The organism is Brevibacterium sanguinis (assembly GCF_039528855.1).
Lineage (GTDB): Bacteria > Actinomycetota > Actinomycetes > Actinomycetales > Brevibacteriaceae > Brevibacterium > Brevibacterium sanguinis.
Map to the genome: position 1 here is coordinate 1 of NZ_BAAAMB010000016.1, position 53,919 is coordinate 53,919.

The 53,919-nt window shown below is 67.0% G+C and carries 63 protein-coding genes and 2 tRNA genes; 10 read left to right on the forward strand and 55 right to left on the reverse strand.

The window, feature by feature from the left end; genetic code table 11:
• Window positions 1-13: 13 nt before the first annotated feature.
• From ABD154_RS15935 to ABD154_RS16155, 45 genes are all read right to left on the reverse strand, one after another.
• Window positions 14-337 carry a hypothetical protein gene (locus ABD154_RS15935; RefSeq protein WP_344251626.1) on the reverse strand — a complete coding sequence of 108 codons (324 nt, stop codon included), beginning with the start codon at window positions 335-337 and terminating at the stop codon, window positions 14-16.
• Complete coding sequence (locus ABD154_RS15940; protein WP_344251627.1) at window positions 334-807, reverse strand: hypothetical protein; 474 nt, start codon at window positions 805-807, stop codon at window positions 334-336. The genes ABD154_RS15935 and ABD154_RS15940 overlap by 4 nt, the downstream gene beginning before the upstream one ends.
• Window positions 804-929, reverse strand: coding sequence for a hypothetical protein (locus tag ABD154_RS15945; RefSeq protein WP_259820388.1), 126 nt, complete (start codon window positions 927-929; stop codon window positions 804-806). Before ABD154_RS15945 ends, ABD154_RS15940 begins: the two co-directional genes overlap by 4 nt.
• A gap of 40 nt (window positions 930-969) precedes the next feature.
• Window positions 970-4,380 carry a hypothetical protein gene (locus tag ABD154_RS15950; RefSeq protein WP_344251628.1) on the reverse strand — a complete coding sequence of 1,137 codons (3,411 nt, stop codon included), beginning with the start codon at window positions 4,378-4,380 and terminating at the stop codon, window positions 970-972.
• Entirely contained in the window at window positions 4,377-5,492 is a 1,116-nt protein-coding gene (locus tag ABD154_RS15955) for a hypothetical protein (protein WP_344251629.1), read from the reverse strand. The genes ABD154_RS15950 and ABD154_RS15955 overlap by 4 nt, the downstream gene beginning before the upstream one ends.
• A 10-nt stretch (window positions 5,493-5,502) precedes the next feature.
• Complete coding sequence (locus tag ABD154_RS15960) at window positions 5,503-6,513, reverse strand: hypothetical protein (RefSeq protein WP_344251630.1); 1,011 nt, start codon at window positions 6,511-6,513, stop codon at window positions 5,503-5,505.
• A 12-nt stretch (window positions 6,514-6,525) separates the two neighbouring features.
• Complete coding sequence (locus tag ABD154_RS15965; RefSeq protein ID WP_344251631.1) at window positions 6,526-7,398, reverse strand: hypothetical protein; 873 nt, start codon at window positions 7,396-7,398, stop codon at window positions 6,526-6,528.
• A gap of 2 nt (window positions 7,399-7,400) precedes the next feature.
• Complete coding sequence (locus ABD154_RS15970; protein WP_344251632.1) at window positions 7,401-13,571, reverse strand: phage tail tape measure protein; 6,171 nt, start codon at window positions 13,569-13,571, stop codon at window positions 7,401-7,403.
• Window positions 13,564-13,734 carry a hypothetical protein gene (locus ABD154_RS15975; RefSeq protein ID WP_344251633.1) on the reverse strand — a complete coding sequence of 57 codons (171 nt, stop codon included), beginning with the start codon at window positions 13,732-13,734 and terminating at the stop codon, window positions 13,564-13,566. The genes ABD154_RS15970 and ABD154_RS15975 overlap by 8 nt, the downstream gene beginning before the upstream one ends.
• A 209-nt stretch (window positions 13,735-13,943) precedes the next feature.
• Complete coding sequence (locus ABD154_RS15980; protein ID WP_344251634.1) at window positions 13,944-14,483, reverse strand: hypothetical protein; 540 nt, start codon at window positions 14,481-14,483, stop codon at window positions 13,944-13,946.
• 91 nt (window positions 14,484-14,574) lie between these two features.
• A complete protein-coding gene (locus ABD154_RS15985) occupies window positions 14,575-15,084 on the reverse strand; it encodes a phage tail tube protein (protein ID WP_344251635.1) in 510 nt (169 codons plus the stop codon).
• An 8-nt stretch (window positions 15,085-15,092) separates the two neighbouring features.
• Window positions 15,093-15,377: a hypothetical protein gene (locus ABD154_RS15990; RefSeq protein ID WP_197931901.1), complete on the reverse strand. Its 285-nt coding sequence runs from the start codon at window positions 15,375-15,377 to the stop codon at window positions 15,093-15,095.
• 71 nt (window positions 15,378-15,448) lie between these two features.
• A complete protein-coding gene (locus ABD154_RS15995; protein WP_344251636.1) occupies window positions 15,449-15,868 on the reverse strand; it encodes a hypothetical protein in 420 nt (139 codons plus the stop codon).
• The gene (locus ABD154_RS16000) at window positions 15,865-16,242 is read right to left on the reverse strand and encodes a hypothetical protein (protein WP_344251637.1); all 378 of its coding nucleotides are present in this window, start codon (window positions 16,240-16,242) and stop codon (window positions 15,865-15,867) included. Before ABD154_RS16000 ends, ABD154_RS15995 begins: the two co-directional genes overlap by 4 nt.
• A gap of 9 nt (window positions 16,243-16,251) precedes the next feature.
• Window positions 16,252-16,641, reverse strand: a complete 390-nt coding sequence (locus ABD154_RS16005) for a DUF6093 family protein (RefSeq protein ID WP_344251638.1) — start codon at window positions 16,639-16,641, stop codon at window positions 16,252-16,254.
• A complete protein-coding gene (locus ABD154_RS16010) occupies window positions 16,638-17,048 on the reverse strand; it encodes a Gp19/Gp15/Gp42 family protein (protein WP_344251639.1) in 411 nt (136 codons plus the stop codon). Before ABD154_RS16010 ends, ABD154_RS16005 begins: the two co-directional genes overlap by 4 nt.
• Before the next feature lie 18 nt (window positions 17,049-17,066).
• Complete coding sequence (locus tag ABD154_RS16015; protein ID WP_344251640.1) at window positions 17,067-17,471, reverse strand: hypothetical protein; 405 nt, start codon at window positions 17,469-17,471, stop codon at window positions 17,067-17,069.
• A gap of 14 nt (window positions 17,472-17,485) precedes the next feature.
• A complete protein-coding gene (locus ABD154_RS16020) occupies window positions 17,486-18,466 on the reverse strand; it encodes a major capsid protein (protein ID WP_344251641.1) in 981 nt (326 codons plus the stop codon).
• A gap of 20 nt (window positions 18,467-18,486) precedes the next feature.
• Window positions 18,487-19,095, reverse strand: coding sequence for a hypothetical protein (locus ABD154_RS16025; protein WP_344251642.1), 609 nt, complete (start codon window positions 19,093-19,095; stop codon window positions 18,487-18,489).
• A gap of 146 nt (window positions 19,096-19,241) precedes the next feature.
• On the reverse strand, window positions 19,242-20,831 hold the full coding sequence (locus ABD154_RS16030; protein WP_344251643.1) for a hypothetical protein: 1,590 nt from the start codon (window positions 20,829-20,831) through the stop codon (window positions 19,242-19,244).
• Entirely contained in the window at window positions 20,782-22,164 is a 1,383-nt protein-coding gene (locus ABD154_RS16035; protein ID WP_344251644.1) for a phage portal protein, read from the reverse strand. Before ABD154_RS16035 ends, ABD154_RS16030 begins: the two co-directional genes overlap by 50 nt.
• A gap of 15 nt (window positions 22,165-22,179) precedes the next feature.
• Window positions 22,180-24,807: an LAGLIDADG family homing endonuclease gene (locus tag ABD154_RS16040; RefSeq protein ID WP_344251645.1), complete on the reverse strand. Its 2,628-nt coding sequence runs from the start codon at window positions 24,805-24,807 to the stop codon at window positions 22,180-22,182.
• Entirely contained in the window at window positions 24,794-25,348 is a 555-nt protein-coding gene (locus tag ABD154_RS16045; RefSeq protein ID WP_344251646.1) for a hypothetical protein, read from the reverse strand. The genes ABD154_RS16040 and ABD154_RS16045 overlap by 14 nt, the downstream gene beginning before the upstream one ends.
• A gap of 677 nt (window positions 25,349-26,025) precedes the next feature.
• Window positions 26,026-26,799, reverse strand: coding sequence for a hypothetical protein (locus tag ABD154_RS16050; protein WP_344251647.1), 774 nt, complete (start codon window positions 26,797-26,799; stop codon window positions 26,026-26,028).
• Window positions 26,796-27,128, reverse strand: coding sequence for a VRR-NUC domain-containing protein (locus ABD154_RS16055; RefSeq protein ID WP_344251648.1), 333 nt, complete (start codon window positions 27,126-27,128; stop codon window positions 26,796-26,798). Before ABD154_RS16055 ends, ABD154_RS16050 begins: the two co-directional genes overlap by 4 nt.
• Window positions 27,125-28,309 carry a hypothetical protein gene (locus ABD154_RS16060; RefSeq protein ID WP_344251649.1) on the reverse strand — a complete coding sequence of 395 codons (1,185 nt, stop codon included), beginning with the start codon at window positions 28,307-28,309 and terminating at the stop codon, window positions 27,125-27,127. The genes ABD154_RS16055 and ABD154_RS16060 overlap by 4 nt, the downstream gene beginning before the upstream one ends.
• Window positions 28,310-28,441: 132 nt before the next feature.
• Complete coding sequence (locus tag ABD154_RS16065) at window positions 28,442-28,822, reverse strand: hypothetical protein (RefSeq protein ID WP_344251650.1); 381 nt, start codon at window positions 28,820-28,822, stop codon at window positions 28,442-28,444.
• On the reverse strand, window positions 28,819-29,217 hold the full coding sequence (locus tag ABD154_RS16070) for a DUF7574 domain-containing protein (protein ID WP_344251651.1): 399 nt from the start codon (window positions 29,215-29,217) through the stop codon (window positions 28,819-28,821). The genes ABD154_RS16065 and ABD154_RS16070 overlap by 4 nt, the downstream gene beginning before the upstream one ends.
• On the reverse strand, window positions 29,214-29,432 hold the full coding sequence (locus ABD154_RS16075) for a hypothetical protein (protein WP_344251652.1): 219 nt from the start codon (window positions 29,430-29,432) through the stop codon (window positions 29,214-29,216). Before ABD154_RS16075 ends, ABD154_RS16070 begins: the two co-directional genes overlap by 4 nt.
• Window positions 29,429-29,557 (reverse strand): hypothetical protein, encoded by a 129-nt coding sequence (locus tag ABD154_RS16080; RefSeq protein ID WP_344251653.1) that lies wholly within the window; start codon window positions 29,555-29,557, stop codon window positions 29,429-29,431. Before ABD154_RS16080 ends, ABD154_RS16075 begins: the two co-directional genes overlap by 4 nt.
• Window positions 29,544-29,963 (reverse strand): hypothetical protein, encoded by a 420-nt coding sequence (locus ABD154_RS16085; RefSeq protein WP_344251654.1) that lies wholly within the window; start codon window positions 29,961-29,963, stop codon window positions 29,544-29,546. Before ABD154_RS16085 ends, ABD154_RS16080 begins: the two co-directional genes overlap by 14 nt.
• Window positions 29,960-30,433, reverse strand: coding sequence for a hypothetical protein (locus ABD154_RS16090; RefSeq protein WP_344251655.1), 474 nt, complete (start codon window positions 30,431-30,433; stop codon window positions 29,960-29,962). Before ABD154_RS16090 ends, ABD154_RS16085 begins: the two co-directional genes overlap by 4 nt.
• Entirely contained in the window at window positions 30,430-30,786 is a 357-nt protein-coding gene (locus ABD154_RS16095; protein ID WP_344251656.1) for a hypothetical protein, read from the reverse strand. The genes ABD154_RS16090 and ABD154_RS16095 overlap by 4 nt, the downstream gene beginning before the upstream one ends.
• A gap of 2 nt (window positions 30,787-30,788) precedes the next feature.
• The gene (locus ABD154_RS16100) at window positions 30,789-31,994 is read right to left on the reverse strand and encodes an RtcB family protein (RefSeq protein ID WP_344251792.1); all 1,206 of its coding nucleotides are present in this window, start codon (window positions 31,992-31,994) and stop codon (window positions 30,789-30,791) included.
• A gap of 2 nt (window positions 31,995-31,996) precedes the next feature.
• A complete protein-coding gene (locus ABD154_RS16105; protein ID WP_344251657.1) occupies window positions 31,997-32,278 on the reverse strand; it encodes a hypothetical protein in 282 nt (93 codons plus the stop codon).
• 2 nt (window positions 32,279-32,280) lie between these two features.
• A complete protein-coding gene (locus ABD154_RS16110) occupies window positions 32,281-32,658 on the reverse strand; it encodes a TadE family protein (RefSeq protein ID WP_344251658.1) in 378 nt (125 codons plus the stop codon).
• Window positions 32,659-32,734: 76 nt separating this feature from the next.
• A complete protein-coding gene (locus ABD154_RS16115; RefSeq protein WP_344251659.1) occupies window positions 32,735-33,565 on the reverse strand; it encodes a hypothetical protein in 831 nt (276 codons plus the stop codon).
• Window positions 33,566-33,570: 5 nt separating this feature from the next.
• Window positions 33,571-33,735, reverse strand: a complete 165-nt coding sequence (locus ABD154_RS16120) for a hypothetical protein (RefSeq protein WP_181365598.1) — start codon at window positions 33,733-33,735, stop codon at window positions 33,571-33,573.
• Between the two features lie 145 nt (window positions 33,736-33,880).
• Complete coding sequence (locus ABD154_RS16125) at window positions 33,881-34,120, reverse strand: hypothetical protein (protein ID WP_344251660.1); 240 nt, start codon at window positions 34,118-34,120, stop codon at window positions 33,881-33,883.
• The gene (locus ABD154_RS16130; protein WP_344251661.1) at window positions 34,117-35,928 is read right to left on the reverse strand and encodes a DNA cytosine methyltransferase; all 1,812 of its coding nucleotides are present in this window, start codon (window positions 35,926-35,928) and stop codon (window positions 34,117-34,119) included. Before ABD154_RS16130 ends, ABD154_RS16125 begins: the two co-directional genes overlap by 4 nt.
• Complete coding sequence (locus tag ABD154_RS16135) at window positions 35,922-36,275, reverse strand: hypothetical protein (RefSeq protein ID WP_344251662.1); 354 nt, start codon at window positions 36,273-36,275, stop codon at window positions 35,922-35,924. Before ABD154_RS16135 ends, ABD154_RS16130 begins: the two co-directional genes overlap by 7 nt.
• A complete protein-coding gene (locus ABD154_RS16140) occupies window positions 36,272-36,499 on the reverse strand; it encodes a hypothetical protein (RefSeq protein WP_344251663.1) in 228 nt (75 codons plus the stop codon). The genes ABD154_RS16135 and ABD154_RS16140 overlap by 4 nt, the downstream gene beginning before the upstream one ends.
• Before the next feature lie 125 nt (window positions 36,500-36,624).
• Window positions 36,625-36,795: a hypothetical protein gene (locus ABD154_RS16145; RefSeq protein WP_344251665.1), complete on the reverse strand. Its 171-nt coding sequence runs from the start codon at window positions 36,793-36,795 to the stop codon at window positions 36,625-36,627.
• A 175-nt stretch (window positions 36,796-36,970) separates the two neighbouring features.
• Window positions 36,971-37,291: a hypothetical protein gene (locus ABD154_RS16150; protein ID WP_344251666.1), complete on the reverse strand. Its 321-nt coding sequence runs from the start codon at window positions 37,289-37,291 to the stop codon at window positions 36,971-36,973.
• Entirely contained in the window at window positions 37,291-37,653 is a 363-nt protein-coding gene (locus ABD154_RS16155) for a hypothetical protein (RefSeq protein ID WP_344251667.1), read from the reverse strand. Before ABD154_RS16155 ends, ABD154_RS16150 begins: the two co-directional genes overlap by 1 nt.
• A gap of 226 nt (window positions 37,654-37,879) precedes the next feature.
• Between ABD154_RS16155 and ABD154_RS16160 the strand changes: the two genes are divergently transcribed.
• Window positions 37,880-38,119, forward strand: a complete 240-nt coding sequence (locus tag ABD154_RS16160; protein ID WP_344251668.1) for a hypothetical protein — start codon at window positions 37,880-37,882, stop codon at window positions 38,117-38,119.
• Window positions 38,120-38,286: 167 nt separating this feature from the next.
• Here ABD154_RS16160 and ABD154_RS16165 read toward each other — a convergent pair whose 3' ends face one another.
• Window positions 38,287-38,529: a hypothetical protein gene (locus ABD154_RS16165; RefSeq protein WP_344251669.1), complete on the reverse strand. Its 243-nt coding sequence runs from the start codon at window positions 38,527-38,529 to the stop codon at window positions 38,287-38,289.
• 161 nt (window positions 38,530-38,690) lie between these two features.
• Between ABD154_RS16165 and ABD154_RS18005 the strand changes: the two genes are divergently transcribed.
• Complete coding sequence (locus tag ABD154_RS18005; protein WP_425546742.1) at window positions 38,691-38,942, forward strand: helix-turn-helix domain-containing protein; 252 nt, start codon at window positions 38,691-38,693, stop codon at window positions 38,940-38,942.
• On the opposite strand, the gene ABD154_RS16170 is transcribed toward ABD154_RS18005, so the two are convergent.
• The 6 genes from ABD154_RS16170 to ABD154_RS16195 all read right to left on the reverse strand — a co-directional run bounded on the left by ABD154_RS16170 (window position 38,905) and on the right by ABD154_RS16195 (window position 44,030).
• A tRNA-Lys gene (locus tag ABD154_RS16170) sits at window positions 38,905-38,980 on the reverse strand. The genes ABD154_RS18005 and ABD154_RS16170 overlap by 38 nt on opposite strands.
• A gap of 102 nt (window positions 38,981-39,082) precedes the next feature.
• On the reverse strand, window positions 39,083-39,403 hold the full coding sequence (locus ABD154_RS16175) for a GroES family chaperonin (RefSeq protein WP_140954658.1): 321 nt from the start codon (window positions 39,401-39,403) through the stop codon (window positions 39,083-39,085).
• Window positions 39,396-39,683, reverse strand: a complete 288-nt coding sequence (locus ABD154_RS16180) for a DUF3618 domain-containing protein (protein WP_137826388.1) — start codon at window positions 39,681-39,683, stop codon at window positions 39,396-39,398. The genes ABD154_RS16175 and ABD154_RS16180 overlap by 8 nt, the downstream gene beginning before the upstream one ends.
• A gap of 95 nt (window positions 39,684-39,778) precedes the next feature.
• Window positions 39,779-40,516, reverse strand: a complete 738-nt coding sequence (locus ABD154_RS16185; protein WP_249121038.1) for an ASCH domain-containing protein — start codon at window positions 40,514-40,516, stop codon at window positions 39,779-39,781.
• A 3-nt stretch (window positions 40,517-40,519) separates the two neighbouring features.
• Entirely contained in the window at window positions 40,520-42,130 is a 1,611-nt protein-coding gene (locus ABD154_RS16190; RefSeq protein WP_211978957.1) for a hypothetical protein, read from the reverse strand.
• A 109-nt stretch (window positions 42,131-42,239) separates the two neighbouring features.
• Entirely contained in the window at window positions 42,240-44,030 is a 1,791-nt protein-coding gene (locus ABD154_RS16195; RefSeq protein WP_211978958.1) for a hypothetical protein, read from the reverse strand.
• 225 nt (window positions 44,031-44,255) lie between these two features.
• Between ABD154_RS16195 and ABD154_RS16200 the strand changes: the two genes are divergently transcribed.
• The 3 genes from ABD154_RS16200 to ABD154_RS16210 all read left to right on the forward strand — a co-directional run bounded on the left by ABD154_RS16200 (window position 44,256) and on the right by ABD154_RS16210 (window position 45,687).
• Window positions 44,256-44,328, forward strand: a tRNA-His gene (locus ABD154_RS16200).
• 265 nt (window positions 44,329-44,593) lie between these two features.
• Window positions 44,594-45,232 (forward strand): hypothetical protein, encoded by a 639-nt coding sequence (locus ABD154_RS16205; RefSeq protein WP_211978959.1) that lies wholly within the window; start codon window positions 44,594-44,596, stop codon window positions 45,230-45,232.
• 41 nt (window positions 45,233-45,273) lie between these two features.
• Complete coding sequence (locus ABD154_RS16210; protein WP_211978960.1) at window positions 45,274-45,687, forward strand: VOC family protein; 414 nt, start codon at window positions 45,274-45,276, stop codon at window positions 45,685-45,687.
• A 12-nt stretch (window positions 45,688-45,699) separates the two neighbouring features.
• Here the strand turns inward: ABD154_RS16210 and ABD154_RS16215 are convergent, their stop codons facing one another.
• Entirely contained in the window at window positions 45,700-46,371 is a 672-nt protein-coding gene (locus tag ABD154_RS16215) for a DUF1345 domain-containing protein (RefSeq protein ID WP_198499256.1), read from the reverse strand.
• A gap of 99 nt (window positions 46,372-46,470) precedes the next feature.
• Between ABD154_RS16215 and ABD154_RS16220 the strand changes: the two genes are divergently transcribed.
• From ABD154_RS16220 to ABD154_RS16240, 5 genes are all read left to right on the forward strand, one after another.
• Entirely contained in the window at window positions 46,471-47,355 is an 885-nt protein-coding gene (locus ABD154_RS16220; protein WP_211978961.1) for a ribokinase, read from the forward strand.
• A complete protein-coding gene (locus ABD154_RS16225; protein WP_211978962.1) occupies window positions 47,352-48,251 on the forward strand; it encodes a dihydrodipicolinate synthase family protein in 900 nt (299 codons plus the stop codon). Before ABD154_RS16220 ends, ABD154_RS16225 begins: the two co-directional genes overlap by 4 nt.
• A gap of 199 nt (window positions 48,252-48,450) precedes the next feature.
• Complete coding sequence (locus ABD154_RS16230; protein WP_211978963.1) at window positions 48,451-50,655, forward strand: choice-of-anchor I family protein; 2,205 nt, start codon at window positions 48,451-48,453, stop codon at window positions 50,653-50,655.
• A gap of 42 nt (window positions 50,656-50,697) precedes the next feature.
• Window positions 50,698-51,099, forward strand: a complete 402-nt coding sequence (locus ABD154_RS16235; RefSeq protein WP_211978964.1) for a transporter suffix domain-containing protein — start codon at window positions 50,698-50,700, stop codon at window positions 51,097-51,099.
• The gene (locus ABD154_RS16240; protein WP_211978965.1) at window positions 51,089-51,532 is read left to right on the forward strand and encodes a MarR family winged helix-turn-helix transcriptional regulator; all 444 of its coding nucleotides are present in this window, start codon (window positions 51,089-51,091) and stop codon (window positions 51,530-51,532) included. Before ABD154_RS16235 ends, ABD154_RS16240 begins: the two co-directional genes overlap by 11 nt.
• A 38-nt stretch (window positions 51,533-51,570) precedes the next feature.
• Here ABD154_RS16240 and ABD154_RS16245 read toward each other — a convergent pair whose 3' ends face one another.
• Together ABD154_RS16245 and ABD154_RS16250 are read right to left on the reverse strand one after the other, a co-directional pair.
• Window positions 51,571-52,383, reverse strand: coding sequence for a siderophore-interacting protein (locus ABD154_RS16245; protein ID WP_211978966.1), 813 nt, complete (start codon window positions 52,381-52,383; stop codon window positions 51,571-51,573).
• 95 nt (window positions 52,384-52,478) lie between these two features.
• Complete coding sequence (locus tag ABD154_RS16250) at window positions 52,479-53,813, reverse strand: glutaminase (RefSeq protein ID WP_211978967.1); 1,335 nt, start codon at window positions 53,811-53,813, stop codon at window positions 52,479-52,481.
• Window positions 53,814-53,919 lie beyond the last annotated feature (106 nt).

A 53,919-nucleotide genomic window follows, 5' to 3' on the forward strand; every position in this document is an offset into this window, starting at 1 on the left:
ATGAACCCAGCCGCTACACTGGCGGCATAAACCCGGAGGTCAACCAAACCTTCAGCGGACCCTTCTCAGCCTGGAGTCTCTCCACCTGTTCCGTGAACTGGGTTTTAAGATCCGCGAGTTTCGTGTTGAAATTCGCCTCCATCTCGTTCAGCTGCCGCCTCAGGTCAGCGATTTCCGTGGTCGCGTCCTTCCGCCCCTGCTCGGCCTCCTCGGCCCGCTCCTTGAGTCCCTTGCGGCGGCCCTGGACGATGAGGGCGATCGCGAACGCAATGAACCCGGCACCACCACCAGCCTGGACGAGGGCATCCATCATCGACGGCGGCAGCGTGGGAATCATGCGGGCCTCCCATCCCGGGCGATCCTCCGCCGCATCTGGTCGACTGTGGCGAGGAATCCGATGAACATCACCGCGGCAGTCGCCCAGGGGTTGAACGCGTTCCGGAGCCCACCGGCTTCGGTGATGATCGGGAGGGTGCCCTGGAAGATCGCGATGCCGTAGACGAACCAGATCGCGGTGATCACGACTTGGGTGGCGAGAATCGCAGAAAGCCACCGGGAGGCCATGGCCAACAGAAGCAGGACGGACGCCAGTGCTTGCAACCACCCCCAGGTGTTGGCACCGACGATATCGGCGTAGGCGTAGATGTCACTGCTCGTGTCCGGGTCGAGGGCGAGGTCGAGTCCGCTGCCCAGTCCCCGTCCGGCGAGGATGATGAGCAGCGCGGTGAGGAGCCATTCTGGGGCTGGTTCGAGCCGGAATTTGACCCGCAGGATGGACAGCAGCATGTACGAGTGCCGACCCCTCACGAGTCCACCTCCTCGACCGGTTCGGGTGGGGTGGTGGACTTCTCCGTGATCGGTGCCCCGCACGGCCCGCAGATGACGAGCATCTCAGGGTCGGTCAGCTGCACGGGTTCACCCTCGTTCACACAATCCGGTGTGAGACACGTTGCCCACAGGTCTGACATCTCATTCCCCTATCGCAGTCCATGCCACGTCGAGCGGGCCGGCAGTGTCCCTGCGCGCCCAGACGACGAAGCTCGTGGTCGTCTCGTCAATGAAAGTCGCCGCGTGCACCACAGGCCATATGGTGCGGGCGGTGACCTGAATAGCGGGTTTCGTGGTGAACCGTCCCGCCGGGAGGGTGACTGTCGCTGAGACGCGACCATTGTTCGAGGGCACGTTGAGCTTCACCACCCCGGAGGCGACCTTCGGGACACCCGTGACGGTGCCGTTCGGGTTGAACGCCAGAGTCCCCCACTTGCCGGACCCATCGCCCCTGACTTCGAACATCGGCGTCGTCGACGCGATCGACGATGGGGTGGCCCGCGGATACGTGTTCGCATCCGTTGCTGCCATTCCCGCCGGATCGAAGTAGTGCCAGGTTGCGACCGACTCGTCGGAGCGGAAGTGGGTGAACGTGCGACGGTACTCTGACAGCGCCGGGCGGGTCGCTTTCTTCGCCGTGTACCCGCCGATATTGCCGACGCCCACCGGCAGCGGTGAACCCATCACCTTCAACCGCGAGCGGCGCGGCCACGTGAACCGAGTTCCTGGGCTGATCCGCGAATCGTAGTCAAGCGAACCGTCGTCACCGAGATCGGTCTCCCACGCATACGCCGCCCACCAATCCGGAGAGTCATCACCTGTCGTGGGTGGGGCGTATTCGTTGATACTTCCGGCACCGCCATTGAGAGTGCGGAACTTCCCGTCAGCGAACACCAGCCCGGTGTCGCGCCCGTTCTCCGCGGTCTTCCACGACTTCACCTGGTCCCACACTCCGGTGGTGGAGAACGTCACGATCGCGTCGCCGATAGTGCCGGTGGTCTTGCGCACCGTCACCCATGTGCCGCCGCCCCAGTCGCCGGGGCCGATGTAGATGCCACCGATGTCAGACTTCGTGCCGTCCTTACAGTCCACGGTCGCGAGTGTCGCGCCCGTGGTCTTGTTGAACGTGCGCCAGACCAGAGACCCGGCGTCCGTGCACTGGGCGATGACGACGTTCGTGCCGTCCGTACCGATGCCCGGCTTGTACGTCAGCGGGTTCGACTTCGACCAGCCGACATCGGTGTACTCCCACTCGCGGAGGAACGCGCCGGCGGTGGAGTACACGCGCACGAAGTACTTGTACGGGGTGCCGGACTTCTGGCCCAGGAGGAACAGTTCGGAGCCGATCGCGGTGACACCCCCGGAAGCCCAGAACTGGTCCGTTATCGGAATGTTGTCGCCGACGACTCCGGTGGCCGGGTCGATCGAGATGAGGCGGTCGCCCTCGGAAGCGTTGGGGACGTCGACAAACGTCCAGTACTTCCCATCCGCGTAGGCCAGGCCGTAGAGGACTCCACCCTCGGGAGGCGTGAACCCCACCGAGGCCCAGTACGGTTGCACCACCGGGGGCGCGGTCGGGTCCGAGACCCCAGCCTCGAGGATGAGGCGAGCGCCCTGGCCGAGGCGGTTCTCGACGTTGCGGAACTCCGCGGGACCAGTCGCCACCAGGGACTCTGCCTCAAGGTCGCCCTTGAACGTCGACCCATACGGGGTGAGGCGGACTCGCCAGTCGTCGGCATCGTCGTAGACGGCGATACCGGACGCGTCCTGGGTGACGCGGGCCCCGGTGCGGGCGGTTTGGATGGTGGCACCGGTGATGACCATGCCGTCGATCGCGTCGGCCTCCATCATCTCGGCACGGACCTTCACGAACTCGCCGATCTTTGCCCACAGTTCCTCGGAGGCGACGATCTTCGGGGCGGTGACTGAGTCGTCGAGGATCGCGTTCTCACCGATGAACTCCTCGGCGAGAGCCATGCGTGCGACGACGACCTCGGCGAAGAGCTTCTTGATGACGGCTTCGGCGAGCGCAGCGCTACCGGCCTTGAGGTTGCCGACCTCGAGGACGTCGGCGGCGAGGTTCGGGGTCTTGATGCCACCGGGCTCGATGAGAGTCGAGTTGACCTGACGGCGGACGACCGGGCTGGTCAGCCTCACCCGCGTTCCCGCCGGCATGGACGATTGGGTGTAGTAGCCGAATCGGATCTTCGTCGTGACCGACCCGGCAGTGAACGACCCTGTGTTGCGTCCGTCTGCGGGCATGTTCACTGCCTGGATGGGAGTGCCCCACACACTGGTGCTGCTGTTGTACTGCTGGGCGTACAGAGTCACCACACCAGGCACGGTCCCGGTCACAGTCGTTCTGGTCATCTCCGCATAGAACTTCTCACCGGGAGTGACAGGAAACTCGGTGCTCGCGGCGTAGCCGCCTGATTGCGTTCCCGAGCCGTTCTTCTCGAGTCCGCCGTTGACGACAGTCCATGCTCCTGCGCCCGAGCCTGGTGCGGCGGCTGGGTTGAGGAAGAGCGGGTCGGTGTGGAGGTTGGTGAAGTCGCCGATCGCGATTTTCTCAGCGAGGATCGCGTTCGTCTGGATGCGGTTGAGGACGTCGAGGAACCCGGTCGTGATGGTGGAGGCGTCGATGTTCGACAGGACCGCGCCGTCGACGAGGTGGGTGACCCACACGTTGCCGGTCCACCGCCACCGACCGATCTCACGGCCACCCGATCCGAGGGAGGTGAGCTTGATCCACGTGTCTTCCGCGGCACCCGAATACGTGGTGGGCGGGTTGCTCGTGGACCAGGTCGTCTTGTTCTTCAGCCCCAACGCCGTCGTGAGACTGCCCTCGACCGCCTGAATCTCCGCGAGCGCATCGTCGATCGCTTCCTGCCTGGCCTGCGCAATGTCGGTGGGGAGACGGTCGAGTGTGCCGTCGACCGCTCCCAGCCTCGCCCTGAGGTCCGCCTGAGCCTCCTCCAAGGTCACCTTCGCCTGATCAATGCGTGCCTGCGCCTCATCGATCGCCGCCTGCACCAGGTCCCCATACCCGGGAACGTCGACCGTGACGAACTCCGATGCGGCCGAGAGCTTCCCCGACTGCGACCAGGACACCAGGCAAACCGTGTACTGGCCACGCTCCACTCCGATCGTGACCTCACCGCCGGCCGCAGAAACGACACTGTCGCGCGCCGACGACGGAGACGGGAGGAACGGCAACGACCCCTGGACCACGTGAATCTCGGTGCGCGCCCAATCCGTGGGAGCCACGAGCTCATCGACGAAGGTTCCATCCCACCGGGCGACGATCGTCCCGTTGTCCACAGTCACCTGCGGGGCCGACGGCCTCGGCGGCGTCGGGCCACCCACCACGGTGACCGTCTGCCGGCCGTCCTCCTGCAGCCCGACCATCATCCGCAGATTCCCGTCCGCGTCGTTGACGTCGAGCGTGCCGTTCTCCAACGACGAGTTCGCCAACTGCGGACCGGTGGCGAGCGCGCGTTGTGCCTTCTTGAGGTTCTCGATGTCGCGGACCATGCGGTCGAGGGGTTTCACTTGCTCACCTTCTCTGCGCGTCGGACCTGCAGGGTGGTCGTGTTCGTGTTGGGGCGGATCTGGATGCCGAGGATCTTCACCCAGATGCTGCGTCGTCCCTGCCAGCCGTCGGCGGTGTTGATGAGGATGTCGTCACCGACTTGGTAGGAGCCGAGGAGTGCGTTTGGGTGTTGGGCGACGGCGAGGTCGCTGATGTCGTCCTGGCCGGTGCGGGCTCGGCGTTCGGCTGCGGCGCGTTGCCGGGCCGCTGTGGGGGTGGTGATGGATTTGTCGGCGACGACCTCGTAGCGGCCGAGGCGGCCGGGTGCGGGGTCGGCGTCTTCGGCTCGCATCATCTTCTGTCCCTCGCCTGCGCCGAGGACGATGACGTTCGAGGCGTAGGAGTCCGCGTCGGTCTTGAACTGGGGGAGCACGGTGACGTTCTCTCCGACGGTGAACCGGAGGTCGGTGCGGCGAGCGCCGAGGCGTGGGTAGCCGTAGGTGAGGGTGTGGTGGATTCGCGTTTTGTCGGTGTTCCAGGTGTGGGTGAGCGTGTATTCGAAGGGGGCGAGGTCGGCGAGTTCGTCGAACTCTTTCGCGAGGTCGTGGGTTTGCCAGTACGCGAGGACGTAGGGGGTGACCTTCACCGGCGTGGTGGATGTGGGGATGGTGTCGTCGCCGATGAACATGGTGCGGGACTTCGTGGCGCCGTCGAATTCGATGCCGAGGTTGAAGTTCTTGCGGGCTTGGGTGTGGTCCCACAGGTGGCGGGAGACCTTGAGGGGGTCGTCGCGTTCGATGACCTTGTGTCCGGTGTAGGGCATGCCGGTGAGGTACCCGGTGTGGCCGATGCAGTCGAGTCCGAGCTTCGGGCCGTCGGTGTCGATGTTTTCGAGGATGCCGCCGCCGCGGATGAGGCCGTCGACCTCGGCGTAGATGCCGGTGGTGCCGGCCTCGAGGATGAACTGCCCGTTCTGTTTGAGGGAGGGGTGTTCGGGTTCGATGGTGGCCTTCAGTCCGCCGTGACCGTTGACGACCTGGTGGATCTCCACGTCGGTCAGTGGCACGCTGGTGCCGAGGAACGTCTCGGTGCCGTCACCGTGGATTCGGGTCGCGAGGTAGCGCCATGTCATGGGCGTGTGCTCACTCAGTGGAGGGGTCGGGTTCTTCGAGGAACGTGACCTTCAGCGACAGGCCCGAGACGCCGTCCATGCGCACGACCCCGGTGGCGGTGGAGCTGTCGGCGCGGCGTGCCCGGAATGCGAACGTCATCATCTGTCCGCGCATCGCCGCGTGGATGGTGCGGTAGTCCGACATCAACCACGGCTGCCGTTGGATGTTGCCCTCGGCGGCGTCGAACGCGAACTCCTGCGTGTTGTACGGGAACGGCTGGCCCGAGTAGTTGCCCTCGGCGGAGGAAGGCCCGTAGTTGATCCAGTACCTGCCCCACACGTTCGCCGCCGAATAGCGGACCTGGTACCAGGCGGGTTCGACGACCATCGCCGTCGCCCAGGCCGGGCAGAAAATCTGCTGACGGGCACCGGTCGGGGTGCCGTCGCCGGGGAACCACTCGCCGGCCGACGTCTTCGAGTTCAACGCCATGCCCTGATCGGAGGCCACCGAGGCGCGGGACCGGTTGACGACGAGGATGCGAGGGTTCGCCATTTCCCGAATGTCGGTGAGCATCGCATTCGTGATGGTCGCCGTGTTCGCCGGCTGGTTGAGCTTCTTCAACGGCACATACGGCACCGTCGTCGGCAGCCCGGACACCCACTGATAGAAGTTGCGGGGGCCGGTGGCCGGGTTCGTCGGCTTTGGTCCCTCGTACTGCTCATCTTTGATCCGGATGATGAGGTACCGCACTGCACCACCCGACGACCCGGTGGCCGGCACAGGGTAGTCCGTTGACGAAGTCTCACGCACTGCGTAGGACTGGCCTGCACCGCCGGGGCCGAGGTAGTCGTTCGGGGTGACACCAGCGCCAGAGTGGATACGCACCGCACCGCCCGGAGTCGGCAGCGCGGTGACCCGGAGGTCACGAGGGGCCATGATGCCGCGGCCGCCGTTCGTCGCCGCGTACAGGGCGAGGCGAGCGCCTTCGACTTCGTTCTCGGCGCCGCCGCCGATCGCCCAGGGGATGTTCTGCAAGGCCATGAGTGATCTCCCTCAGAGTGTGGTGATGGTGGGCCGCCACGTGAGAGTGACGGTGGAGGTGCCGGACTGGTCCTCGCCGGTGAACTTGATCTCCGACGGGCCGGGCGGGATCGTGATGTCATCGAGGCGGGTGCCCGGGCTGATGAGGCCGGCGGCGGAGGTGCCGGTGTCCCAGAGGACTGTTCGCCGGCGGGTGTCGAGGATGATGGAGCGGTCATACGGCAGGTTCTGGGTGACCCCGAACCGCCACCCGGGGCCGGTGACGACGGCCTTGCTGACGGGGCCGTGGACCTCGATGAGCACGTCGTGGGTGGGAGTGGTGCCGCCGCCGTCGGAGATGATGCCCTGCCGGGTGCCGCCCTGCGTGGTGCCCCAGGGGAAGACGATCGGGAACACGAAACCCCCGGCCCGGCCGGGGGTCATCGTCATCTTGAGCTGCCTGGACACACCGTCGACAAGGTCCGGTGACGACGGTTGGAACGTACCCTCGGCCTTGAGGGTCTCGAGGACGAAGAGGTCCGAGGGGTCGGTGAGCTTGAGGTCGCGGGGGCGGCCGTAGATGCGGCGGACCGTGTCGTGCAGCGCGAAGTCGAGCGGCACCTCGTCACCCGGGTCGCGCACGTCCGGGGCCTCCCACGCCTTGACGAGGGCGAAGTAGTTCTCCGCGGCCTCGGCGGGGTCCGCTCCGGTGATCGTGAACTTCAACCCCCACGGTTTGACGTCCTTGTAGTCGCGTCCGAAGAACACGCCCGCGGCGACGGGGTTGAGGACATCCTGGTCACGCCACACCAGGCCCGGCGTTTCGATGCCGCTCAGGTAGACGGGGTGGCCGGGTCCGAACCGGTACCCGCGCAGATCGAACTCAGAATGGGACAGGGTCGGCATGGTCAACTCCCGAGGAGGGTCGAGGAACGGGCGAGGGTGCGCTTCGCGTCGGTGTAGCCGCTGCCGACCGTGGAATGGACGAACCCAGTCATCTGCTGCCCGTCGACGGACAGGGTGATCTGGACGCCGTCGAGGAGACCCGCGATGTCGGCCTTCGTCATCTGGCCGGCCGCCGCCGCGGCGATCGCGGCCACGGAGGCGTCGTCGAGGCCGATCGTCGAGGGCACACCGCGCATCACCTGGTTCTCGATCGCCACGGACTCCTTGTGCGGCATGACCTGCTCGCCGCCGGCGAAGTTCACGACCTTCGACCCGTCGCCGCCGAGGCGCGCCCACTTGCCGAACCGGTCACGGACGAGCTCGAAGCCGTCCTCCCCGACCTCGGCGAGACCCGGGATCGCGGCGAGGGTGCCGTCGGCGTAGCCGTGGCCCTTGCCGATGAAGTCGAGCATGTTCCAGCCGCGGCGCTTCGCCTTGTACTTCGCCCAGTTCATGCCGGCGACGAGATTCGCGAGGGGGTGCGTGCGATCGTTGGGCAGCGACTTGTCGCGGAAGGCGGCGAACGTGCCCGGGATGACCTGCACGAGACCCATCGCCTCGTTGCCACCCGAGTTCACGTCGCGCACCTGCTGGCGGATGCTCGGGTTGCCCCCGGACTCGGACTTGATCTGCCGCAACCACGCGTTGACGTAGTCGTCGGTGGTGGGCAGGCCGACCCGCTTGAGGGCCTGGATGACGGTGTCTCGCCACCGCTCCACACCGGACCCGCCGGGCATCACGAATTCCTGGCTCTTGCCGTAGTCCGCGGCCTTCTTCACCAGGCCCTCGGCGGCGCGGGACATGATGCCGCGCCCCAGCTGCCCGGCGAGCCCGTCCGGGAGCTGCTTCGAGAACTTGCCGTACATGTCCCCGGTGAGCTTCTGCGCAGCCCTCCGGTACGCCTTCTCGAGGTTCGCGCCGGCGGCGACGCCCGCACGATCGAGGAACGGGTGCGAGGGCGGCATGAAGTCGTCCCCGGAGAACGAGCCCGGTGTCATGTCCGCGCCGGCACCGCCGGGCACCGAACGGTTCGCCCAGTGCACGTGGTTCCAGTGGATCTTCCGGACCGCACCCGAGTAGGTGTAGGGGCGGCCGTTCTTGATCTGGCGGCCGCCGGCTGGGGAGTAGATGATCTCGGCGGAGTTGCGGTAGTTGTTGTAGAGGAAGTCGAAGATCTGGCGCATCGGCCCGCCGAGGTCGACGGCCATGCCACGCGAGTGGTAGGACTTGTTGCCCGACACGGTGGTCGCGCCGCCACGGTAGGCAGAGTTCAGGGTCGCCGACGGGAACTTCGACTTGACGATGCCCCATAGGCCGCGCCACACACCACCGTCAGCGAAGGCGTTTTCGCCCGGAATCGCGGGCATGACCCCGCCGTTCGCGAACGCCACGCTGCCGAGCACATCGGCCAGGGCGCCGCGGTCACCTCTACGAGCTGCAGCGTTGAGGGCGTTCACGCCCTTCTCGCCGCCGACCATCCGCACGGTTTCCGGACGGATGATTCCTTCACCACCCGACATGAAGAGATCTCCGGCGGTCGACGACCGGAAGTGGTGTACGTCCTGCCCTGGCGTGTACCCAGGCAGGACACCGCCGTCGCGGTACTTCAGCTTCGCGGGTGCCTTGAGCTTGACCCCGACGTCACCGAACGCCCCGTTGACCGCGGCCGCGAACGACGAGAGCACACTGATCGTGCGGTTCAGCGACTCGCCGACGTCGCCGGGAGTGCGCTCCATCGTCCGATCGATCCCGGACCGCAGACCCTCGAACGAGTCCTTGCCGCCACGCTCGATCGAATCGAACCCGGACGACGCCGTGCGCCCCAGGGTGCCGAGCGTGCCGGAGAGGTCCGCGTTCATCCCGCGCATCGTCGCGTCGACACCCGAGCGCATCGCGGACACCGACGACGCCGTCTGCGCGTTCATCGAATCCCAGCCGGCCTTCTGAGCCTTCGCCATGGTGGAGAGGTTCGCGGCCTGGTTCGCCGTCATCGACGCGAGATTCGTCGACTGAGTCGTCGACATCGTCGTCATCCCCAACGACAAGGTGTCCGACATGCCCGTCATCGCCGTCGAGGTGGCCTCCTGACGGGCCAGCAGGGACGCGTCGGTGTCCGAGGTCATCTTGAGATAGGCGGCCTCTGTGAGGGCCTGCATCGACGTCAGAGCATCCGACGTCGTCGTGACCGTGTCCTCCCACGACACCTCGGCACCCGCCTGAGAACCGGCGAGATCCGTCGGCGCCGGCACACCCACCGCTGCCGTCGGATCTGCGGCGAGCGCCGCGGTGTCCGTGGGTGCGGTGGCGTAGTCGGTGGGGATGGGGCCGAGCGAGGTGAGGGGTGGGACGGCGGCGAGGCCGAGGAGGCCCGCGGTGTCCTCGATGGTGGTGAGGGAGTCGAGGAGGGCGTTGTTGAGGCCGGCGGCGGTGTCGAGGCCGCGGGCGTACATGACTGTGGAGGGGGACTTGATACCGAGAGCTCGCTTGAGGGAGTTCTCCATGCCGCGGGCGATCTTCTCGATCGTCTTCTCCACAGCCTTCTGCTGGGACTCGAGTCCCTTGACGAGTCCAGCGGCCGCGTTGACACCGCCCTTGTAGAACCCCTCGGTGACGTAGGCGCCGGCCTGGTTCGAGTACTTCTCGATGTCCTTGTAGGAGGCGTTGATCGAGCGGACGTCGCCGCTGGTGCCCTTGAGGAGTTCGTCGGCCATGGTGATCGACTCGTCGATCGAACCGGCCTGGGCGACTTCCTGCAGGATCGCACCCGAGTAGCCCATGCGCTGCAGGCGCTTGAGCTTGCCGGAGAGGTCACGGACGCGTTTGGCCGCGGCGGCGGCGTTCGTGCGCACCCCGGACACACCCTGCGTCTGCTGCCAGATGCCGGACTTGTTCTGTGCCCACTGGGAGTCGACGTCGAGCTTGTACGCCTTGTTCTGGATCGACGAGGACACGGAGTTCTGGATTTGCTTGAGCTCGTCGAGTTTGTCCTTGGCTTTGGCGGTGCGCTCCTCGAGCTTCTCCAACGAGCCGTACAGGGACTTCAGGGAACGTTCGTACTGCTTCGCGTCGATGCCGGCACGACGGCGAGCACGGCCGTTGAGGTTGTCGTTGCCGGCGAGCGCTTTGAGCCGGTCGACGGTGGAGTAGGCGCCGGAGAGTCCACCGGTGACCTGGGAGCGGATGTCGCCGCGGCGGATGTCGGTGTTGAGCTCGTCGCGGAGCTGGTTGAGGGCTTCCCGGCGCTGTTGGGCTTCGCGGCGGCGTTCCTCGGCCTTCTCCTTCGCCTCGGCGAGGCGCTTCTTCGCGTCGTCCCCGCCCGTGGAGGCGATACCGCCCTTGGCCATGGGGAGGGTGCCTGGCATGCGCTGCAGGGCCTCGGAGAGGATCTTCCACGACCGGCGCGACCCGTCGAGGGGGACGTAGGCTTCGTCGACGTCCATGCGGTCGCCGACGACACGCCACGTGTTCGGGGGCACCATTTCGGCGATCGGGGCCATGGGGCGCAGGCCTCCGGCGGCCATGTACTCGAGGATTCCGCCGGCGGCTTCGAACTTCTGGGTGTTCTTGCTGCGCGGGTCGGAGGAGTAGACCTTCTTGTTGCCCTCCTGCCGGACGTAGACCTCGTTGACCTTCACCCAGACGGTCTTGTCCTTGACCTTGTCCAGGGCCTCCTGCACCGAGGTGATGCCGTCGAGAGCCGAGTCGATGCCCAAGGCCTTGACGCGGGTGCGCACCTCCTCAGGTGTCATGAGGACCTGGTCGGCGTAGGCCTCGGCCTCGGACTTCGTCATGCCGAAGCTGCGCGCGGTGCGCACCAGTTCCTCGCGGGAGGTCTGCAGCGACGACCGCAACTGCTCAGCCGAGGCCCCGTTCTCCGCCATGGACGCGGCGGCCTCGTTGCCGGCCTGCGCGATCCCGTCGAGCGCGTCCTGGTTGTCGCGGCCCTTCTGCGAGGTGATGTCGAGAGTCTTCCCGTTCTTCTCCAACGCCTCGGTGGCCGTGTCGAGGGACTCCTGGAACGCCCGCTGCGCTTCACGCTCGCTCAGCGTCGCCGAACCGAACCCGCGGATCTCCTCGGCAAGCTGAGAGATCTTGTCGCCTGTCGATTCCGCTTCGATGCCGAGTTCGTTGAGCTTCGCGATCTGCTCATCCGTGGCACCCGAGGCCGCGAGCATTTCGGGGGTGACCTCGCCGGTCGCGATCTTGAGAAGCGTCTGATTGTCGGTGCTCATGCCGGCGGCCGAGGCGAGGCTGATGAGGTAGTCCCGGTACTCGGGGAACTTCGAGAACGTGTCCTCCATCGAGACCCCGGCGCTGACGCCCTCCTCGGCGATCGCACGGAACCCCATCTGCGCGTTCTCAAGACCCCCGCCGGAGGCAAGCTGAGACAATGAGACGTCGGTCTGTTTGATCTGCTCCTGGACGACGGACAGCTGACCGGTGTTGGTGAAATCGAGCCAATTGATGAGGTCGAACCCGGCCTTGTTCGCCGAGGCGAGCGCGTCACCCCAGCCCTTGATGTCGCTGATGCCCTCGGAGCCGAACATCTTCGCCCACACCGTGTTCGCGCCGTCCCACAGCTTGGGGTCGAGAATCGTCTCCTTCGTGCTGACGTTCGTACTGTCAGAGAGCTTCACGATCGACGCGGTGAGCTCGTCGGATGAGGCCGCGACGTCCTTCGCGTCCTTGCCGAAGAGCTTCGACACGAGCTGGATGCCGGTGATCGCGACCGAGGCAACCGCCGCGGCCTTGCCGATGTCGACGAGACCGCCGGCGACCTGCGGGTGCTCGGCCTTGAGTGTCTTGAACCCGTCGATGACCTCGAACACCTTCGGAGCCAGCAGCAGGAACCCGCCGCCGGCGAGGCCCGCGGCGCCCGCGAGGCCGCCGAGGTTGAGACCGAGCTCCTTCACAGGGCCGGGCAGGTCGGAGACCCAGTTCGCGAAGCCAGCGACACCGTCGGCCGCCTCGGCGACGGCGGGGAGGAACACGTCGCCGAAGCTGATCGCGGAGTCCTTGATCGCGTTCCCAGCGATGCGCACCCTCGACTCGGCGGTGTCGTAGCGCTTGTTCGCCTCCTCCATCAGCGCGATCCCGCGCGCATACTCCTCATTGCCGGTGGCGAGCGCTTGCTTGAGGACGTCGGATGCGCCGGAGAGGCGGAGCAGGGCGTCGGATTCGCGGATGCCGGTGATGCCGAGCTGGGTGAGGGTGCCGTTGACGTTCTCACCGTTGGCTTGGGCCTCGCCGAGGCCTGCGATGAACGTCTGCAGGGCACCGGAGGCGTTGTCGCGCCACGCGGCGGAGAACTGGTCAGACGACATGCCGGCGGTCTTCGCGAACGTGTCGAGCTTGTCGCCGCCACCGGAGACCTCGTCGTTGATCTTCTTCATGACCATGGAGATCGCGGTGCCGCCGGCCTCGGCGTCGATGCCGACGGAGGAGAGTGCTGCGGAGAGTCCGAGGACGTCGCCCTCGGTCATGCCGATTGGGCGGGCGGCACCGGCGATGCGCATCGCCATTTCCACGATCTCGCGTTCCGTGGTGGCGAAGTTGTTGCCCAGGCCGACGACGGCGGCGCCGAGGCGGCCCACGTCCTTCTGGTTGGTGCCCATGATGTTGGAGAACCGGGCCAGGGAGCTCGCGGCCTCTTCGGCGGAGAGGTTCGTCGACTCTCCCATATCGATCATGGTCTTGGTGAACATGAGGACGTTGCCGGTCTTGACGCCCAGCTGTCCGGCGGCCTCAGCGACTGCGGCGATCTCCGTGGTCGAGGCGGGCAGTTCTTTGCGTGCGAGGTTGCGCAGGCCCTGTTCGAGGCCCGACAGCTGCCGTTCGGTGCCGTTGACGGTCTTTGTGACACCCGCCCAGTCGGACTGCCACTGCATGGCGGCGCGCCCGGCCATGCCGAACCCGACCGCGACAGCACTACCGAAGCCGACGGCGGCGGTGCCGGCGGCCTGCCACGCCTGTGGGTGTTCCTTGGCTGACTTCTCCAACCCGGCCAGACCTACGCGGGCCTTGGCGATGCCGTTTCGCTCGAGATCGAGCACGGCGGACTTCGCCAGGCGCGACCCGGTCACGATTCCCGTCGAGTCGAGGGTCATCCGCCAGGCAACGGAACGATCAGCCACTGGTCACCTCCTCAGGGGTGGGTTGGAGTCCGACAGACCACACGAGGGCGTCAGGGACGTTGTACTCGCGGTCCTTCTGGTACTGGCGCAGCGCCGTCGTCGCGTGACACCGGGCCGGGGGATTGGGGACGAACTTGCCGACGTTCTCCAACGCCTGGCACACGGCCTTCTCGTACCCGCAGATCGGGCACAGACCCGCCCGGTACTCGGCGAGGGAGAGGAACCAGTCACGTTGCGTGTCGTCCCATTCCGGTTCCGCCTGGGACGAGAGGAGCCGACCATCGTCGTCGTAGACGTAGGTGATGGTCGGCTCCCAGCCGTTGAACCGTTTGACGCTGATGCCGAGGCGTTCAGCGGCCTCGACCTCGCGTCTTAGCTGCGGTTCACGGCGGAGGCGGTCTGTGAGAAAGGGACCGCGGTGGCCTGCCGGTTGATGCCGATGAGTGCCGAGGTGAAGTCGGAGTACTGGGCGTCGGTGAACTCCTCAGACACCTCCACCCAGTCGTCACCGGTGAAGTCGACCTTCTTGTTCGTGCCCTTCTTCCACGCCGCGACGATCGAACGCGGCATGGCAGCGTCAGCGAACGTGTCCGTGTTGAACCCGAAGTGGCCGTCGACGTCGTTGTCCTCCCGTGCCGGGTGGGCCGTGACGAGCTCGGCGTACTCGGAGCGTTTGAGGGCCTTGAGCTTCACGCACACCGTCGACTCGTCCATCTGCGTTTCGAGGTCAGCGATCTTCTTCGCGACCTTGCGCATGTCCGCGGAGTACGGGTTGTTCAGCCGCTCGGCGGCGGGGGTGAGCCGGTTGAGGCGGTCGAGTTCCTCCCGCGCGGCCTGGTGGTCGGCGAGCAGGTCGAGGTTCGTGACGAGGTCGACGACGGCGGTGGGGCGAGTGATTCCAAGCTTCGACATGATGTGTTCTCCCGTTCCTCCCGTGAGTGATGAATGGAGACCTGTCCCCGCGCGGACGGGAGTGCCGCGCGGGGACAGGTGGTAGGGGCGGTCAGGCCGCGATCGCGACGTCCGTCTGCACGTCACCGAAGATGAACTGCGGGATCGTCGCGCGAGTCACCGAGTTCGCCTCGGGGGCGAGGACCTGCTTCTCACCGGCGGTGGCCGGGTAGATGGTGACCTTCTGGCCCACCTCGAACGGCTCCTCGTAGGGGACGCCGATGCGCTCCACGTAGTAGCCGCTGACGCCCTCACGGATCGTCTCGACGGCCTCGTTGGAGTCGGTGGCGTTGTCGGAGTTGGTGTTGTCGATGACGGTGATCGACAGGCCCGGGGTCTTGCGGCCCGGGCGACCGAACTCCTGACGCGAGCACAGGCGCGGATCAGCGATCGTTGCCTGCTCCTTCGTCGGGGACCACCCGTCACCGGTCAGGTAACAGCTGATGTCGAGTGCACCCGCCGCGTTGACCTCGGTGAGCTTCGGAGCCTTGGTGTCGGCGATCGCCGGGACGAACACGACCTTGAAGTTGCCGTCCGCCGGCGTCGATGGAATTTCAGCCATGACTGGCCTCACTTTCTTGAGTTGGCCCGAGCCGGCTTCGACTCAGGTGTTTCGGTGGCGTCGGCGGATGCCTTGGCCTCGCCGTCCGACTCCTGGCTGTCGTCGGACGAGTCCCGGTCAGCGGCACTGGACCGCTTCGCGGGGACGTAATGCTTCGGCGGCCGCGGGGCGCGGGCGCGCGGGTACCGGTCGTCGTTGAGCAGCTCGAACGCCTTGCCGATGCGCGGGTCGTCTTCCGGCACATCGAACTGGTGCTTCGTCGAGGTGTCCTTGACGCGGACGAAGTAGGGCATGAGGTGCACCTTTCGGGTATGACGAAGGCCCCGAACCGGGACGGTGCGGGGCCTCAGGAGGGCGATGGTGGTCAGTGTTGGGTGGCGGTGAGCTCGTACTCGAGGACCGTGAACACGGGATGCCGGTTCGCGGTCGTCAACGTCAGCGACTCGTCTTCAGCAATCTCTCGCGCGTTGACGAGATCCAACGGCGATGTCGACCACCCCTCCGCGATAGGGCGAGCGCCCTGGATGAGTGGGTCGAGGTTGGCGTAGACGGCGCGCACGGATTCGTGGGTGACGCCGGCGATGGTGACGTTGACACGGACGCGGCGGGCGAGGCGGGTGTGGGCGAGGGACCGTGAGCGGGTTGTCGGGATCTGGACGCGAGCGACGGTCCACGGGAAGAGGGTGTCGAGGTACTGGCCGCGCTCGTTGGGCTTGACGGCCTCGAAGTGCGTGTCCTCGGGAAAGAGCGCTTCGATCGCGTCGGTGAGGGCGAGGATGCTCACAGCAGGTTCCCGAGGCGCTGCAGGTGTTCGTCGATGACGTCGAGCTCGCGTTCGACGGGTTCGTCGATGTCGAGGGTGCCTCCGCCGCCGTTGGCGCCGCCGAAGTAGGCGATGCCGGCGAGGCTGGCGGCGGGGTCGCGGTCCTTGTCGGGGCCGAGCTCGATTTCGACGCCGAGAGCGGTGCGGCGCTTGTCGAAGTTGATCGTCCGGGCGATCTGCCGGAAGTAGGTGGACTTCTGTGCGTCGGCCTGCAGGTTGCGGCGGGCCTCGACGGCGCCCTTGGTGAGGATCGCTTCACCCTCATTGCGGACGGCGACTTGGAAGTCGTCGATCGCGTTGAGGAGCTTCTGGGTCTCTGAGGTGTCGAGCGGCACTGGTCCTCCTCAGTCGGCGATGTAGTCGACGAACACGCGGTAGGCGGTGCCGAACGTCTTGAACGGGGCCTCAGAGACGAGGCGAAGTTGCCGGCCGACGAGCAGCGGGTCGACGGTGGAGGTGATGATCTCGGCGACGTCCCCGACGTTGATGCGGTATGCGCCGACGGGCAGTTGGATCGAGAGGCGTTGCACGGTGTACTGGACGCCAGCGGTGTCGCGGGACTGCTCGTAGCCTTCGTAGGACTGCAGCTTGGCCTTGCCGTCGTAGACGACTTGGGTGACGGGGGTGACCTTGGCGGTGACCCGGTCAGTTTCCTGGCCGGCGATGCGGCGGATGATGACGTGGTCGACCATCATCCGCTCGGCGAGGGCCCGGCCGGCACGGAGCGCGCTCACGGCCACCGGTCTGGCCAAACTTCCGCGAACCCGGGGCGGGGCTGCATCGTGATCGAGAACGCCTCGGAGCCTTCGGTGCCCGGTCCGAGTTCCTCCCACTCGTCGGCTGTCGGTTTGAGGTCGGCGCGAGCCGCCTCCGATCCCAGGCCGTAGGAGTAGTCGTCGATGCGTTCGTTCTGCTTGCCGTCGGGGTTCTTGACCTTCCGGCCCACCACCTGGGCGACGATCTTCGTGACCAGCGCGGCGTACACCGGGTCAGTGGCAACCCTGACAGCGAGGTCGGGGATCCGGGACTGGATGGTGGCCTCGACGTCGCTGATCCACGCGTTGACCTGCTCGACCTCGACCGCATCGTCGATGCGGCGGCCGAGACGGGTCTGCACGTCTTGGAGGTTCGCGAAAGCCATACCATCCAGTCCCTTCACTCAGTTCTCGACGAGCTCGCGGATCTCGTTGCGGCTGAGACCCTCAAGCTCTTCCTCGGAGCGACCGGTGGCGAGCGCGTAGTCGCGCCATGCCTGTGTCGAGCTGTTGCCGCCGGGCTTGACCGCAGGCCCGGTGTGCTCCTCTTCGTCAGAGTCGCCGTCATCGTCGGTGCCGGCGGCATCCATTGGAGCGTCGGCATCGCCGGTGGCAGTCGTCTCGTCGGTACCGGTCTCGTCGCCGTCCGTGGAATCGTCGTCGCCGGTCGGGTCGGGCTCTTCGTCGGTCACGCGGTAGCCGTGACGTTCGAAGTAGGCGAGCGCCGCGGGGTCGTCGGTGCGCCCCTGGCCGTCGGAGAAGACGACACCGGCGACGGTTCCGGTGTATCCCTGGACTGGGGTGGTCACGCGTTTCATGTTGCTCACACCGCCTTGACCTTGATGCCGCGGAGGACGGCGGCGGCCTTGGTGGCCTTGAGCGCGACCGAGGCCGGTCCGAGTTCGACCTCGCCCTTCTTCACCGCGCCCGAAGTGGTGAAGTCGGGAAGCCACGTGCGCACCATCTGGGAGCCGACGGTGGTGACACCGTGGAATCCGTCGAGACCCACGCGGTAGGCGTAGATGTCGGTGGTGCCGTCGGCCGCGATCGGGATGATCGGGTCGTTGGTGCCCGGCTTCGCTCCCGGATCGGCGAAGAGGATCCCGCCGTAGGTCTCGCGGACGATCGGACGTCCGTCCTGCCCCACCAGGTCCTCGACCGGGTTCTTGACGTACTCACCAGCACGGCGTGCAGCGGCGCGCAGGCGCGCCATGGCGCGCTTGTTGCCGAGGATGACCGTCGGAGTGCCGTCGAGCGACATGAGGAACTCGTCGATGAGGTCGAGTGCCTTGTGCTCGGCGCGCGGGTTCGTATCGAAGTCCGTCCAGTCCGCGTTCCCGTTGATCTCGGTCGAGGAACCGACGAGGGCCTTGTCGAGGCCGTCGAAGCCGGCGGCGTCGGTGGCGGTGTCGCCGTTGATGACGAGATCCTGGAACTTCGTCACGGCGGCCTTGATCTTCTGCCCCATGTTCAGGGCGACGGCAGCCGAGGCGGCGGGGCCGAGCGAGGCGATCACACGGTCGACCTCGAACGAACCACCAAGGACCGCGAGTTCCGTGGAGTGGTGCGAGGTCTCGACGCTGCCGGGCGTGTACTCGGTGTTGAGTGGACGAGTCGCAGCGGTCGCCTGAGTCTTGAGTCGGCGGTAACCGTAGGTGAGGGTCGCCCCACCGCCGGCCGGGTTGACCGCGTCGTCGAAGATCAGGGAGTCGAGGATCGACGATTCCTTGCGGAACTCGTCGATGACTGCCGGATCGTAGTCTTCCTGAGTGTTGTTCTTCGCTTCAACGAGCGTGACAGGCATTGCGCTGTCCTTTCACTAGGTCAGGCGTAATGCTGGGTGACAGCATCCGCCAGGTTCTTGGGTTTCGGCTTATCCGAACCGTTCCCCTGGGAACGGTCCGGCTGCGGTGTCGGGGGCGGAGGCGGGGTTGCCTGGCCGAGGATCTTCTTCAGCTCGTCGGCATCAGCCTCGAGCTCTTCCTTCGTCGACCCGCTCAGACGTCTGGCCGCCGAAAGGGAGAGGCCCTTGGATTCAGCGACCTGGTACTTGAGCACGAGCGACGCGTTCTCAGAGTTGGCCTTCTGCAGCTCCTCCCGCTCCTCGGCGTCCTTCTCGGCCTGCGACTTGTTCGCATCCTCGAAGGCCTTGATCTGAGCTTTGAGATCCGCGTTCTCCTTCTCGGCCTGCTTGCGTGCATCACGCTCGGACTGCAGCGCCTTGAGACCTCCCTCGCGGAGGCCGTCGTCATCGTTCGGGTCATCTCCCGAACCCGTGCCGTCCTGCGCGGCGGTACCGTCGGTGCCGGTGGTGCCCTGATCGCCAGAGTCACCGCCGGCCGTCGCGGCATCGGCCGGGGCGGCGAAGAACCGCATGCGCGGATCGGCAGAGGAGAACGGGTTGAGGGTGATAGCGGGAGTGGTGCGAAGCATGAGAGCCTCCTTGGTTGACTGCATCGCGCAGTATTGACCTCGACCGCATCGCACGGCCGAGGGTGGTAAAATCGGGGTGACCGAGGCCCCCCGCGTCAGCTCTGAAATAACGAGCCGTCAGAACACGCGGGCACTGGCCTCGGTCTTCACGTTCCGGACAGATCGACTTCGACGAGTTCCCCTCGCGACATCACCCAGAGCCTGCTTATCCGTGCGGACGGGGTGCGCAGGTTGTAGAGGGCAAGCTGCTTCAGGAGCTTCTCGGACAGCCGTCGGTCGCCGAGGTCGATGATGAAGTTCTCCTTCACCACTCCGGCCGCCTGAGCCTTCGACACCGACCGCAGAATGTGGTTCTTCACCGACTGGTACTTCGGTTGCGTCGACTTCAGCTCGACCTTCATGCCGCCGGCGTTGAGCCATTCGAAATCCGAGGTCGGTTTGCGAGTGTCCTGGTCCTTGGGAATCCAACGCACACGGTTTTCAACAGTGAACCGTTCGAGGAACCGCACCTCGTGCGGCTCAAGTCGTTCACCACGCGTGTCGACGTCGAGCTGGGCTTGGCGGCGCGACCAGTACGCTCGGACCTTCGGGTCACGCATGTCATCGCCTGGGTCCGGATCCGGCACCGACGCGGCGGCGCGCGGCGGCCGCGGCGGTTTCGCTCCACCGCCAGCACCCGATGTCGCAGGCCCGGGTGCGGTCGGCGGTGTCGGTCGGCGCGTGCCACCAGCACCCGTGGACACTCGGCGGATCCCGCCCGATGACGAGCCGGCGCCCATCCGGATGACTCCGTGCGGGTTCTGGCCCTGCTCGGTGATGTAGCCGTACCGGCGAAGCAGCTCCCTGGCGGCCGCGCGGTCGCCGCCGGAGCGGCGGACGATTTCCTGCACCGAGAGCCGGCGGCGACCGGCACGACCTGCCTCTGTGCCCGACCGGAAGTATCCTCGGCGGGTTGTGCCCTCGCGCGTGAACCTGCCGGCGGCCGTCATGCCACGGCGGGCGTTGACGACCTGGAAGATGTCGGCGCCCTCTTCGATCGCGAGAGCGTCACTGGCCCCGAAGTCACGGATGCGCTGCGCCGGCGACAGAGACTCGAAGTAGGCGTAGGGGTCCGTGGTCATGTCCCCGGCGACGTCCTCGGACGCCGGGACTCCACGGCAGTCACACCCCGGGTGCCGGTCGAAGCCGGCGTTCCACCGGTACCAGCGCCCCGCGAGCACCACGCACCGTGGGCACGACGGCGGGTTGAGCATCCGCACGAACCCCGTTGCCGACGACGCCGCCAGACCGGCCGCCTCGGCGGACCGTCCAGCATCAGCCATCGCGGTGCCGGCGGCGAGCGTGAGCCACTGACCGCCGCGCTGCAACGCGAGACCAGCCTGCGCACCCTCGGCGACGCTCATCTTCGCCCGGACTACGGAGAAGCTCAGTGCCTCAGCCAGCGGGAGACCGTTCTGTCCGTTGACTCCTGCGAACGCGCCCGGCACGACCTGCCCGGCCAGTTGCGAGCTCAGCCCCACCTCGGCGAGCGCCGACGGTAGGTAGTCGGCGGCGGCCTGCGCCATGCGCAGTTGCGCGGTCGTGACGATCCGGGTGATCTGGGGGCCGACACGGATCCAGCCGGCGTCGAAGTCGGTGCCCATGCGCGACCACTGGCGGTTGACCGCGTCGAGAGCCTCGAGCTTCTCAGCCCCGATCTGCCGCTGGTACGTCAGCGCCGACGAGGGCAGAGACATCCTGCTCCTGCTCCTTCTCCCGCTCGCGGTTCAGATACGGGTCGGCATCCTGGCGGGCGAAGTACTCGCGCTCCTTGGCCTTGCGTGCCTCGGACCAGCCCATCTCGTCCCATGCGCCCTCGCGGGAGAGGATCGGGGTGCCGCCGGCGAGCTTCTGGATCGCGTCGGAACGCTGCGAGATCGTCGGGGTGCCGGCGTCGTGCCATTCGACCCGGATGCGGCCGTTGATAGGCCACTGGCCGGTGCGGAACCGTTCACGCAGCGCCATGGTCCAACCCCAGCCGGCGCCGAAGGACACCTGTTTGCGTTCGCAGTTCTTCACCAGCCGGGCCTCGTCGGCACGGATCGCGCCCTCGGCGGCCGGGTTGACTGACTGCTGACCCATGTACCGGGTGGGCAGGCCGGTGATCGCGGCGGCGAGCGCCATGTAGTGGTTGACGGTGTCGTGGAAGTTCTTCAGCGAGGACGGGGTGAAGCTGCCGACCTTCGCGTCCTTGTTCGCGTGTGCCCAGATGCCTGAGAAGTAGGATTCCCAGACAGGGATGGGGTCGCCGTTCTTGTCGACGAAGTCGCCCTTCGTCATGCCGAGGACGTACTTCTGGGGCACCGAGTGCGTTTCGGCGGCGATCTGCAGGTTCGTGAGCGTGCGGGCGACGGCGTCGGTCATCGGGATGATGTCATGGATCTCGCTCGTGCCGTCCCAGGAGCCGAGGCGCTGCCGGTTGAGGAGCATGATGACCGGGACGCGGCCGAGTGCGTGCTTGTCGCGGGAGACTTCCTTCCACGCGCCGACGTTCTGACGTTCGAGCCAGATCGTGGCGTCGGGGAGGTAGAGGGTCGCGGAGTCCTGCCGGCTGGCGGGGTCGATGTACTGGCGCAGGGCCGCTTTCATCCGGCGGGTGCGGTTGTCGATGAGGGCGTTCATGTACCGCGGTGATTCGACGGTGATGAACGGCTGGTCTGAGTCGTCTTCGTTGGAGCCGACGGTGATGAACGAGCGGCCGAAGATCATCGCCTCACGGTGCGCCTGCGGGGCCTGGGCGTCCATGTCGTTGTACTCCCAGCCCTCGCGCAGGCCCGCGTCGGCGAGTTCGTGGCCGGGGAGGATGAGGGACTTCACGTCGAGGCGGCGTTCGGGTTCGTCGACGGCGATGCGGGGCAGGTTGACGATCGTCTCGAACCTGCGCAGGTCAGGGGGTACGGCGAGACCGATGTGCTCGAGTCTCTGCATGCCCTCGTAGTAGCGGTCCAGTCGGGCGAGAGTGGGGCGAGCCTTCTCGTGCCGGTTCCGGAGTTCCGAGAACAGAGTCTGCTCGTCGCTTGAGAGAGCCACGCTCACCCCTTTCTGTCATCGGTAGACCCACATGCGGTTGTCGACCTCGTCCCATCCTTCAGCGCGCGAGTCTGCCGCGGCCTCGTGGGTGAGGACGTCGGCCATGAGGAGGTCGATTTTCTGGTGTTCGGACGGTTTGCCGAGGATGTACTTGTCCCCGGGTTTGGCGACCTTCCTGGCGGCGAGCGCGTGGGTTTTGGTCTGTTCGCAGTCGTCGTGGGTGGTCAGTTCCTCGGTTGTGTCCTCGAGGTACCGGACGAGAGCGTCGTACATGCGGTTGATCTGGTTCGTCGGCCACATCACGACGACGTCCTCGCCGTGGTTGGCCGCCCAGGTGTCGGCTTGGGTCTCCCAGTGGCGGGGGTCGACGTAGAGGCGGTTGACCCGGTACCGGGCCATGAGCTCGTCGACGGCGGCGGTGACCTCCGAGCGGGGGATGCGGCCTTCCCACTCGTCGGGGTTCCAGTAGGTGGGTCGGTTGTCGGGTCCGTATGTGGGGGTGAAGCGGTGGCCGTCGATGGTCTCGGCGCGCAGCGCGGTCCAGTCGGCGGACCGGGAGCCGTCGAAGCCGAGGGTGACCATGGTGCCGTCGGGGACCGTGACTTGGGCTTCGGTGCGGTCCCAGAGTGCTTCGAGCATGTAGGAGCCGAGGCCTTGGACGAGGCGGTTGCCGTAGAAGCGTTCCGCCTGCGTGGGGTCGGTCTCCACGAGCTCCTCGGCGAGTGGATCGATCGCCGAGGTGGTGTCGACCCAGGGGGAGTCGGAGTAGACGTACTGGTGGATCTTCGCGCGGTCGCGCTTCTTCTTGTAGTCGAGGTCGACCGGTGGTTTGCGGTGGTAGCGGAAGATGTCCTTCTGCCGGGACTGGAACCCGCGCTGCGCGGCGGAGTTCTCCATGGGGTCCCACGGGTTCGTCAGCTCGATCGTGCGCCCCTGCATGCCGGCGACGCCGCGCGAGATCGTGTTCCACGTGTCGAGCATCTTGTTCGTCTCGGTGTAGAGGCCCGATTCGTCGCCGAGCGCGCCGGTGAGTGGCTGACCGAGCTTCGATTTCGCTGCCGAGGACAGGGGCACGATCTTCCCTCGGTTGGGGAGCCGGATGAAGCCCTCACGCACGTGCACGAACTCCTGCAGAGGCCCAGAGAGGATCATCGTCTGCAGCGGCTCGTAGACGTTGTTCGTCTGGGACTCGGCGAACGCGACGAGCCCGATGAGGGACTTGCTGCGCGGCTGGCCCTTCGCCTCACCAGGCTCATAGACGTACTCCCAGCCGCAGCCACAGCCGTGGTCCTCACAGCGGTAGACGTCGCCGGCGAGCGCCCACCCGTCGAAGAGTGAGGGGCCGACAGCTTCGAGCAGGAGGAGACCTGCACCCCACGGGGACTTCCCGCAGTTGCCGGTCGGGATCATCTCCTTACCGGCCAAGAACACGTGAGAGTCGGCGGAGACCGTGATGCACTGTGTCGGTTCGTCTGCGATGCGATCGATCTCGACGATCCGACGATGCTCGAATTGGGCGTGCGAACGTCCTGGTTCCTTTAGACGATTCTGCTTGCGCGGGAGGGAGAACACCGGCATGTCCGATCGCGCGGAGAACGACACGCGGAACTTCGGGCCCGTCACCCTGCCGTAGAGTGTCGCTTCCCCCTCAAAGCACAGCGGCTTCACACCCAGAGTGGCCAAGAGTTCCATGACGTTCTCGGCGAGCTCCGGCAGCACCGTCGTGAACTCGCACTTGCCGCGCAAGTCCGCATGCCCATCGGTGTCCATGAGGCCCTGCAAGAGCGCCCAGCGTTGTGCCTCAGACGCGCGCAGGTAGTCTCTCGGAATGTGCTTGTGACCAAGAACCCCCGCGTCGCGGAGGCGTGCAGTCAACCCGACAATTCGCCTGGTCAACGGCTTAGACTGAGATGGTTTGTTCGCATACCCGGCGGAGGCCGCCCGGTCGAAGACCTCGTCATCAGGACAGCAGATCCGCCCCGTGTCCGTCTCCCCGTCTCCCAACCACATTCCGAGCAGGTATGGGTCGAGCGGCAAGCCTGCTTCAGGCAACTGAAGCGGTCGAGCGTTCGGCACTCGGAAACGGCGAGCGCCATGCTTATCCTCGAGGCGACCGATCATGTCCTTCGTGCGAAGCCGGGCGGCCTCGTACTTCGCCGACGGGGTGCGGACTTCGACCCACCACTCGTGGTCACCGCAGGCCACCAGCGACGACCCGTCTGAGAACGTCACTCGGTAGGTGTCCGATTGGAACACCTCTGACTTGGCGACCACTCGCGTTGGCCTGCCGTCTTCGGCGAACACCTCAGCGCCGACGTCGATCGCTCCGATGGTGGTCCATCCGTTGGGTGTCGGCACCGGGGTGTCCACGGCGAGCGCCTTCTGGGGGCCGACGACGATCGAGCGGCGGTAGTGGAACGGGGCGAGGAGCCGACGGCGATCGACCACGGCGTTCTGACGGATGCGGTAGTGATTGACCGTGCAGTAGAGCTGCCAGCCGTTGAACGTCAGCGACTCGCCCTCGTAGACGCCACCGGGGACACGGCAGTGCGCCTCGATCCAGTCGGTGGCGAGGAATCCGAGGGTGTGCCGGGGGTCGAAGTCGAGGGTCAGGGGTGCCGGCTGCTCGCTATGAGCGTCCACCGGCGGCCTTCAGCCTGTCTCGGGCCGAGGGCGTCGGCGCGTCGGGTTCCTTCGTCGCGATCTCGGCGCGCTTGTCAGCGACCTCGTCGTCGGTGATGTCCCAGCCGAGCTCGCGCATTCCGGCCTGGGTGAGACCGATCTGGTCGCGGTAGCGGTGCAGCTGGGCGACGAGAGTGGCGTTCGCGTCGGGTTCCTTCTCGACGAGCGCCTTGAGCCGGCAGTATTCTCCGATCGAGGACCACAGCCACCGGTAGCGGGGAGCGGACCATGCGCGGCCCTGGGGGAGTGCCCACACGTCACGCCAGACCTTCATCTCCCGCCGGCGCAGGGAGATAGTGGCCGTGTGGTCGACCTCGACGGTACGGGTCTTGTCGACGACGACGACGCGGTGACGGATCATCTTCGGCAGCGGGAACTCCGGCACCGGGCCGTGGTAGCCCTCGGCGGGGAGCTGCTTGAACGTCAGACCTCGACGGTCCGAGCGGCCAGACTTCGGGTCGACGGGTGGGCCGGATCGGCTGCGGGGGCCTCCACTGACCATGGGTATACTCCGTTCCTCGGCATCGCGCCGACATGAGAAGTGCCCCGCGAATCGCTCGCGGAGCGGCTGACCCAAAGGGTCAGAGCGAGTCCGACCGGGCAAGCGAATAGGGTTTCTGACCTGGGAATTTGGAAATGTTTGAACTAGTTTTGCTCATCTGAGTGCTCCCCGTCGGTACGGGTTGAGAACAGGTTCGGTTGCCTCCCCCTGGGGTGTGGTAGAGGCAAGTCACCCTGCCGCCCAGCCTCCGGGCTGCCGGCGGGCCGTCGATGCCGAGTGGCACGGTCCGCACAGGCCGCGACCGTAGCGAGGATCGTTCGGGTCGAGGCCGGCGGCGACGAGCTCGCGGCGTGATCTCGGGAAGTGGTCGGCGTCGCGCGAGGGTCGGCGGCCGCACACGACGCAGATCGGATCGCGTTGAAGGACGGCTCGGCGGAATCGGTTCTCGTGTTCGCGGTCGTACCCGCGTTGACGGGATGTGCCACGAGTACGGTCGGCGGTACGCTCATGGGCTGGGCACCGGGACTTGGGGCCGTCGAAGAGGGTCGGGCATCCCTTGACCGAGCAGAGCTTCTTCATCGACTGCCTCCGAACATGACGGAAGGCCTGACCGGATGAACCTGTCAGACCTTCATCGCCACCTCTGGTGACTCTACGAGAATAGTACGTGACAGATGTCAAGCACCTCGGGACCTGCGCGTGTTGCGGCGTGTCGTGCGAAGCAACACAGATCGCACATCACCAAGACGATACAGACGCGAACCACGCTGATCCTGACCAATCGGACGCAACAGCACACGACCGCGAACGTCTCGCCTCGTTGCCCATTGCCTCGCTTGATCGTAGGTGATCTTCTCACCTGCTGCCCTCAGCGTGTCAACGATCCGAGGCAACGGCGCTTCGTATGCCTCGATGCGCCTCAGACCTTCACGACGACGAGCACGCACATCCACTTGCGCCTTGCACCTCGGGCACACCGTCACGTCCTCACCGATGGTGGGCCACAGCTCAGCACCACACCCAACCGTCGGACACTGTCCGACGAACACACGCTCAGGTGGAATGTCGATCTGATTCAGGCCAGCGAGACACTGCTCGAGTAGACGCTCATGCCACGCCTCAGCCTGCTCGTGCTTGACCACCCAATCTCTGAGCGGGTCCAGGCTGGCCACGAGCTCGGGCACACCGAGCATCCGGAACGTGGGCCTCTCCTGCTCAAGCACCCACACGCCGAGGATCGCACGCAGCACCGCGGTGATCTCATCGAGCACATCAGCCGCACCCACCCGGAACAAGATCGGGGTGACGTCCGATGACCGCCCACCGCTGGCCGGGGCCACCGCATCCTGCCTGAGCACCGACACCCTCAGCTGTGCAGCCAACGGTCCACACAACCGGATCAGATCAGGCAGGCTCGCCGAGCGCACCTCCCGTGCATCCCACATCGTCACTGTCCCCTCAACTCCCTCTCGATCCGACCACTCACCCAATCGCGGGGCCGCCACACATCCACATCAGCACCGACGAGCGACAGCGCCGAAATCCACGCCTTCTGCTCCGCCGTCGCCGTACCCGTCTCCGACTTCAACTCGCGCCACAGGATTCGACGTTGCCGCGGGTGCACCAACACCAGATCCGGGAACCCTGGCTGAGACCGCCGGCTGTCGTACACGTGATAGACCAGCCAGCCCATCCGCTCGGCCAGACTGATGATGAGCTCCTGCAACTGCCTCTCCGACATGGCCTTGGCCTGCAGGGCACGGTACTCATCGAGCTTCACCGTCTCCGCCTCCCACGCTTCTTCGAAGGACCGGGGTTCACGAGGGCAGGAGGTGGCGCCGACCGTCCCGTCCCAGCCCTGCCAGGCCCAGCCCGAACCGTGCCCGTCACCGTCCCGTCCCGACCCGACCCGGCATATCCAGATCCTGGATGCCGGCGACCTGCTGGGATCTGCTGGAACCTGCTGGGTGGCTCTGCGGGGTCACACTCCGACTGGTTGGTGTCGGGCGGTCCCATCGGACCAGAGCCGGTGTCTGCGGGGTCTCGCTCCGACTGGGTGTCGGATAGTCCCTCGGACCAGACTGTGTCCACCGCGGGGTCATCACACGACTGGTGGTCGTGCGGTCCCTCGGACCGGTGAACGTCTCCCGCGGGGTCTGACTCCGACTGGGTGTCGGATAGTCCCTCGGACCGGGATGCAGGGTTCTCTTCAGGTGCCCTCGTGGCTACGGTGCCGGCGTCGCGGCCGGGCGGTACCTGCCCGGCCTTCGTGTCGGGTTCGGCAGCGTCGGGGAGGACGATGTTGTGAGCGATCACGTACTCGTGAGCGCGCAACCACTCGAGGGTCTTCGGTTTGAAGTACGGGCGCTTTGGCGGGGGCATCATCTGCTTCTCGCGATGAGCCCGCGGTGCGTCGAGCAGGGCTGAATTGCATCGGTTGCAGGCGACCACCATGTCGTCTGGTGACTGCACCTGCTTCGTGAGATGGTCATACGTTCCTGCCTTCTGCCCGCGCCGGTCGCCGTGGAAGTTCACGACCAGGCCGCAGTAACGGCACGCGTCGCCGTCACGGAGGCGCACGGGGATCGTGAGGCCAGGGTTCGCGTTGTCGAGCTTGCGTTGCCGTTCCCATTCGATCTCCTCTCTCGTTCGCATGTGGATGAAGGTGTCGTCCTCGATGAGCTTGTACGCACGTCGCCCATCCCCGTCAGTCACCTCGGTGAGGTAACCCGCGGCGATCGCGACGCTGATGAGCTCGTGGGAGCGTGCCTGCCCGGCCATTTGGACTGCGGTGCCGTGGCTGATGATGTAGTCGGTGAGGTGGGCAGTGGATTGGAGTGCGCAACGGAGGACGAAGCCGAACGCCTCGTTGAGGAGGCGGTCGTCGCATCGCTGGTCTTCGAGGACTGCGAGGACGACTGGGTGGTTGGCGGACGTGTCACCGTTGCGCAGCCATGGCATCCGGGTCGTCTCCTCTCGTGGGTGGGGTTCAGTGGGTGTGGCATTCGCAGGGGCACGGTGCGGGTTCGTCGCGCTCGTGGTCCCACCCGCTGCCGTCACAGGCGCGGTGCTTGCCGTCTCGGCAATCCGGATTCATGCGCCCCTCCGGAGAAGATGCCGGCTGTGTGCGGGCACGTGGTCTTGCCAGGGGCGTCCGTAGCGGATGCCGTGGTGGTGTGGGGCCATTCGCGCGACGAGCTCGGCGAGGTCGGTCACGGTCGTGATGGGACCGATCTTCTCGACAGCGCGCTCGAGCGCCACGTTGCAGTCGGGGCATATGCGGTCGACGTCGATGAGTATCGAAACCTCGTACCGTTCACCACACAGCTTGCACGTCGCTCTCAGCGGGAGCCTCTGCCACATGAGAGTCGGGTATCGGATCGCCTGCATCGCATCGATCATCGCCTTGAAGTGTTCGCCGAGGTCACGCATGTCGAGCCGCTTCAATTGCTCGAAGCCGAGCCTACGGTTCACCGGGACTCCCTCATCGCCGTTCGGATCTGTGCCTCCGCTTCGACCTTGTCGTTATCCGATAGGAAGGACGACTTCGAGGCCCACTCTTTGTAGGCACGGGCGAGCGCGGCGGCGTCGCCGTTCTCCATGTCGGCGAGCGTTGCGATTTCTTCGCCCGGGCCGTAGCAGGAGCATCCTGAGTCTGAGAACCAGTAGTACCTGTGGTCGTCGCGCCACGCGCCGAACGACTCCCATTCGTAGCCGCCTTCGTACTTCGAGAAGACGTTGATGAGGCCGGCGATCTCTTCGTCTGGGTAGAGGCCGGAGTTGAATCTGCTCGTCCTGAGTTTCCGGAGTGCGACGATTGGGTCCATCACCTCACCGGCGAGCGCGGTGTCGGGTTCGATTTCGTTCATGGTCGGGTTCCCTTCTCGATGTAGTTGCGGTCTGGCCAGGTGTTTCCGCAGCAGTGGCAGTGCCAGGCGACAGTGATCTCGTCGAGGCCGTCGGTGGCGTACACGGGTTCCTTGTGCTCGTGTTGGCAGATGACAGTCACGTCGGGTTCGATCTGGCACAGTCGCTTCTCCTCGATCTGCACCTGCTCGCAGTGCTCGTGGCCGGGGAGCATCACGGGTCTGTCACCTCGGTGGTGAATACCCCGTCGGTGGGCAGGTCGTCCTTGTCGAGCCCGAATGTCTCGCAGGGGCAGCCCTCGCCGTCCCACATCGGGCACATCTCGGCATCACACTCGCTCACGGCCCTCACCTCCCGGTGCAGTCACGCCAGCCCCGTCGAGTGATTCCGCCAGGGCAATCCTCTGCTTCAGGCTTGAGTCGATCCCAGCCTCACGGAGAGCACCGTAGAGGCCAGACAGCACCGTCTCCAGCCGCTCCACGGTCGTCGGCCCTGGGTCGGCAGACATCTCCGCCTCGTGCTTCCGGAAGCTGGTCATCGCCTCCTTCTTCGTCGGTGCGATGAACACGCATCGGCACCACTGGCAGGCGATGACGTATCTAGGGCCGACGCGGACGTGGGAAGTGTTCGTGTCGGCGGTCGCGTCGGCGTGCCAGCCCTCCGGCGTCCACCCTGCAGGGGCATCGTTGACGATTGGTGCGCGGTGGTCGTCCGGTTCGTAGTGGACCCGGCATTCGTGCTCACTCACGTCTCGTCACCTCCCGGTGCGATCACGCCGTGAGCGTCGAGGAACGCCGCCAGAGCGTGGTCTCCCTGCTCTCCACCGCACGAAGCGTTGAGATGCGTGAACTCCACCAGGAGACCGTTCAGCCGCTCCGCGTTTGTCGGCTCCGGATCGGGAACGACCTCGATACCGAGGGCCGTGACGATGACGAAAAACTCACTGTCCCCCCGCACGGCACCTACGCGCACGAGCTCGTCTCGTATCTCGGTGTACTTGTTCTTCGTGATCGTGCGCACTGCCGGGGTCGCCGGGACGGGCGTCCAGAGGAGGTCAACCATCCCGCGATCGGAGCGTCGTGACTGATACGTGCCCCCGATCCTCTTGATCGTCCATGGCCGTCCCGCGTCCTGCTCGTCGCGCATCCCGACGTAGTCGTCCTTCTCCGCGAACCTCGCGGCCGCGAAGTCGGCGGCGGTGTACGTCTTCTCAGTCATCGTTCTGTTCTTTCGGTGTCGACTGCCTGCGTTTCAGCGGGCGGTTTGAGCAGCACGGCGATAGCTTTCCTTGCGTCGCGGCGCCACCAGTTCTTGATCGGGCCCTCCGGGCACGTGGCCCAGGTGCGGCCGACGGCGGCGTAGCGGCGATCGAACGCGGACGCCGCGACCCGCTCGGCCGCCGCCGGCGACGACAGCTCGGCGAGCCTGCGTCGAAGGTCGTGGGCTGTGTTCTTCCACGTCTCCTCCGTCGGCAGCGGGTCGTTCTCCTTGTCCGAGACTCCGTGCTCCTCGATGAACTCCTGCGCATGGCGGGCCCGGGCCGGTGTCGCCCTGTACTCGTAGCCGGTCATCGTCAGTCACCCTTGACGTTGATGACCTGGTGGAACGTGTGGCGGATCTTCACGAGATCCTTCGCGTCATCCATCACCTGGTCGATCGGTTTGTATGCCTGCGGGATCTCGTCGATGAACGCATCCGTGTCGCGGTATTCGATGCCGACCATGGCCTCACGCAACTGGTCGCGGGTGAACATCTTCCGGGCCTTCGAACGCGAGTAGGTGCGGCCGGCACCGTGCGGGGACGAGTTGAAGCTCATCGCGTTGCCGAGGCCCTCGACGACGTAGGAGGCGGTGCCCATCGAACCCGGAATGAGCCCGAGCTGCCCCTCACGCGCGGAGATCGCACCCTTCCGGGAGATCCACAGGTTCCGGCCGAAGTGGTGCTCCTTCTGCGTGAAATTGTGGTGGCAGTTGATGCGCTGCCCCTCCACCACCTCGGTGCCCATGTGCAAGGCGAGCGCGGTGAGGACGCGGTCCATCATCTCTTCGCGGTTGAGGAGTGCAAAGTGCTGTGCCCAGTTGAGTTCGGCGATGTAGTGGTCGAATTCGGGGGTGCCTTCGACGAGGTAGGCGAGGTCGGGTTCGGGCAGGTCGATCCACCATTTCTTCATCAGCTCGGTGGCGACCTTGATGTGGTGGCGGGCGATCTGGTTGCCGATGCCGCGGGACCCTGAGTGGAGGAACGCCCACACTCGGGAGTCTTCGTCGAGGGTGATCTCGATGAAGTGGTTGCCTGACCCGAGGGTTCCGAGCTGCCGGCGCCAGTTCGATGCGTAGACGTCTGGGTATTGCTCATCGCCGCGGACTGGCCACACATCCTGCTCCCACATGTCCTCGAGTTCCCAGATTCGCTTCGCTGCGGTCACTGGGTCGACCTCGTCGTTGTAGTTGCCGGCGGAGAGCGGGATGCGGGACTCGATGTCCTCACGCAGCTTCGTGACGCCGGGAACACCGCCGACTTCGTACAGGTCGACGCCGGTCCACTGGGTGCGCACCGCGATCATGCCGCACCCGATGTCGACGCCGACCGCGGCCGGGATGATCGCCCCGTCCGTGGGGATCACCGAGCCGACCGTGGCGCCCTTCCCGAGGTGCGCGTCGGGCATGAGCGCGAGGTGCGGGTGGACGAACGGCATCGCCGCGGTGGAGCCCGCCTGGGCGCGGGTGTCGGGTTCGAGGATGGATGCCCAGTTGTAGAGTTTCGGTGCGAGTTGGTGGATGGTCATGATGCGTCTCCCGTGGTGATCGGTTCTTCGTCGGTGAAGAGGTCGATGTAGATCGAGAATTGTGGGCCGAGATCCTGAGCGGTGGTGAGGTCGGAGTTCTTGCATGCGGTGACGAGGCGGTTGAGTTCGGCCGAGTCGGCGTGGAAGGTGAGGTCGCTGCGGACTGGTCCGTCGACGTACTCGGCGATCTCGGTGGGGTAGTTGACGATCTCGTAGGGGCCGCCGTCGTCGCCGCGGTTGTCGGTGTCTCGCATCCGCCACATCGTTGACTTGACCATGGTCAGAGGCTCTTCGGTGTGAGGGGTCGGGCGTGGATGCCGTCGGTGGAGGGGCCGGGGTCGCCGTCGTAGCCGGCAAAGTAGTGTTCGTGGCGGCGTCCGTCGGTGGAGTGCCAGCACACCTCGTCCTTGTGTTTGATGTCGGTGATCTTGATCGGTTCGACCGGGGTCGTCCCGGTGAGGGCACCGAAGAGCGCGGCGAGTTGCCGTTCCTTCTCCTGTTCGGCTTGCCGGCGGTTCTCGGCGGCCTTCATGAGTTCCTGGCCCTCGCGGGCAGCTGCCGTGGTCTCACGGTTGGTTTTGATCGCGCGCGTCAGCTGCCAGATGAGGAACAGCGTGACGATGATGAGAGGGAGGGTGGCGGCGAGTTGGAGTGTCATTTGCGGTTTCTCCTGGTGATGATCCACACCCACACGTGGGCGGGGAGGATGAGCATGCGGTCGATGAGGTGGCGCATCAGCGGAATCCCTTCACGAGTTCCTGCCCCACCCCGGTGAGGTCGTCGGACCATTGGAGGCGGGTCTGGCGTCGGGTGTCGGCGGTGAGCATCTTCTCCTTCTCGTCGGTCGGGGCGACCGGGTTCGTTGCCAGGCCGTAGAAGTACTTCCCGCAGGAGACCCGCCACAGTGCGGCGGTGATCTCTTCGATCTCGATCTCCCCGCCGTACTTCTTCGCCGAATCGAGGAACACCTTCAACCGGTCCGCCGGCACGACGGTGGTGCGGGTGCTGCGCGGGTTCTGAGCGGCCATGGACTCGAGGACGTGTACCGCCCGGGCGAGCTCCTCGGCGGGTTCGGCGGCGGGCAGGGTGATCGACTTCCCCTCGAACAGGCCGGTGCGATCGGTGGCGCGGATGCGGATCTTCTCCGGGCCCGTGCCCGTGACAGTGACCTCCACCTCCGGGTCCCACGACTCCTTCGGGGTCAGACCCGCGAACCCCATCAGCTGGGAGGCCATGGTGGGTGTGAGGATGATCGAATCCGCGAGCACATCACCGGTGACTCGGGCGCCGTTAATCGTCGCGACCTTGCACACGATCATCGTCAACCCCGACGACGCCACGACCAGCACATGGTCGGCAGTGAACACGACACCGACCATGTGATTGCCCGACTCCGGGTCCTTCGGCACATGCGGCAACGCTGCGGCGAGCGCCTGAGTGAGCGTGATGGGGTCGAGGCGGGCGGAGAGGTCGCGGGTGATGCGGCGGGCCTCCCGGTCCTGTTTCCCGGCCATGAAGTCGTGGATCACGGTGAGGTGTTCCTTCGCGTCATCAGCATTGGACATGGCGGTCACTCCTCGATTCGCTTCGGTTTCGTGTGATCGCATCCGTCGCAGCACCAGCCCTGCTTCAGGTGCTGGGTGGTCTTGCACTGGATGACGGTGGCACCACAGTGGCGGCACGCGAACACAGGGTGGTCGCACATCTTGTGCGAGCAGTTCTTCATCAGCACCATCAGTCGTCCTCCTCGGTGTCGTGGTGGCAGTCAGGGCAGCATGGGCGGCCTGTGTCGCCCGTCAGGGCTTTGCAGGAGATCTCTGTGGCCGCGCAGTTCGCGCACCGGCGGCGAGCGCGGCCGGGTGTGTAGTTCTTCTGGCCGCTCATACCGGGAAGTCTTCGTAGTTGTCGGCGTACTCGTAGTACCGCGTGTAGGGAACGGCGTCGTCGGGGTTGAGGCGGATCGTGCGGGTCGTGTGGTCGGCCAGGTAGCCCTGCTGGGTGGTTCTGAGGCTGTTCACACCGTTCGCGAACGCCTCGGCGGCAGAGACGGCCGGGAGTTCGGTCACGGTGAGCTTCTCGTCGCCGTCGGGGTGGATTTTGGTGATGCGTAGGTAGCTCATGCCGCCTCCTCGAGCAGGGAAGCCACCGCGATGCGGATCAGATCCCGCGCCGCAGGTGGTGTGACCGCGTTGCCAGCCATGCGCACCTGGTCCCTCTTGTTGCCGAGCAGCACGTACTCGCCGGGAAACGCCATGCCGAGCTTGATCTCGTGTGGTGAGAGCATCCGGAACAGACAGTCCATGACGTCGATCGACGCCGACGTCGCGAGGCCGTGATGGGTGCCGGACGCCGCGAACGTGTCGAACGGTGCCGATGTCGGCTTCGGCCGGTTGTTGTTGCGCAGCGGCACGATCACACCGTGGCCTGCGCTGTCCGAGACGACCGTGGGCAGCGGTTCTTTCTGCGGGTCGATGTCGCGGACACGGTCACGGAACTGTGTCAGGAACGGCGTGCCGGCCGGTTCGTGCCCGGGCGGGATCACCACACCCTTTGACGCCGAGGTGTGCATGGTGCGGAGCGGTTCGCTCTCCGACCAGATCCGGTAGTAGTCGCCGCCCCGGCGAGGATCTGCCGAGTCGTAGGTGTGGCCCGCGGCCTCGAGGTGCATCGCCGGCACCTGCACGACACCGTGAGCTTCGCGCGTCGTCAGTGTCCGCAGAGGGTCCGTCGTCGGGTGCGCGCCGTCGTGCCATGTGCCGCCTGCCGGGACGAGCAGTGACGCATGGAGTCCGCCGGCGACGAACGTCGGTGCGGCCTCATCGACACTCGTGGTGCGGGAGCTGTCGGCACCGGAGACGTTGTTGACGATCAGCGGCGGCACGGCCAGGCCGGTCTCGGCGCGGGTCGTCTGCGTGCGCAGCGCCTCGGCCGACGACTGAGCGGTCTTGCCGTCCCGGCCCTCGACGGGCACGATCAGCGACTGGTGACCGGCAGTGGTGAGCGTGCGCATCACCTCCGAGGTCGGCGTGCTCATGCGACCCGCGTTGTCGCCGGCGGGGACGGAGTTGTTGCGCATGAGGAACGGTTCGACGTACTTCTTCAGCCCCGCCTCAATGCGGCGCATCGTCTTCGCCGCCAGCGGTTTCTCCCGATCACCGATGCGCTGCGCGGGCAGTGACCAGTCGATGATCGACGATGCAGGCAGCCAGCCAGGTTCGACGACGGCATTGCGGCAGGATGTGCGCGGGCACCGCCACACGTACTGGGTGCGGTAGCGGCCCCAGTTCGGGGTCTTCTTGAACACCTGGATCGCCTGAACCACCTCGTCACATTGCGTGCAGAATGCGAGCGGACGGAGGCGCTCGAAGTTCGGTCGCGGGTTGCCCTTGAGCCAGAAGACGACATACATGCGGTCCCGCGACTGCGGCGCCGGGAGACCGAACGCCTGTGCGTGCATCGAGTTGAGGTAGACGACGTGGTGGTCGTAGCCGAGGCTGTCCATCGCATGCAACCACGCATCCCACATCACCCACCGGGCCGCGTCGACGACATTCTCGGTGATGATGATCTTGTACTGGTGGTGCTCGGCGAACCGGGGCACATCCCACATCGTCGCGCGCGAGCGTTCGGCTGCCTCGTCGGGCTTGTCGAAAAGGGACTCGGCCTGTCGTGCGCGTTTCACGCCCTTCGCCACGGAGTGGTTCGTGCACTCCGGTGATGCCCAGAGGATGTCCGAGTGCGGGAAGTAGCGTGGGTCGATCTGGGAGACGTCGGCGAGGACGTGGTCGGCGTCCTGATGGTTCGTGTTGTGGGTTTCGATCGCGAGCTTCCAGTGGTTCGTCGCGACCTTCACATCGACACCCGGGACGTCGAGCGCACCCGTGGATGAACCGCCGGCGCCGCAGAACATGTCCGTCATCGTCAGCATGGCACCTCCACGAGTTCCCCGGTGCCCGGGTCGCGGCGAGAGATGTGGAGGCGTGGGGCATCAGGCGCGCGGTGGACGATCCTGGCCCTCCATGCTGTCGGTGCCCTGTTGATGAGGTCGACGAATCCCTTGAGTGTGGCTCGGCGGAGTCGGGCACGGAGGACGTCGGAGACGACACTCACCGCGGCCTCCTGAGTCAGGGTGAACCCGTAGTACTCGGCCTTCCCCGTCGCAGGGTCGACCTCGTGGATCTCCCACACGCGCTTCGCGAACGGGATTGTGAGCTCCTGCTTCCGCCCTGCGGGGAGGACCGTGGTGCGCTGCACGCGGATGGTGAAGACGCTCACTGCCCGTCACCGTCCTCGACGTTCAGCCACGCCTCATCGGTGACCTCGTAGAGGCGCATCGGCTTGCCGTGGTTGCCGCCGGCGACGTCGAGGTTCGTCGTCGTGCCAGCGGGGGTGATTACGCCGCGGTGGAGCAGCTTCCGGTACCGGGCTGAGAGGACGCGCGGGTTGACGACGAGCCCGTGCTCGTTCGTGAGCTCGGCGCGCACCAGGTTCGGGTCCACGAAGCCGGCCTCCCTGCGAGCGACCGCGCGCACCGCGGTGTCGATGCGGCGCTGATCCCGGCCGTGCACGTGCGTCGACGCGTTCACCGCGTCGACGGCCTCCTCATGAGGGCCACGCACCGCGGTCACCGCTTCTCACCCGCATCCCACGCCGCGGCGAGCACGCCGGCAGCCATAAGGGCGAAGCCGGCGACGTTGAGGCCGTTCGTCGTCAGGGTCTGCGCCGAGGCGACGAGGTACATGAGAGCACCGACCGCGATGAGCGGGAGCCACACGAGGTTGAAACGGCGACGCACGAAGATTCGCCTCCTGTCACGGGCGCGTTCACGCTCCGTGTCCTGGGGTTGGTCTAGAATGGTGTTCACGATCGATCCGATCTACTCGGCCCTCGCCCTGCCCGGCGGGGGTCACTTCTTTTCTGCGGGGTCAGAGTGGATGCTGGGGCTTCCCCTTCCACCAGCACCCACCCCGTCAATGGGGCGACGCCACCTCGGCGTCGACATCCGCGTCCGGGATGAGGCGAGCGCGGAGTGGTGCCACGAGTTCGTCTTCGGTGTTGGCTGCGATCTCGGCGATGGAGTCGGTGGCTTCGTCGACGACGCGGAGGAGTGCGGTGGCGATGAGGCCGAGGTTCTCTACTGGGGTGTTGTAGTCGAAGCCGAGGGTGCGGAGTTCCTTCTCGAGCTGCTTGGTGCGGAGGATCGCGACCTGCCGGACGGCGAAGATCTGGCCGACGAACTCCTCGCGATCGCGTTTCGCATTGGGGTCAGTGGTGAAGCCGAGGGTGTTCATCAGTTGCAGTCTCCTGCCGATTGGATGGGGTGGGCGATGAGTGAGGTGGGGACTGTCGGTTCCGGGGTGAGGACGGTGAAGCGGAGTCGGGAGGTGGAAAGTCTGATGCGTTCTTCCTCCTCAACTGCGGCACCGGTGGCAATGAGGTCGTCCTGCTCACCACCGATGACCTGAGTTGTCTTGTCGGTCACTCGGGCGAGGACGGCATCGATGCGGGCGAGGTGGGCCATGGGGAACCCGTCGCGCTTCGCAGCCCGGTAGCCGCGGAGGACCGAGACGAGACGCTCAGCGGCGATGATCGCTTCGTTGATGGTGTCCTGCCGGCGGACCGTGGATGGGGTGGGCGTGGGTTCAGCGGTCATCATCGACCTCTCGCTCGGTGGTGGGGTGGGTGTGCGGGTGCGGCCGCGACGGTGACCCCTCACTAGCGGCCGCACCCGAGGCACCGACATCTGCGACCGGGGTTCTCGTCCCGGGAGTTCTGTCAGTGCCGTCCCTTACGATGTCCCCACCAGGCGAGGTGTCCGCCTCTCCTGGTGCCATAGGGGACGCGAGCAGCGCGTCACCGTAACCCGTAAGGGAGTTCTCATGGATGAGGCATTCGAGATCAGCAGCAAGTTCATGAACACGATCGAGGCCAGCACCGAGGCTCTGCCCCATCGCTTCGACGGCGCGGAGAGCCTTGAGGACAAGCTCGAGGTTCTGGTTCAGATCAACAGCGACCTGACTACGGCACTCAGCCAAGCGCTCATCGAACTCGACGCGCGAAACTATTCTTTCGCCGAGGCTCTTGCTGGCGTGATGACCAAACTTGACGAGAGCGACTGACAAGTCCTCCAACTGCTGAAACGCTCGAGCACGGTCTTCGGTGATCCGAGAACGCTTGAGCTGCGGTGAAGGCCCGATCTTCCTCTGAGCCGCCTTGAGCTCTTTGAGCTTCGCCTCGACACGGTCACGCCCAGCACCGAGCTCGCCGGCGGTCTGGCCCACCGCGCTCACGACGCTGCCCGCTTCGGCACGGCGGGGGAGTGGTCGGCAGTGTCGACCGCTTCGCCGGCGGCGAGCGCCGCGATCTGAGCGCGGTAGTAGCGCCGGTGTCCCGAAGGCAGCGTGATGGAGTCAATGTCGCCTCGTTCGGCCATACGGGCGAGCGAGCGAACGGCGACTTTCAACATCGCGGCGGCGTCGCCAGGGTGAAGCAACTCTTCTGAGTCGCCATGAGTCCGAATCGTTGTCATGCGACCAACCTAGAGGACTATTCGGACGAATGCAACAACGTTTCGTAGTCAGTATTCCGTTTTGTCCGATCTGTCGCTATACTGTTGGCATGGAGACGAAAGCGCAGGACTCAGTACCGACGGAAGTCAGCGGCGATGCTATCGCGGGTCGTCGCATCCACATGCTGATGTGGGATTCCAAACTCTCGCAGCGGAAGCTCGCCCCGCAGCTGGGCATGACCCAGGCGAACCTCTCGAAGAAGGTGCGTGGCGAGCGAGGATGGTCGGTCGATGACCTCCTCGCGGTCAGCCGCTTCTTTGACGTGTCGGTGTCCTACCTGGTCGGGGAAACGGAAAACCGCCGTCCGGATGATCCGAACGGCGGTTCTGACTTCGTGGTGCGCCCCCCGGGACTTGAACCCGGAACCCACTGATTAAGAGTCAGTTGCTCTGCCAATTGAGCTAGAGGCGCGTGCCGCGCACGTTGCGCAACGAGAATTAATACTACTCAGGAGCCCGCCTCGCGTGCAAACCGAATCCGGGGATTTTCCGGTTTTGTGACTGAGGTCGCAGGTCAGAGGTACATTCCCGCGCTCGACTGCTCGGCCGGCTCGGAGATCGCATGGACGTCGCGCTCCCGCAGCAGCACGTACGCCTGACCTTCGAGCTCCACCTCGGCGCGGTCTTCGGGATCGTAGAGCACGGTGTCGCCGAGGTTGGCCTGCCGCACGTGCGGCCCGGCGGCGACGACTTCGCCCCAGACCAGCCGCCTGCCCATCGTGGCCGTGGCGGGGATGACGATGCCGGCCGCCGACTTGCGCTCACCGGCCTCCTCACCCGGATCGACGAGGATCCGGTCGTGGAGCATTCGGATCGGCAGAGCAGTGTCAGGCACGCTCGTCCCGACCGGAGAACCCGACGATGAGGGCGGCGACGCCGAGCACGGCACCGGCGCCGAGGGCGATGGCCTCGGTCTTGGGGGAGCCGTCCTCATTGATGACGGTCGACTTCGCCTTGTCGACGGCGCGGTTGAGCAGGGCTTTCGGGTGCAGGCGTCCCACCAGTTCGTCGATGTTGCCGGTCAGCCGCTCCTCGCGCAGCCGGATCGATTCGGCCAGCTGTGCTTGGGTGGCGTTGTCGACGGTCACATCTGAGGTGTAGACGTTGTCAGTCATCGGGTCGAATCCTCCGAGTCGCGAATGCATTGTTCACCTGTGACTGGGCGTCACAGGACCTTGCCGTCCAGCTTAGCCGTTGACTTCTCCCGGTGTCAGATACACGGCTCGGAGTGCCGGAATCTCACGACGTCGACTGTGGCATCGCGCGGTATGTCCGGATAGTGCCCGCGCAGACTGGTGCGATAGTCGTCGGCGGTCGTCGTCCCGGTCAGGCCGAGACCGGCTTCCGTCAGTTCGGTCAGCGGTGTCGGCTCGACGGAGTGGATCTCGATGGGCACCGGATCGCGGTCGGTGTTTTCGAAGTACGCAAGCGCGGGTCCGACGACGGGGGACTCTCCCCAGCGGACCGTGACGGTCTTGCTGCCGTTCTCGACCGCCTCGGCGTAGCGGGCATTGAACCTCAGCACCCGGAGGGGACCTGCATCAGGATGCCGGTAGGAGGTGGGAAGGAGCGCAGCGATGGGAACGACCGTCGCCGAGGCGGCTGATCGGTGCGACGAATCATCGCCGGGGAGGGCGACGAGGATGTCGGGGTGAAGGTCGAGAAGCGTCTGACGGCATCGACCGCAGGGCGCGAGAAGCCCGCGATCCCGATCCCCGACCGCGGCGATGGTCACGAGCGGACCCGCGCCTGCGGTTGCCGCCGCACCGATCGCCACGATCTCAGCGCAGGGTCCGCCGGTGAAGTGGTAGACATTGACGCCGAGGTGGATGCGGCCACGCGTGTCCATGGCCGCTGCCGCAACGGTGTGGTTGGCATCCTCACCGAGCATCGTCACCAGGTCCTCGGCTGCGGCGATGACGCGCAGCTCAGCGGCCTGGGGCTCCACCGCTCAGTCCTGCTGCTTGTTGCGGCGGCCGACGAGGAAGAGGATGAAGCCGACAGCGGCCATGCCGAACGCGGCGAGGACGAGGACCGGCCACGAGCTCACGATCGTCGAGATGAGCGACTCGCCGAACGAGCTCGCCGGCTGATTGTTGCCGCGCGGTGCCGTCTGGTCGCCGCCGGTGATGAGGTCGGTGTCGTCCTCGGGAGTCGGGACATCGGGATTGCGGGGGACCGGGTCCGAATAGTCCGGGTGCGGTGCGCTTCCGCCGCCGGGCACCCAGCTGTCGCCCGCATCGCCGGGGATGACATCGCGATCGGTGCCCTGCCCGTTGCCCGTCGACGGGGCTTCGGTGTTCTCCTCGTCGCCGGCGCCAGTGCCTCCGTCGGCACCGGACGAGGCATTCGCGTCGGCTCCGTCGGCACCGGTGCTCGGTGACGGGCTCGGGCGCTCGTCACCGCCGTTCGCGGCGGAGTTCGCTGATCCCTCAGCCGATGCTCCCGCCTCGGCGCGTCCGTCCGCAGTCGCCGACGAATCCCCGCGGGACCCGGATCCGTCCGAGCCCGAGGAGCCTTCCGATCCCGCGCCGCTGTCGTCGCCCGGTGAGTTCGCGTCGGACGACGTCGAGGAATCGCCGCCGTCGGAGCGGCCGCCGTCGGAACCGCCACTCGAGGTGCCGCCGCCCCCGGCGGTCGAGGAACCGTCGTTCGACCCCGTCGATCCGCCGTCGGAATCAGGGTAGGGCGTCCCGGTGACGGTGATCGTGTTCGTGCCGTTGACGTCTCTGACCTCGAAGTCCCATTCCGGATCACTGGTGAAGTTCGCGAACGTCACCGGGCGGTCCGTCGCCGGGTCGATGACCTCACCGGCCGCGTTGAGCGAGAACGTCGTCGGCACTGCGGCGGGGGCTCGGTTGTCGATGGGGTTGCCGCTGTCATCGGTCTCACCGTTCGCCTCGGCGCCGGTGTCGGTGTCCGGGGAGTCGCCGGCGGCACCGGGATCCGACCCGGCATCTGAGTCCGACCCGGCATCGGAATCGGAGGGCGCCTCGGTCGACTGCGCCGGCACACGAGCCCGCGACGGGGGACCGGAGAACTGGGCGCCGACCCAGCTCTCGGGCATGCCGGCGTCACCGTCGGGGAGCTTGAGCTGCTTCGTGTCAGTGTCCCAACCGGCGCGCAGCGGAACGGTCTTCGCCGCGCAGGGCTCGCCGTCCGGCGCGGTGGTCGGGTCCTCGCACCTGGGGTCATCGGTCCCGCCGCCGTCGGCAGCGCCGTCACTGTCCGCATCGGGGCCGGGGATGACGCCGTCGGATTGGCTTGTGCCATCGGCGCTCGCGGTCGAACCGTCCGCCGAGGTGGAGCCGTCGGCCGACCCGCCCGATGAGGCGGTGCCGTCGGTTCCCGAGCCGGAATCGGCTTCGGCGCCGGACTCCGCGCTCGCCCCATCCGCACCCGCATCGGAGTCAGCGGTCGCCGCTGACCCGGCATCCGCCTCGGCGACGGCCGGAGCTGCATGCACAGGGGTGGGGGCGAGCGTCAACGGCAGCGCCACGAGGGTAAGAGCAGTGCCGAAAGCGGCCACGGTGCGGCTGAGCTCTCGAGTGGTGATCGACACTGTGGTCCTTCGGGTGGAGATTCCGGTCAACGTCCCTTCAGGGTGGCATGACGCGAAGGCGCGCCGGCCACCATCATAGTGGCTGAGCGAACGCTGTAAAAGCGCGCGGTCAGCCGCCCGGGGTCGCGGGCTTCTTCGGGTAGGCCCGGATCGTCGAGTCGGGGCCGTCGACGATGGCGAGATTGCCCGCGTCCGTGACGGCGAGCAGTCGCGTGTCGGACCGGTACGCCGCCTGTCCGGCAAGGAGGCATGCCGCTTCGCTGTCGATCGTGCAGGGAACGATCGTGCCCTTGGGCTCGGAGAGGTTGATGTCGCGGCCGGAGGTGTCGACGAGGAGCAGACCCGTTTCGAGGTCGAAGAGGTACGGGCCGATGTAGGCGCGCTGCCCGCCCTGACCGCGGACCCACGACATCTCGCCGACGATGTCGGTCGTCGTCGTCACCGTCGAGAGGATCGAGCCGTCCTCGAGGGAGTGGACGACGAGCTGGATGCGGTGACCGCTGTTCGTCGACGCCCCCTGCTCGCCCCACAGGGCGATGACCTTGCCGTGGCCGGCGGAGATCCATTTGATGATGCGCAGGCCGTCGGCTGGGGATTCGAGCCCGATGCTGCGCTCGTCGCCGCTGGTGATGTTCGTCGCCACGACGGGCCCGTCGTAGTCGGCACTGTAGAGCTCGCCGTTCTCGACGGCCATCGGGGTCGACCCGCTGTCGGGGGTGGGAATGTCGATGAGGCCGTCCTGGCCGAAGGTCGCGAGCTTGTTGCCGGACTTGACGAGCACGCTCGTGCCCGCGGAGGAGATCCGCGCGTTCGTCGGCAGCTGGTAGGTCTTCGGGGTGCTCTCGCCGTCGAAGAGCGCCTGCGCGGAGTCGCCGACCTGCCACAGGAGGGCGGCGCGGCCGTCGATGCGGGTGTCGACGGCGAAGGTCGGGGCCTCATCGGTCTGTCCGGAGTAGCGGACCGTGCCGTCGGCGGCGTCGAGGACCTCGAGGTTGCCGCCGTCGACGACGAGGACACCGCGGTCGGAGGCCGTCACCGAGGCGGTGCCCGGGATCTTCGCCTGCCACGTCGGCGTGTTCGCGAAGCTCGGGACGATGTCGTCGGTCTTCTCCACCGAGATGTCGGAGGCGGGGTTGAGCTGCTGGTCGGAGGCGATGGTCTGCGGGGAGTCCGTGGCGTTCGTCGGCACGATGTTGGGCACGACGAACGCGCCGATCATGAGGATGGCCATGCCGATGAGGACGAGGCCGGGAACCGTGAGCCTGCCCAGTCGCGTCTTTCCCGACCGCGGCCCGCGTGTGCGCGGCGGTTGCTTGCGCGGCGGCTTCTGCTTCGGTGCCGCAGGCGCCTGTGCGGCCGGACCCGAGTACGGGGTGCCGAGCGGATACTCATCCGCGGTCGAGCCCGCATCGGTCGTCGCCGGCCCGGTGCTATCGGTGGCGCGGTCGTGGCCGTCGGTCGCGCGGTGGGCGGCGTCCGCCTCGGCGGGGGACTGCGCGGACGTCGAGGACTGGGCGGATGCGGGGGAGGCGTCCGGAGTGGACCCCTGACCAGGGGAGTCGACCTCGGAGTCGATCCTGGCGGGGACGGTGATCGGCTGGGTGTCGTCGGCGGCCCGCGCCGAGGTGGTCCCCAGGGTCGGCTCGGGCGCGGCGCTTCTCGTCGCGCCGAGTTCGGTCTCCGTGGTCTGCGCCGGGACGATCCTGCCGGTTACGTCGATCTCGACGTCGACTCCCTGGGCGCCGTCGCCGATCGTCACGGTCACCGGAGTCTCCGTGGCGCGCGCATAGTCGCCGAGGTACGCCATGGCCTGACCGGTGTCGGTGTAGCGACTCGTCGCCCCATCGAGGGACAGGTAGGCATACCCGTCCTGGGAGACAGAGATCAGCGCACGTGGCATGTAATAGGGGTCCTTGAGCAGGTCGACGGCAGGGCGGTGACAATCCTAGTGAATGAGTCGTGCACCTCCCACCGAGTTTCCGAAACCGTTATACATCTCTACGGAATCGTTGCACGTCAGGAGATCTGCGTCTCATTATTCCCGTCCGTGCCTGCTGGTTTGCCCGGCAGCGGCCTGGGCGGTTAAGCTATATCTTGCTGTCTGCACCTCTGTGCGGGCTGTGTGGTGGGTATAGCTCAGCTGGTAGAGCGCCGCGTTGTGGTCGCGGATGTCGCGGGTTCAAGTCCCGTTACTCACCCCGATGGGAAAGCCCCGTGGATCCTGAGGAATCTGGATCCACGGGGCTTCTCGCATGTCCGCACCGAGGTGGTCCCGTGCCGAGGCGTGCCCACGCCCAGGTGGTCCCGCACCGAGGTGGTCGCCTCGGGCGTCCGATGTTCCAGTCCTGTCACCGTCTGTGCCCTGTTGAGCACCTGTGGGCAGGGTGTGCGCGGCTAACGTCGATCTCGTTCGATCAGTCGCCTGCCGAGAGCCGGTGACGACCATTCCGTGAAAGGGACATCATGAACCGCCCCACCAGACTCGTCGCCCGCTCCGCCGCTCTCGCCGCCGCTGCCCTGCTCACTCTCTCGGCCTGCGGTGCCGCCGGAGACGCGGAGGAGTCGGCCGATTCCGAAGCCGGCTCCGTCGCCGTCGAGGAGACCACCGAAGCCGCCCCCGAAGCCTCGTCCACCGAGGCGGCTGCTCCGGCTGGGGAGGGCACGCAGGTCGAGATCGGCCAGGAGCTCACCGACAGTGAGACCGGCGATGTCATCACCATCGTCTCCGCGGTCCGCAACAATCCCACCGAATACTACGAAGCCTCCGACAACCCCGACGGTGAGATGGTCTACCTCGAGGTCAAGGTCGTTCCCGGTGAGGACTACGGCGGCACGATCAGCGCCTCGGACTTCTACCTCGACAGTGCCGGCGAGGAGGTCAATTATGCCTCGACTGCTGACGACGAGCTCACGGCCGCCGGCTTCACCTACTTCGAACGCGCGCCGCGCCGCGACGGCGAGCACACCGGCTTCATCCCCGTCTACGTGAGCCAGACCGCCGACACGCTCAAGGGCGCGTACGTCCGCCCCGAGGCGAAGGTCCTCGGCGAGGACCAGACGATCCCCGAGTTCCGCGGAGACTTCGAGGTTCCCGCCTCCTGAGCAGGGCCTCCTCAACGAGGCCTCCTGAGTTAGGCTCAGACATGAGCGATTTCCCGCGCCTGCTCCACACCGTCCTCGACGCCGAGGACCCGCGGTCCCTCGCCGAGTTCTACCGGCAGTTCCTCGGACTGCGCTACCGCAGCGGCGACGAGCCGCCCGTCGACGGCGGACCCGACGACGCCGACTGGCTCGTCCTCGTCGACGCCGAGGGCCGGCGCACGCTCGCGATCCAGCAGACCGACGAGCTCACCCCGACGACCTGGCCCGATCCGGCCGTGCCCATGCAGCTCCACCTCGACTTCACGGTGCCCGACACCGCAGCGCTCGAGACCCACCGCGCCCGGGCCCTCGACCTCGGGGCGCGCCAGCTCCTCGACCGCGCGGACGACCCTGACGAGCTTCTCTACGTCCTCGCCGATCCCGCAGGCCACCCCTTCTGCGTGTTCGTCGCCTGAGTCTCCTGCTCCTCAGGCCATCGTCACAAGCTTCTGGAGGACCTGGAAGGCGACGGCGACGACAAGCGCGTTGTAGAAGAACGCGATGATGCTCTGGAGCAGGACGATGCGGCGGGCGGCGATCCCGCACACCTCGACGTCCGAGGTCGCGAACGACGTGCCGATCGTGTAGGAGAAGTAGAGGTAGTCGAGGGTCGTCGGGAGGTCGGCTGTCGGGAAGCGCAGCTCCCGTTCGTCATTGGCCGCCTCGGTGACCTCATAGATCTCGGCGAACGCGATGTGGAGCATGAGCCACGAGAGGATGATGCCCGCGCTCGCCGCGAACAGGATCGTCGTCTGGTCGGCGCCGCCGTCCGCGGAGTCCTGGGTGACCATCGCGGTGATCGCCGCATTCGCCCCGACGACCGCGGCGAGCAGCGGGGGAATCCACAGCCACTTGACGACCGCTCGGGCCTCCGTGCGATCTCCGGCCTCGGGCTGTCGGCTGCCGTTCCACACGACGATGAGCCCGACGCCGAGGTAGACGACCGTCACCGCCTCCCACAGCAGCAGCGCCCACAGGGTGTTGGTGACGAGGTAGAGGACGCACGTGAGGACGATGAGCGTCTGCGCCGCCCCGCTGATCCACTGTCCCGCCCCGTAGCGCCGAACCGTCGGGCGCGCTTCCGTCGAATCATCGGCCATGGCCCGAATATACGTCATCCCACGACCCCGGCCTCGGCACCGAGACACCTCCCTGCGCCGGGACACCTCCCGTGTCCGAGGCGGGGGTTAGAGTGAGGTGTGTCCGCATTCGCCCTCCCGCTCACCGTCGTCGGCAGCATCAACGCCGACATCACCGCGGTCACCGACCGCCTGCCCGGCCCCGGAGAGACCGTCGGCGGCGGCACGCTGTCACGCAGCCCCGGAGGGAAGGGCGCGAACCAGGCGGCCGCGGCGGCCCGCCTCGGCGCCGTGACCCGGATGGTCGGGGCCGTCGGCGCGGATCCGACGGGACGGGAGATGACCGCGGACCTGCGTGAGGCCGGCGTCGACGTCAGTGCCATCGCCGAGGTGGACGCCGAAACGGGGACCGCGCTCATCACCGTCGACGCCCGCGGCGAGAACACGATCGCCGTGTGCGAAGGGGCGAACGCCCAGGTCAGCGCCGCCGGACTGAGGTTCGACGAGACGGACACCGTGCTCACGCAGCTCGAGATCCCGCTCGAGGTCATCAGCGACCTCGCCCGCACCGTGCGCGGCTGGTTCGTCATCAACGCCGCCCCCGCGATTCCTCTGCCCGCCGAGGTCGTCGACCGTGCTGATCTCATCATCGTCAACGAATCCGAGTACGCCGCGCTGCCGCAGCTGGCCACGGCTCGCCGGGTGGCCGTGACCTACGGGGCGCAGGGATCGGCCCTGCTCGAGAACGGTGAGCAGATCGCGTTCGCACCCGCCGAGACACTCACCCCGGTGAGCACCGTCGGGGCCGGCGACGCCTTCTGCGCGGCCCTGACCATCGCCCTGCGCTCCGGCATCCCCGCCGCCGACGCCCTGCGCGTCGCCAACGCCGTCGGGGCGATCGCCGTGGCCAGTCCCGACGCGCGACCGTCCTTCCCGCCGCTCGAACACCTCATCGCCACCCTCGACGGAGACCCATCGACGACGAGAGAACGGACATCGTCATGATCGCCCTCACCGGCCTCAGCGCCTTCCCGCTCACACCCATCCGCGACGGCAGCCTCGACGAGGTCGCCTTCGACGGGCTCATCGACCGCCTCGTGACCGCCGGCGTCGATTCGATCGCCCCGCTCGGGTCGACCGGGGTGGGCCCCTACCTCAGCGTCGGCACCCGCGCCTTCGTCGCCCGCGCCGCCGTGGAGCGCGCCCAGGGCATCCCCGTCATCGTCGGGATCGGAGCGCTCAGCCAACGCGATGTGCTCGCCAACGCCGCCGCGGCCGAGGAGGCCGGGGCCTCAGCACTCCTCCTCGCCCCGATCAGCTACCACCCGCTCACCGCGGACGAGGTCGTCGAGCTCTTCCGCGCCGTCACCTCGGCGACGGACCTGCCCGTCATCGTCTACGACAATCCGGGGACGACGCACTTCACGTTCACGACCGACCTCTACGGACGGCTGAGCGAGCTCGACGGCGTTGCCGCGATCAAGATCCCCGGCCTGCCGCTGTCTGAGGGGGAGTGGACGCAGCGGGTCGCCGACATCCGGGAGGCGACCGCGGAGGGCACAGCGATCGGCGTCTCCGTCGACGCGTACGGCGCCGACGGCCTCCTCGCCGGCTGCGATGCGTGGTTCTCCGCGATCGGGGGCACTCTGCCCGAGCCGATGCTCGCGATCACCCGCGCCGCACAGTCCGGGGACGCCTACCTCGCCCGCGAGCTCTCCGCCGAGCTCCAGCCGCTGTGGGACCTCTTCGCCGCCCACGGCGGGAGCCTCCGGGTGGGGGCGGCGATCGCCGAGCACCTCGGCCTCGTCACCGGCGACAGCCTGCCCGCACCCCTGCACGGGCTCGACGCCGAGGCCAAGCGCGCAGCCGCCGAGGTCGTCGACGCCCTCGGTCTGCGCTGAGGTCCCCGCCGGCAGCTGGTCCGCAGACACCGGCAACCGGCCCTGCCTGAGCCTGCCGGTCACAGCGTCACCGGCGCGCAGACCGACCCCGGCTCTTCACCTGCCGTCCATCTGAGGTTCCGGCCGGAGACAACTCCCTGCCCATATATGGAGGTGGGCGGGCCGTTGCCGCCTGCCGCCGCCACGACTCGGAGACCCGATGACGCATACGAAGACGATCACCGCCGCCCTCACCTCACTTCTCCTCACCACCGGTCTCACCACTGGGCTCACCGTCACCGGCGGTGCCGGGGCGAGTGCGGCGGAAGTGCCCGACCCGATCAGCTCCTCGGCACCGGACGCTGAAGTCGAACTCGGCTTCCTCGGCTCCTATGAGACCGGCCAGTTCGACGAATCCGCCGCAGAGATCACCGCGACCTACGGCGACACCGTCTTCACCGTCAACGCCCAGGCGGCGACCGTCGACATCATCGACGCCTCCGATCCGACGAACCCGACGAAGACCGGCGAGATCACCGGGACCGGGGTCGCGAACTCGGTGGCGATCCGCGACGACGGCCTCGGCGTCATCGCCCTCGAAGACGCGGACAAGACCCAGCCGGGAACGCTGCTGTTCTTCGACGCGAACTCACCCGAGGCGACGGTGCTCGGCTCGGTCACCGTCGGCTCCCTGCCCGACATGGTCGCCCTCACCCCCGACGGCACCCGGGCGCTGACGGCGAACGAAGGCGAACCCGCCGACGACTTCTCGACGGACCCCGAAGGGTCGATCGGCGTCGTCGATCTCCCCGCCGAGGTGGCCGCCCCGTCCCAGGACGCGGTGCGGATCGCGGACTTCAACGACTTCGAGGAGGGCGGCTCCAAGACCCTGCCCGCCGACGTCCGGGTCTTCGGCCCCAACCCCGACGGCGACCTGCCGGTGTCGCGGAACCTCGAACCGGAGTACATCACCGTGGCCGGCGACAAGGCGTACGCGACGCTGCAGGAGGCGAACTCGGTCGCCGTCGTCGACATCGCCTCCGCCGAGGTCACCGAGATCCTCCCTCTCGGCTTCAAGGACCACGGGCAGCCGGGCAACGGCCTCGATCCCTCCGACCGCGATCCCGAGGACGCCCCGACGATCAACATCGCCGAATACCCGGGACTCAAGGGCACCTACATGCCCGACACGATCTCGACGTTCTCCGCAGGCGGCACCGACTACCTCGTCACCGCCAATGAGGGCGACTCCCGCGAATGGGGAGACTTCTCCGATGCCGCCCGCGCCAAGGATCTCGGCGACGACGGCCTTGCGCCGGTCTGCGAGTCCTCGCCGCTGGCCGACCGGCTCGGCGATGACGAGCTCGGACGCCTCAACGTCATCACCGACCTCGGCCTCAGCGAGGACGGCAGCTGCTACGAGGAGCTCTACTCCTTCGGCGCCCGCTCGTTCGCGGTGTGGACGACCGACGGTGAGCTCGTCGCCGATTCCGGTGACGAGTTCGAGCGGCTCACCGCCGAGGCGAATCCCGACTTCTTCAACTCCAACCACTCCGAGTCGAACCTCGAGGGACGCAGCGACGACAAGGGTCCGGAGCCCGAGGCGCTGACGATCGGCGAGGTCGGCGGAACGACGTATGCGTTCATCGGCTTCGAGCGCGTCGGCGGCATCGCCGCCTACGACCTCACCGATCCCGCGCAGCCGAAGTTCGCGACCTACTTCAACAACCGCGACTTCTCCGTCTCCGTCGAGGACGAGATCGAGGCCGCCGAGGATCCGACGGCCCTGCTCGCCAGCGCCGGTGACCTCGGCCCGGAGGGCATCACGTTCCTCAGCCCCGACGAATCGCCGTCCGGGGAGGCCGCCCTCGTCGTCGGCAGTGAGGTGTCCGGCACGACGAGCATCTACTCGATCGCCGATCTCAGTAACGGCGGTGGCGGGTCGGACGCCGGTGCCGATGACAATGCCGGCGCCGATGACAATGCCGGGGCCGGGGACAACGCCGGCGCCGAGGCGGATGCCGGGGCCGGCGACAACGCCGGGGCTGACAGCACCGCCGGGTCCGACGCGGATGCGTCCGGCGCAGACGAGACCGCAGGCGCCGAGGCGGACGCCGGCGCTGAGGGCACCACCGCGGCGACCGGGTCGACCGCAGGCGGCCAGGACGCCGACGGATCGGATGCGAAGGGGAGCGGCGCGGACGCACAGGGCGCCGAAGCGGACGCGAGCGGCTCATCGGCCTCAGCGGCAGCGGGCGCCGATCCGGACGCGAGCGCTGACTCTGCCGACGACGGCGACGAGAACGCGGGCTCGCTGCCGCGCACCGGTGCCGACCTCGGGCAGTACCTGCTCATGGGGGCGCTTGCGGTCGGACTCATCGCCATCGGCGTCGTCGCATTCGTCGTGACGCGGAGGAAGCGCTGACCCGAGTTGACTCATTTAGTTTAGTCAACTAAACTAAATGACATGACAACGAAACCCCGCACCCGCAAGGCTCCCGCAAAGGGAGCGAAGAAACCACTCCGCTTCAAGTTCGGAATCGCCCTGCTCATCCTCTATCCGCTCTTCTTCCTCATCATCCCGATCGCTCCGTTCCTGCCCATCGACGCCGGCAGCAAGGTCGGACTCGTGGCCGGCGTCCTCGCCGCCGGGGAAGGCGTCCTGCTGCTCGCCATCGCGTGCGTCGGCAAGGAGGCGTTCCAGGCGATCAAGGCGAAGATCCTCCGCCGGAAGAAGAAGCCCGCGACTGAGGTGAGTGAGACGACGGCCGAGACGGTGACCGACACGTCGAGCGACACGGCGACCGACGCCCCGGCGGCGAAGCCCGCCGTGGTCGGTGCCGTGAGGCAGGCGCGTCATGCCGGATGAGGCCGAGGCCCGCGCGGCCGCCGCGCGGATCAATACGCTCCTGGTCGAACTGTGGCGCGTCTCCGAAGGGGAGGGTCCGCAGTACGACGACTTCGAGCTCACCGCTCAGCAGCACACGGTCCTCGAGCGGATCGCGAACAACCCCGAGATCACCTCGGGGGAGCTCGCGGCCGACCTCGGAGTGACGAAGGGGGCGATCAGCCAGCATCTCGGCGTCCTCGAGGCGGGCGGCTACATCGCCCGCCGCCGCAGCGAGCGCGACGGGCGCGTGCAGGTCCTCGAGCTGCAGGACCGCGGCAGGAAGTACCGCGACGCGCTGGTCAGCTACGAGGACTTCCTCGTCGACCGCTACCTCGAGCGGCTCTCCGCCGAGGATCTCACCGAGATCGCCGCGGCCCTGTCAAAACTCAAGGGCGCGTTCACATCCGACTGACGCGCTGAGAACCCCATCCCGCCCATCGGCCGGGTCGATCACTCGATCTGGCCGATGGGTTCGCGCTTCTCGGCCTGGAACTGGTCCTCGGCCCGTCCGCGCGCCCAGTACGCGGAGATCGACAGCGCCTCCCGGGGCACCTCCCGCTCTTTGAGGATCCGCCGGATCGCCTTGATCGTCTCCCGCTCACCGTGAGCGAAGACCTGCGGCGTCCCCGCCGCCCAGGGCAGGTCGCTCACCGCGGCGATGAGGTCCTCATCGGAGTCGACCCAGGTCACGGTCAGTCCTGCCGGGACCGCGGGGAGGAGGCGGTCGGCGGAGTGCGCGACGGCGAGGAGGACGTGGCCGGTCGCCTCGGCGTCCATCGCCTCGATCGCCGAGCTCACCGCGGGCAGCGCCGTGTGGTCGCCGATGAGCAGATGCCACGGCGATGCCGGAACGGGGCGGTAGGCCCCGCCGGCACCCATGAGGACGAGCGTGTCCCCGGGCTGCGCGGCCTTCGCCCAGGGGCCCGCGATGCCCTCGTCGCCGTGGACGACGAAGTCGATCGTCACCCGCTTGGCCGCGACATCCATCTCCCGGACCGTGTACGTGCGGTTGCGGGGCAGGGTCTCCGGTGCCGTCTCCCGCAGGGCGGCGAGGTCGTAGGGCGGGGTGAGGCCGTGCGCGGGATCGGCGAACATGATCTTGACGTACTTGTCCGTCGAGTCGTTGTTCCTGATCGCGTCGAACCCCTCGCCGCCGGCGACGATCCGGACGAGATGCGGGCTCACCGTCTCCGTGCTGATGACGGAGAGGATGGCCTGCGGGCGATCCGGGCGCTTCGTCCGGGCGGGGGCGGGAGTCGACATGCGGGGGCCTTTCGCTGTAGGTGGAGTTAGGTTCACCTTAGCAAATCCCGCCGAGGTGGTCGCCGGCATCGCGCCACCGCAAGCCGGCGAGGCGGTCAGGACACCTGATCGGCGAAGTCGTCGCGCACCCGCCGCAGCCCGCGCAGGTCGAGATCGCGCAGCTGCTTCGGCGACTCGAGGATCTCGACCCCGGGCAGCGCCGAGGACGGTCCGCTGCAGCCCATCGAGTTCTCCGGGTCGAGGAGGACGACCTGCTTGCCCTCCTCGCCGAGTCGCCGCAGCGCCTCGACGATCATCCGGCGGGCCACCTCGTTGATCGAGTACACCCGGCGCAGGTCGAGGGCGAAGACGTCGATGGCGTCGTCGGGGGAGGCGATCTCGCGCATGACGTTCTCCGCGCCGCTCCACTGGATGAGCCCCTGGAGGCTGACGATGCGGACCATGTCGCCCTTCGCATCGACGAAGCGCCGATCGCGGCGGATGATCGAGCGGGCGGGCTCCGGTGCGTTCATGATGTGGAGGCCGAGGTCGGCCGACAGCGAGCGGAAGATCTTCGCTCCGCGCACGCTCGTGCCGTGCTTGTCGAGCTTCGGCGAATACGTCGCGATGCCCACCTGGCCGGGCAGGACACCGAAGAGGCCGCCGGACACGCCGCTCTTGGCGGGCACCCCGACCTCGGTCATCCAGTCACCGGCGGCGTCGTACATGCCGCACGTCATCATCACTCCGAGCACCTGCCGGTTGACCCTCGGGGAGAGCACCCGCTCGCCGGTGATCGGGTTGACCCCGCCGCCGGCGAGGGTGGCGGCCATCATCGCGAGGTCCCGGACGCTGACGAGGACCGAGCACTGGTTGATGTAGCCCTGGACGACCTCGTCGGGATCGTCGGTGATGACGTCGTAGGACCGGAGCATGTTGGCGATCGCTATGTTGCGGTAGGCCTGCTGCCATTCCCCGGCGGCGATGTGCTCATCGACGCGCAGCTGCCGGCCGGCGAACCGGGAGAGTCCGGCGCGGACGATCTCCGTGCGCTCGGCCAGGGTCGCGTTCTCCCCGCCGAGGAGGGAGTGGATGGTGATGGCCCCGGCGTTGATCATCGGGTTGAGCGGTTTGCCCGAGGTCTTGTCGAGGGAGAGCTCGTTGAACGCCTCACCGGTGGGTTCGACGCCGACCTTGTCGAGGACGGCAGGAATGCCGAGGGCCTCGAGGGCGATGCCGTAGATGAAGGGCTTCGACATCGACTGGATCGAGAACTCGAAATCGGAGTCGCCGGAGTCGTAGAGGACGCCGTCGAGCGTCGAGATGCTGATCGCGAGCTTGTTCGGATCCGCGGCCGCGAGGTCGGGGATGTAGTCGGCCATCGCACCGCTGCGGTCGTGGCGATGACGCTCGAGCGTCTCATCGAGGAAGTCGGGAATGGGGGATCGCACAGCACCTCCTTCGGGGCAGTGTCGGCTGTCGGCCGCACGAGCGCGGGCCGACTGCCATTCTCACACACGAGGCCGCCGGATCGGCCACCCGAGACACGCGATGCCC

Excerpts from the sequence above, each read along its gene's own strand:
- ABD154_RS15935 (WP_344251626.1), bottom strand. The coding sequence starts at position 337 with ATGATTCCCACGCTGCCGCCGTCGATGATGGATGCCCTCGTCCAGGCT.
- ABD154_RS15955 (WP_344251629.1), bottom strand. The coding sequence starts at position 5,492 with ATGACATGGCGCTACCTCGCGACCCGAATCCACGGTGACGGCACCGAG.
- ABD154_RS15960 (WP_344251630.1), bottom strand. The coding sequence starts at position 6,513 with ATGGCCTTGCAGAACATCCCCTGGGCGATCGGCGGCGGCGCCGAGAAC.
- ABD154_RS15965 (WP_344251631.1), bottom strand. The coding sequence starts at position 7,398 with ATGCCGACCCTGTCCCATTCTGAGTTCGATCTGCGCGGGTACCGGTTC.
- ABD154_RS15980 (WP_344251634.1), bottom strand. The coding sequence starts at position 14,483 with ATGTCGAAGCTTGGAATCACTCGCCCCACCGCCGTCGTCGACCTCGTC.
- ABD154_RS15985 (WP_344251635.1), bottom strand. The coding sequence starts at position 15,084 with ATGGCTGAAATTCCATCGACGCCGGCGGACGGCAACTTCAAGGTCGTG.
- ABD154_RS15990 (WP_197931901.1), bottom strand. The coding sequence starts at position 15,377 with ATGCCCTACTTCGTCCGCGTCAAGGACACCTCGACGAAGCACCAGTTC.
- ABD154_RS16010 (WP_344251639.1), bottom strand. The coding sequence starts at position 17,048 with ATGGCTTTCGCGAACCTCCAAGACGTGCAGACCCGTCTCGGCCGCCGC.
- ABD154_RS16020 (WP_344251641.1), bottom strand. The coding sequence starts at position 18,466 with ATGCCTGTCACGCTCGTTGAAGCGAAGAACAACACTCAGGAAGACTAC.
- ABD154_RS16025 (WP_344251642.1), bottom strand. The coding sequence starts at position 19,095 with ATGCTTCGCACCACTCCCGCTATCACCCTCAACCCGTTCTCCTCTGCC.
- ABD154_RS16030 (WP_344251643.1), bottom strand. The coding sequence starts at position 20,831 with ATGTCTCTGCCCTCGTCGGCGCTGACGTACCAGCGGCAGATCGGGGCT.
- ABD154_RS16045 (WP_344251646.1), bottom strand. The coding sequence starts at position 25,348 with ATGGTCAGTGGAGGCCCCCGCAGCCGATCCGGCCCACCCGTCGACCCG.
- ABD154_RS16060 (WP_344251649.1), bottom strand. The coding sequence starts at position 28,309 with ATGCCATGGCTGCGCAACGGTGACACGTCCGCCAACCACCCAGTCGTC.
- ABD154_RS16070 (WP_344251651.1), bottom strand. The coding sequence starts at position 29,217 with ATGAACGAAATCGAACCCGACACCGCGCTCGCCGGTGAGGTGATGGAC.
- ABD154_RS16090 (WP_344251655.1), bottom strand. The coding sequence starts at position 30,433 with ATGACTGAGAAGACGTACACCGCCGCCGACTTCGCGGCCGCGAGGTTC.
- ABD154_RS16095 (WP_344251656.1), bottom strand. The coding sequence starts at position 30,786 with ATGACCGGCTACGAGTACAGGGCGACACCGGCCCGGGCCCGCCATGCG.
- ABD154_RS16105 (WP_344251657.1), bottom strand. The coding sequence starts at position 32,278 with ATGGTCAAGTCAACGATGTGGCGGATGCGAGACACCGACAACCGCGGC.
- ABD154_RS16110 (WP_344251658.1), bottom strand. The coding sequence starts at position 32,658 with ATGACACTCCAACTCGCCGCCACCCTCCCTCTCATCATCGTCACGCTG.
- ABD154_RS16115 (WP_344251659.1), bottom strand. The coding sequence starts at position 33,565 with ATGTCCAATGCTGATGACGCGAAGGAACACCTCACCGTGATCCACGAC.
- ABD154_RS16120 (WP_181365598.1), bottom strand. The coding sequence starts at position 33,735 with ATGGTGCTGATGAAGAACTGCTCGCACAAGATGTGCGACCACCCTGTG.
- ABD154_RS16125 (WP_344251660.1), bottom strand. The coding sequence starts at position 34,120 with ATGAGCTACCTACGCATCACCAAAATCCACCCCGACGGCGACGAGAAG.
- ABD154_RS16130 (WP_344251661.1), bottom strand. The coding sequence starts at position 35,928 with ATGCTGACGATGACGGACATGTTCTGCGGCGCCGGCGGTTCATCCACG.
- ABD154_RS16150 (WP_344251666.1), bottom strand. The coding sequence starts at position 37,291 with ATGAACACCCTCGGCTTCACCACTGACCCCAATGCGAAACGCGATCGC.
- ABD154_RS16155 (WP_344251667.1), bottom strand. The coding sequence starts at position 37,653 with ATGACCGCTGAACCCACGCCCACCCCATCCACGGTCCGCCGGCAGGAC.
- ABD154_RS16160 (WP_344251668.1), top strand. The coding sequence starts at position 37,880 with ATGGATGAGGCATTCGAGATCAGCAGCAAGTTCATGAACACGATCGAG.
- ABD154_RS16165 (WP_344251669.1), bottom strand. The coding sequence starts at position 38,529 with ATGACAACGATTCGGACTCATGGCGACTCAGAAGAGTTGCTTCACCCT.
- ABD154_RS18005 (WP_425546742.1), top strand. The coding sequence starts at position 38,691 with ATGCTGATGTGGGATTCCAAACTCTCGCAGCGGAAGCTCGCCCCGCAG.
- ABD154_RS16180 (WP_137826388.1), bottom strand. The coding sequence starts at position 39,683 with ATGACTGACAACGTCTACACCTCAGATGTGACCGTCGACAACGCCACC.
- ABD154_RS16195 (WP_211978958.1), bottom strand. The coding sequence starts at position 44,030 with ATGCCACGTGCGCTGATCTCTGTCTCCCAGGACGGGTATGCCTACCTG.
- ABD154_RS16205 (WP_211978959.1), top strand. The coding sequence starts at position 44,594 with ATGAACCGCCCCACCAGACTCGTCGCCCGCTCCGCCGCTCTCGCCGCC.
- ABD154_RS16210 (WP_211978960.1), top strand. The coding sequence starts at position 45,274 with ATGAGCGATTTCCCGCGCCTGCTCCACACCGTCCTCGACGCCGAGGAC.
- ABD154_RS16215 (WP_198499256.1), bottom strand. The coding sequence starts at position 46,371 with ATGGCCGATGATTCGACGGAAGCGCGCCCGACGGTTCGGCGCTACGGG.
- ABD154_RS16225 (WP_211978962.1), top strand. The coding sequence starts at position 47,352 with ATGATCGCCCTCACCGGCCTCAGCGCCTTCCCGCTCACACCCATCCGC.
- ABD154_RS16230 (WP_211978963.1), top strand. The coding sequence starts at position 48,451 with ATGACGCATACGAAGACGATCACCGCCGCCCTCACCTCACTTCTCCTC.
- ABD154_RS16235 (WP_211978964.1), top strand. The coding sequence starts at position 50,698 with ATGACAACGAAACCCCGCACCCGCAAGGCTCCCGCAAAGGGAGCGAAG.
- ABD154_RS16240 (WP_211978965.1), top strand. The coding sequence starts at position 51,089 with ATGCCGGATGAGGCCGAGGCCCGCGCGGCCGCCGCGCGGATCAATACG.
- ABD154_RS16245 (WP_211978966.1), bottom strand. The coding sequence starts at position 52,383 with ATGTCGACTCCCGCCCCCGCCCGGACGAAGCGCCCGGATCGCCCGCAG.